The following is a 57,671-nucleotide window of genomic DNA, read 5'->3' as shown; positions in this document are numbered from 1 at the left end:
ACGCCCGCGGCAAGGAGGCCGGCCTTGGTAACATTGCCCTGGAAGTCGAGGAGATTCAGGCGTTCCATCTTTGTCTTCTTGTCCGTCGCACCACGCATCGCTCGAGGCGTCAACGAATAGGCGCGTTCTATCGTGCGGTCGACCAGCGACTCGTCGAGATCGCCCGCACTCGTGCCGGGCACCGCATCGCGATCGCTAGGACTCGTCCGTTCGTATGACGACAGCGCCAAAACCTCGGTCGACGAAAGGGGCACGTCTTTGTCATCGACGCGCTTGTAGCTGCCGCCCTGGGCGCCCCGCTCTATTACATAGCAAGGCTTGCTCGACGGGTCGAGCTCCTCAATCGTGATAACGAGAACAACGGTACCCCGAAGCCCCACGCGCTCAATGGTGTATTTGGGCGGATTGGCCAGCTTTCCGCGACCGCCAGCATCGCCCATGCCCGCCACGAATTGGTTGAGTACCTTCTCGGTCTCAAAGTTTGCAACTGGGACAAAACCCGCGCGCTCGCTCACTCCGAGTACGATGATGCCGCCGGCGGTGTTTGCGAAAGCGCTGACTGTTTCCCATACGTCGCGGGAAAGCGTCATGGCGCTCTCTTTTACTTCGACGCTAAGGTCATCCGAACCCATGCGCTTTAAAGACTCGAGCAAACCGGCCAGCTCGTTTTCGTTCATCTGCACGTCCCTTCGCTCGGTCCTGCGGAGAATGCCGCAGACGGATTTCCCTCGTCTCTCAGTTATCTCTCGTAATTATCTCTCGTCTTTCTGTTATCTCTCGTATTAGATATGAGTGAAAGATGAGAGATAAGATATCTCTACCTGCTTCATTAAATCATGTTTTTGCTGGTGGAACAATCGATATTGAGACAATACCATGGTTGCTTGTCTCTTTGCTGCTGAGCTATCTCTCGTAATTATCTCTCGTCTTTAATCTATCTCTCGTGTTAGTGACGAATGAGAGACGAGAGATGTGTGAGTGATGCATGAGCGTGGATTATTGGACGGTCGGAAAATCCCTCAAACAAAAAACGGGGTCGGCCTTACGCCGAGCCCCGTTTTCAAACGGTCAGTTAGTTATCCAACGCGCGAGCATAGCAGTCAACATTACGCCGCCGCGAACACTCCCAAGCCCGTTCCGATGATGCAGATTGCGAAGATGCCCAAGATGATCCAAATGGTCTTGACGCCCTTTTTATAGAGGGCAACGCAAGCGAACGTTGCCAGCAAGGGCAGCAGACCGGGGAAGATCGAATCGAACAGATCCTGCAGGACAATCTCCGAACCACCCACGTCAAAGGTCAAAGCCGTGGACAGCGAGACCTGTGCCGCAATCATGGCGCCGATAACGGTCATTCCGAGAACACCGGCAGCATGCGTCATGCGAGACATAAGGTTGCTCTCTTCGGACTGCTGCAAAAACTTGGTTCCCAAGTCGTAACCCAGATGGGCGGCGACGATACGCGTTGCAAAGTTAATCACGGAGTAGATGAGCGCGTACACGATGGGGCCGAGCGGGTTGCCCGTCGAAGCGATGCCAATACCAATGCCGGCGGCAACCACGCGGAACGTACCCCAGTAGAACGAATCGCCGATGCCGGAAAGCGGTCCCATAAGGCCGACCTTCATGGCGTTAATCGAGGACGTGTCGAAGTTCTTATCGGCAGCCGCCTGCTCTTCCATCGAAACCGTTAGGCCGGCTACAAACGGAAGCACATGAGGCGTGATGTTAAAGAACTCGGTATGGCGATCGAGCGCCGCATAGTAATCGTCGTCGTTGGGATAGATCTTTCGCAGGGGCTTCTGAATGGTGTACATGAAGCCCATTGCCATCATCTTGTCGTACGACTGCGAGCACTGGCTCGTAAACTGGCGAAGGAACATGCTCCGATACATATCGGGAGTCATAATCGCGTCCTTCTTGGCCTCTTTGAGGTCGGTGTTCTGGATAGCCATTAGAAGTCCTCCTCTTCATCTGCAGCAACCGTCTGCGGACCGGACGAGCCCTCGCGGAAGGCCAGGAGCAGCGCGACGCAAATGGCAGCTGCGGCGACGCCGACCACGTCCATCTTGAGGTAGATGACCATAATGAAGCCCAGGAACAGCCAGGGAAGGAGCTTGTTATCGCCCATGGTCCTGATAAGAAGAGCGAAGCCGATGCAGACCATGACGCCGGACGCAACGTTGAGGCCGTCCATCACAAACTGCGGAATCGCGTTGAGCGCATTGTTGATAAGGTCGGCACCAAAGAACAGCGAGCCAAACACCAGCAGTGCAGACGGAATGCCAATCGACAGCGGCACGATGGTCAGATGGTACAGATTCGCCTTGGCAAGATCGCGATTTGCCAGAGCGGTCTCAATCTTCTTGCAGGCAAAGGCACCCGGAACGGCGTAGCAGAAGTTGCGCCACACCTGAAGGAAGACGGAGACGGGAAGGGCGAGCGCGACGGCAGTTGCCGTGCCCGTACCCGTAATGACGGCAAACGCGCAGCCAAGCACGCCGGAGGCATAGACCTCGGGAGGAACCGCCGCGCCGACCATGATGGCGCCCATGAACATGGACTCCAAAGCAGCGCCGACGATAACGCCCTGCTGGACATCGCCAAGGATCAAGCCGACAAACAGGCTCGTAAACAGCGGACGACCAAGCATCGTAATGCCAAATAATTGCTCGTCCATGGACGCAATAAATGCGACCAGTGCAACTAGAAGATACTGGACAACCATTTCGATCAACCCCAGAAACAGGTCTGCAGGCGAGGCATTCTGCGCAGCTCGCCTGCAGACAACCGCAGCAATTTGAGAGGATTAGTAGTTCATCTGGTGATAGTAACGACGCGTGGTGAGCGGGTGGTTACGGACGTGCTCGAGATGGCAGCTCAGACGCTCGGTGATGGTGTAGGTGACCATCGGGGAGACGATCTTGCGGAACTCGGGGTCGCTGAACGGCAGCTCGACCTCGGCGGTGTCAAACTTGTTCACGCGGACGTTGACGCCCTTCTCGTCGGCGAGCATGTGAGTGAAGTTGTCCACGCGGTCCATGAGCTTACGGGTGTCGTCCTCGCCGTAGAGCATGATGAGGCTCGTGCCTTCCTCGCACAGCTCGATGGTGCCGTGGAAGAACTCGGCGGCGTGGATGGACTTGGTCTTGATCCACTGCATCTCCTCGAGGATGCACATGGCGTAGTCGTAGGCCTCACCCCAGAGCATGCCGGAGCCAATCACCATGTGGTAATCGGTGTCCTTGAAGTCCTCGGCCATGGCGGCGCAGCGCTCGTCCTGGGCGTCCTTGGCCTTGATGAGGTACGGAGCGATGTTGCCGAACTCTTCCATGAAGGTGTCGTACTTGGGGAAGGCGCCGGCGTTCTTGAGGAAGCGGGCGACCAGCGTGATCTGGTAGGTGTAGATGGCCTCGCACAGAACGTCGTCCTCGGCGAAGCTGAAGAACTTGTAATCGGCGTACTCGGTGGCCGGGGTGTTGTCGTTGGAGACATACATCAGCGTGCGGGCGCCCTGCTCCTGGCAGAACTTGGCAGCCTCAATGATCTCGGGGGTGGTGCCGGTACGGGTGGAGAAGACGCAGACAGAATCCTTGTTGAAGGTCTTGGGCGGGCAGGCGAGGAACTCTGCGGCGATCTCGCAGTGGACATCGACGTCGGCCGTGGTGGTCTCGACCCAATACTTCATCGGGAGCGTGTGGGCCCAGGTGCCACCGCAGCCGATGAAGAAGATGTTGGAATAACCCTGCTCGCAGACCTCGTCCACGGCAGCCTCAATCTGAGGACGGAGAGCGAGGGCATCGCTCACAACCTTCTCGTAACGAGGCTCATCGAAATTGAACATCCCTTACTCCTAACTCACTTGGATGAACCCTTCATTCATCCCATGACGTTATAATACTTTATATAACTAACTATGCAAGAACTATTTCAGTTTTTTTTGATTTTTCTTTAATAAAAAGCCCGCCGATCAAATGATCGACGGGCATAGGCATAGAGCATTGGTTCAATAAATGCCGAGCATCAACGTGTTTCCGGCTAGAAAACGTCCTTGGCAAACACCTTAGCGTCATTGGGAACCTGACGGATTTCGATGGCCACGCCATCGCCCAGGAGCTCTTGGATATGCTCGGCATCTTTCTCGGTCGCAAAGATCGCAGGGGTCGGATGAAGCGTGGTCTCAGGGGTCTTTCGGGTTCCGCCCAGATTGATCTCTTTGATGTCTTTGCAACCCTTAGCGAGACGATAGACATCTTCAATCGTCTCAGTGATGATAAACAGCGAATACTTGTCGGTAACGCCGCTGTTGAGCGCCTCGATAGCAGCGTCAACATCCTTGATGACGAGTTTAACGCCGCTGGGGCGGGCGAGCCTCAAGGCCGCCTTCCTCATGTCGTCTTTTGCCACAGCATCGCTGGCGAGCAGAATGCAATCTACATCCAAAGCGTGAGTCCAGGACATGGCAACTTGGCCGTGAATCAGTCGGTAATCAACTCTCGTAAGCTTAATCATCGTTATCATCTCCGCACGTGATAAAGGGAATGACAGGTGCGACCCCTAGCTAGGGCTCGAACCAGAACTAACTAGAAATCTTCTTCCTCGGCGCCGGCAAGCATGTCCGCCGCCTCGCAAAGCTGAATAAACGAACGCGATCCCTCGACCGCGGCTTTGGCCTTGTCCGCATCCAGAGAGTCCAGCTGTGTAACCATTTCCACCAGCAGCGGCAAGTTCATTCCGGCGATCAACGTAAACGATCCGGCAGTCTGCCTCTGAATGAATTCGTTGTTTACAGAGCCGCCAAAGATGTCAGTCACGACAAACCAAGAGTCGGCAGGGTCCCTCGTCTCCATCCATGCATCAATCAACGCCGCGACGTCCCTTGAATCGTCATCGACATAGGCGCACAGGCACTCGATTCGGTCGTTGGTGCCCATCAGAATCTCCAGAGAGCTTTTCATGCCTTGGGCGAGATAACCATGACTCGCTAGCAATATCTTATTCATAGTTCTCCAATACCAATAGGACGTACTATATTGTCATAACAAAGTATATTAGCAATCTACCCTACGTGGTGTGTCTATTTTCCAAATCCGCGAACGGTAACAATTGGTCGGTAAATCGACCAATCTATCTCTAATTTACAAATAGAACTTCAGTCGCTCGGTGCAGTACACCTGACGGGAGATGAAAAGCGGCTCGCCACTTGGGGCATAACGTCTATCGACAAACAGAAGCAGCGAAGAGTCCAGCTCCACGTTAAGGTATGCCGCCTCGAGCTCGCTCGCATAGCAGACCTCGAGCGTACGCGTGTTGGGACCCATCTTGATCCCCTGGCGATCGAGTACCGCCATCAGCGAATCATCGAGGGACTCATGCTCCAAAAAAGAAAGCGCAGCGGAATAGCTATTGGTTTCCAGCATCGTGGGCTTGCCATCCACAAGGCGCAGACGACGGCTTCGCAATACCTTTTGGGTATCGTCTACGCCCAGGAACTTCGCGTCTCGCAGACTTGGGAAGTCCCAGCCCATTTCGAGAACCCTGGTAGACGCCTGTTTGCCCGCAAGCTGGCACGAATGGGTAAAGCTCTCACGGTCGTCCGCGGCATACATCTGCGTGTCCGACGAAACGAACGTGCCCTTGCCGCGGGCCCTCTCAACAAGCCCAGCATCTTCCATTTCTTTAATTGCGGAGCGAACCGTTATTCGGCTCACGCCAAATTGCTCGATCAGCTCCGCCTCGGTCGGAAGCTTATCTCCCGGGCGGTACGTGCCGTTGGCGATTGAATCAGAAAGCGCACGAACAATCTGTTTGTACAGGGGGATAACGCTATTTGCCTCAACCATATCAACCATACCTTTACAAGGAATCAGCAGCTTATAGATAAATGACTTATATTGTATTAGAACTTTTTAGCACTCCACGCCATTTCCTATAATGTTTCAGCAAACGAGGGGTTATTTTGCGTAAGCGGTGTAGAGTCCATCCATTTCCGCATACAGCTTCAATCTGATGGCGGTATATGCATCCGATAAGCCGATTGATTTTTATCTTCTGTCTGTCTCTCAGTCATCCCTCGTCGTAGAAATGAATGTGAGGTGAGAGACACGTAGTTGACGCACGAGCGTGGATATTTGGACGGTTTTTGAGCTTTTGACGGCCGATTTCGTCCGAAAATCCACTGTCATTTGGCGGGCGTCCGAATTTCCACGCTCGTGCGGCAGATTGGTCGAAGGCCCCATATGGGTATACTCTCGAGGATTCGACTCGATTCGCCCCCGTTGGGGCGTCAAAGGAGACTGCATATGTCCACTACCTCAACCGACCCGCGCGCCGCTGCCGCCGCGCTGCTGGTGCCCGGCACCACCTGCCACGGCTTTGCCGTCGAGCGCTGCGAGACCGTGCCCGAGCTCGACTCGGACGCCTACGTGCTGCGCCACACCGCCTCGGGCGCTCGCCTGCTGTACCTGGCGTGCGATGACGAGAACAAGGCCTTTGCCATTGGCTTTAAGACGCCGCCGGCCGATTCCACCGGCGTGTTCCATATTCTTGAGCACTCGGTGCTGTGCGGATCGGCCAAATTCCCCGTCAAGGAGCCGTTTGTCGACCTGATCAAGAGCTCCATGCAGACGTTCCTCAACGCCATGACCTACCCCGACAAGACCATCTACCCCGTTGCCACCACCAACGAGCAGGATCTGTACAACCTGATGGACGTGTACCTGGACGCGGTGTTCAACCCGGCCATCTATACCAAACCCACCATTTTTGAGCAGGAAGGCTGGCACTACGAGCTGGACCTACCGGAGAGCGTCGAGGGCGAGGGCGGCGACAGCTCCGCGAGCCTGCGCGAGGGCACGCTGCGCTATAACGGCGTGGTGTTCAACGAGATGAAGGGCGCGCTGTCCGACCCCATGAGCGTGCTGGACGACGCCGTCAACGCCGCGCTCTATCCCGACACCGCCTATGCGCACGAGAGCGGCGGCGACCCGCGCGTGATCCCGGCGCTCACCTACGAGCAGTTCCTGGACACGCACGCACGCCACTACAACCCTTCCAACTCCTACATCACGCTCTACGGCGACCTGGACGTGGACCGCGCACTGGCCTTTTTGGACGAGCGCTATCTGTCGCAGCCGAGTGCCGCGAGCCGCCGCATGGACGCAGCCGTCGCCGCCGGCGAGGACCCGTCTGCGCTGGCGCCCAATCCGCTGGTCGTGCAGACACCCGTGACCTGCGAGTATAAGCGCGTCGAGATGGCCACCACGCCCGAAAACGCCCTGGTGGGCCTGGGCCTTGTGCTGGGCAGCGCACTCGACCGCAAGCGCACGATCGCCGCGGACATCCTGTTCGAGGCGCTGCTGGGCTCCAACGAAGCGCCGGTTAAGAAGGCCATTCTGGCCGCCGGCCTGGGCGGCAATGTGGTGAGCCATACCGCAGCCGAGAGCCTGCAGCCCTACGAGCTCATCATGCTGCAAAACGCGCAGCCCGGCGTGGCGCGCGAGCTGCGCCGCGTGTTCCAGGACGCCTGCCGCGACCTGTGCGAGCACGGCGTTCCGCGCGAGCGCCTGGAGGCCATCATCAGCAGCAACGAATACGACCTGCGCCAGCGCGACTACGGTATCGCCGACGGCGTGGCCATTGCGTGCGACGCGCTGAGCACCTGGCTCTACGATGACGACGCCGCGACGCTGGCGCTCAAGTACGGCCCGGTGTATGAGGAGCTGCGCGGCGACCTGGACGGCAGCTACTTTGAGGACCTGCTGCGCGAGCTGGTGCTGCAGAACGATCACATGGCACTGGTTGAGCTGGTGCCGGTGGACGCCGCCGAGGGTTCGGAGGGTGCCGAGGCCGCCGAGCTGGCAGCCAAGCGCGACGCCATGACCGATTCCGAGCTGGCCGACGTGGTCGAGCGCACGGCCGCGCTGCGTGCCGCGCAGGAAGCCGAGGACACGCCCGAGGCCAAGGCCACGCTGCCGCGCCTGCGCGTGTCCGACATTGGCGAGGCGCGCCCCGAGCCGCCGTTGGTCGTAGACACGACCGCGCCCATCCCCTGCCTGCGCCACGGCATCCCCACCAACCGTTTGGCCTACGCCATGCAGTATTTCGACCTGAGCTGCGTCGCGTTTGAGGACCTGCCCTATGTGACGCTGCTCTGCCGCCTGCTCAAACAGCTGCCCACGAGCGAGCACTCGGCCGAGGAACTCGACAACTTGATCGCTGGCAAGCTCGGCTTTTTGAGCTTTACGACCGAAGTCATGACCCATCCCGACGTGGACGGCGTGCGCCCCTACCTGCTGGTGAGCGCCGGCGCCCTGTCCGAGAAGATCGATGCGCTGGCGAGTCTGCCACGCGAGGTATGGTCGAGCACGCTTTTGGCAGACGCCGACGCCGACCGCGTGCGCGACGTGCTCACGCAGATTCGCATTGGGCTTGAGCAGGGCTTTATCAACAACGGCCACTCGGCGGCGCTCGGTCGCGCGATGAGCTACAGCTCGCCTTCGGCCGTGGTTCGTGAGCAGCTCTCGGGCGTGGACTTCTACCTGTTCCTGCGCGATCTGCTCGACCACTTTGACGAGCGCCTGGACGACCTGCGCACCAAGCTTGCCGAGCTGGCGGAGCGTATCTTTGTGGCCGATGGCTGCATGGCGAGCTTTACCGGCAGCGACGAGGACTTTGACACGTACTGGGATGCCGCGGGCGACCTGGGGCTGGGTGCGGGCGACGGTGCCGGCCGCGACGCGCTCGTGGTGCCGGAGCCGCGCGACCGCCACGAGGCTTTCGTGATCCCCAGCGACATCTGCTTTGCCGCGCGTGCGTGCGACCCGCGTCGCTTGGGGCTCGACGTGACAGGCGCTTGGGCCGTGGCTGCCAACGCGCTCTCCTACGACTACCTGTGGAACGAGATCCGCGTGAAGGGCGGTGCGTACGGCTGCGGATTCCGCGCGGCCGGCGAGCGCCAGACGGCGTTCTACACCTACCGCGACCCGGCGATCGATCCTTCGATTGAGCGCGTGGAGCGCGCGGGTGCATGGCTTGGCAGCTTTGAGCCCGACGAGGCCGCCTTTGAGGGCTTTATCGTGAGCTGCGTGAGCGGCATGGACGCGCCGGTAAAGCCGCACGCGCTCACCAAGCGCCGCAACACGACCTACCTGGCCGGGCTCGATCCGCATGCGCGCGAGGAGCGTCGCGCCCAGATGCTCGCCGCCACGCCCGGTGAGCTGCGCTCGCTCGGCGCCGATGTGACGCGCATCGCAGCCGAGTCGCCCACCTGCGTCTTTGGCGGCCGCGACGTCATCGCCAAGAGCAACGCCGGCTTTAACGTAGTCGACCTGATGGGCTAACCACAGCAAGCAAAACCACTACAAAGGGGACAGGCCCCTTTGTAGTGGTTCGAACACTTGTTCTATACGTACACATGTTCTATAGTATGGGTGATTGCATCGGATCTAAATTGCAACTAGAATATAGTTGCAGAATGTGAGGCGGGATGACTCGAGCCGATAAACTCATCGCCCAACTGTTTAGCTGCCCTTCGACGTATCGGTATGCCGATTTTTTAAAAGTCATGGCCTCATATGGCTTTGAAATGGACAGCAAAGGCAAGACATCCGGATCGCGCATTCGCTTCTACAGGCCCTCAGATGGCAGGATGTTCGTGATGCACGCGCCTCATCCATCTGACGAATTGACAGCGGGGACAATTCGAAACATCGTTCGATTTCTGCAGGATGTCGGAGGCAGTCATGAGTAACGTTTTGGCATACAAGGGCTATTTCGCCCCAGTCGAGTTCGATGCCGAGCAGCATGTACTAACAGGTATGGTCGCCGGCATTAGGGACGCAATTGTATTTGAAGGCTCCACGGCTGAAGAAGTGGAGCAATGCTTCCACGACGCCGTCGACGATTACCTTGAGTTTTGTGCCGAAAAGGGCAAGGAACCAGAGCGGGCTTTTAAGGGCTCGTTCAATGTGAGAACAGGCTCCGAGCTTCACAAGCAGGCAGCACTGGCGGCGGCAAAGAAGGGCGAGTCACTCAATAAGTTTGTGACCGAAGCAATCGCCGCGGCGTTATAGCGTTAACGCATGGGCCAAAACCACCACAAAGGGGACAGGCACCTTTGTGGTGGTTTCGACATTTGCCCAGATAAAACCTGCCAAAATAAACCTGCCCTTTTTGGTAGGTTTGGGAGAGGAAGCCGGGATGGACAAGGCTGAGTTGCGGCGGGCGGTGATTGCTCGGCGCGATGCTCTTGATTTGGACTTGCGGGCGGCGAAGTCTGCCGTTATCTGTGCGCGGCTGGTTGAGCTGCTGGGCCGCTTGGATGCCGCGGCGCCGCACACCGTTGCCGTCTATGCCGCGATGGGTTCCGAAGTCGACTCAGCCGCGTTTGCCGCTGCGGCCGCCAAACGTGGCTGGCGCGTAGCCTATCCGTGCATGCTCTCGGCAACAGACGCCGTGGCTTGCGGCCAGCGCATGTGCATGCGGGCAGTTGCTGCCGGCGATGCGTCCGAGGCCCCGTTTATCGCCCGCCCCACGCGGGCCTTCGCAGCCATGCACGTCGACAGCGACCACTTCCCCATCGTGCCTGCCAAGGCTCTCGACATGATCATCGTGCCCCTTGTAGCCTTCGACCACGCCGGCGCGCGCCTGGGCTACGGCGGCGGCTGCTACGACCGCTACCTGCCCATGCTCTCACCCGCATGCCAGATCATCGGCATCGCCTTTGACGAGCAGCGTGTCGACGGCGTTCCCACCGACGTCCACGACCTGCCGCTACCTCACATCATCAGCGCCTAACGGCTGGCACGCTGCACCCCACAAAAATGAGCGTGGAAAATTTCCCACTTTGGGCCTGTTCGGGGGCAAAAAACGGGAGATTATCCACGCTCATTATTCAAACGTCCGATAATCCACGCTCGTGTGTCCGAAAATCCACGCTCAACCAAATCGCGTCTAAATTCCCACGCTCATCCGTCCGGATTTCCACGCTCGTGCAGCCTAACGCCCTGCCACCGCCTCAGCATGCACGCGGCACGCCGGCAACCTTGAGCTTGCGATCGAGCTTTGTCGGGTCCCTTAGATCATCCCAGCACAAGCGCACAATCTTACAGTTATCGAGCAGCGAAAGCCTCGACTCGCGCTGGCGCTCATCAAATTGCGCCTTTGCAAGCTTGCCCTCCTCCGCCGCCTTCTCGCTTTTAACGAATCCGTCGAACTCCCCAATAATCAACCGGTCACCCACGCGCCACAAATAGTCAACGCGATACGGCCTTCCCGGCTCAACCGGATCGAACAGCTCAACTTGCAGCTCCGGAACCTGCCAGCCTCGTTCGATCATCAGCGCCCGCGCCTTGGACTCGCCGCCGCTTTCCGACAGGCCGTCGGCACACCGTGCAACCCTGCGCGCCGTCACAACACCGCGGCGATTCAAGCCGAGCTTGTTAACTGCCTCAATGAGATGTTCCTTCGACAAAAGCTGCTCATGGAGCGCCGAGTCCGCAATGATCAGCCCTTCGACAAACGATGCATCGACCAGGCAATCCGCAATCGTTTGATCGATATCGGTCACGGCAATATCCATCTCGCTGGCCCGTGTCCGATAAGCATACCGATGGCGAACGACTTGAGAGCCTGGCGTCGTCGATTGCGCCGGCATCGCGGCGATATGGATGTGCGTCAAATTGGCATGCGAAACCGAAAGACCATAGACAACGGCCGCCGTATAGGAGCAAAACGTCCAGTCGGGGTGCTTTTGCGCAAGCGCCCGCACCCGATGCAGATAACGCTGCCGAAACTTGAGCTCGGACCAGTATTCCGGACGCGCATACAGTCCCGGCATGACCACTTCGAGACTTCCCGCCGCCACCCGCCGCTCAATCTGCTTTGCCTCCGCCGTCGTGCGCGCGTACACGCAGCTCATCTGCTGCTCGCACGCTTTAATGTGGCCTGTAAGTCTTTGATTCGCCGTCGCGTTTGCCATGTCGCCTCCCAACTCTTGGAACGGCGCCAACGTACCAGACGGTTTCATGCGAAGTCTGACCAAATACTGTCCAGCAGCTGACCAAATGCTTGACGGTTTTGGATGTTTTAGGCCAATGCTCCATATCTGCAGGTAGAGCGGTTGTCCAGAGGTCCCTGTCTCCACATTTTGAGCCTCAAAAGCCACCGACTTCATTGAAAGAAAATATGCCGTGGATCAAAACTACCTAGTTTGCGATGTAGTCCGCATGTACTCAACGCGTGATGATGCCGACGGTACGGCAGCTGCAAAAAATGAGCGTGGAAAATCTCCCGCTTTGAGACCCCTTGTGAGCCAAAAACGGGAGATTATCCACGCTCACGTTGCAAACGTCCGATTATCCACGCTCGTGTGTCCGGATTTCCACGCTCATCACGCAGCAGACACGGCAGCGGTCACGGCAACAGATACGGCAACCGCCACAGCCATAGCAGCTGCCACCGCCACAGCGGCAGCCACGGCCGCGGCCTAGTGCTCCTCGCCGGCGCGGGCCAGGTCGTAGGGCGTGGTCTGGTAGACGTAGTAGTTGAGCCAGTTGGTGTAGAACAGCTGAGCCTGGCTGCGCCAGACGTTACGCGGCTCGGCGGTGGGGTCGTCGCCCGGGAAGTAATGCGCCGGCACCTCTGGGTCAAGCCCACGCTTCACGTCGCGCTCGTACTCCAGGCGCAGCGTGTCGGTATCGTACTCGGGGTGGCCAAATACAAAGAAGCGACGGCTGTCGGTCGACTTGACGATGTACAGGCCTACCTCGTCAGACACGGCCACGACCTCGAGCTGCGGCTCGGCTTCCACGTCCTCGCGGCGCACATCGGTGTTGCGCGAATGCACGGCATAGAAACGGTCATCGAAACCGCGGACCAGCGGGCTTTGCGGCTTCACCAGATAATGCTCGAACACGCCGCTCGCCTTTGCCGGCAGGTCGTGCTTCTGGATACCGTAATGATGGTAGAGCCCCGCCTGTGCGCCCCAGCAAATATGCAGCGTAGAGTGCACGTGCGTGGTGGACCAGTCCATGATCTGGCAGAGCTCGGGCCAGTAGTCGACCTCTTCGAACGGCATCTGTTCCACGGGCGCGCCCGTGATGATCAGGCCGTCGTAGTGGATGTCGCGAATGTCGTCGAACGTGCGGTAGAACGTCTCCAGGTGGCCGGCGCTCACGTGCGTGGCCTCGTGCGTTTTGGTGCGCAGCAGGTCCACCTCCACCTGGAGCGGTGTGTTGGAGAGCTTGCGCATGATCTGCGTCTCGGTGGCGATCTTGGTGGGCATGAGGTTGAGGATGAGCACGCGCAGCGGACGGATGTCCTGGTGCAGCGCGCGGTACTCGGTCATGACAAAGATGTTCTCGCTCTCGAGCTGCGCGGCGGCAGGGAGGGCGTCGGGAATGCGAATGGGCATGGAAGCTCCTTACGAGTCAGTTGCAGCTATGGTACAACGACCGGCCCCATCCGCGCGAGCACATCGTCCAGCGATGCCGTCAGCGGCCCAAATCACTCCAAAAGTAGAGATTAAAGCATGTCCCAAAAATCTACGGCACTTTAGCTTAGCAAAGTGGCAGCAGGACGCTACAATGGTTCGACGCGAAAAACTCGGCCGAAAGGATACATATATGTACCAGACGCGTAAGATCGGTGTGGTCGGCCAGGGCCACGTAGGAGCACATGTCGCCAACAGCCTGCTTATGCAAGGCATTGCCGATGAGCTGTACCTATGCGATATCAACGAGGCCAAGGTGACGTCCGAGGTCCAGGACCTGCGCGACTCCCTTTCGTTTGTCCCGTATAACACCAAAATCGTCAACTGCTACGACCACTACGAGGAGCTGGCTTGCTGCGACGTCATCGTCAACGCCGCCGGCAAGGTCGCGCTGGCCGCCGGCAACCGCGACGGCGAGCTGTTCTTTACCACCGACGCCGCCCGCACCTTTGCCAAGCGCATCGTCGGCGCCGGCTTTGACGGCATCTTTGTGAGCATCTCCAACCCCTGCGACGTCGTATGCACCGAGCTGTGGCACCTGACCGGCTACGATCCCAAGAAGATCATCGGCTCGGGCTGCGGTCTGGATTCCGCCCGCCTGCGCACCGAGATCTCCAAGAAGGTCGGCGTGAGCCCCAAGTCCATCGACGCCTACATGATCGGCGAGCACGGCTTTAGCCAGCTGGCTGCCTTTAAGGCCGCGACCATCGCCGGCAAGAGCCTCAACGAGCTTCAGGCCGAGAACCCCGACAAGTACGCCTTTGACCACATGGAGGTCGAGGAGCTCGCGCGCAAGGGCGGCTATGTGACCTACCAGGGCAAGCAGTGCACCGAGTACGCCGTCGCCAACTCCGCCGCGCGCGTCTGCGCTGCCGTTCTGCACAACGAGCACGCCGTGCTTTCCGCCTCCACGCTCATGACCGGCCAGTATGGCGAGGAGGGCATCTTCACGTCCCTGCCGTGTGTGATCGGCGCCGAGGGCGTCGAGGAGGTCTACACGCTCGACCTGTCCGAGTACGAGCTCGAGGGCTTCCACAAGAGCTGCCAGCACATCCGCGACAACATCGCCCAGCTCGACTGGTGGGATGCCGAGGCCTACGACGCAAAGTAGGCCGCCGCTTGACGCGACACCTCGCTCATACGGACGCCATGTAAAGCGGGCCGCGCCGGAAACCCATCGGCGCGGCCCGCTTTTTTGACTCGCGCTGCGCCCTTGCGAATCGAAGGTGAATGGTTTTCCCGTTACTTAGTACTGCTCGATGCCCATGTAGCGACGAACCTCGGGGCTGTGGTCGAACACCTTGCCGCGGGCGGCGCGCAGCTCGCAGCTCATCGCGTAGAAGAAGATCGGCTCCAAGAACGAACGCACGCTGGCGGGCACGTCGCCCAGGCCGTACTCGAGCGCATCGAGTACCATGACCGTATCGGTGTGCGTGTTGAGGAACGCAAGTGCGCGCTCCTCCATGGGGCGGCACTCACCCGATCCGAGCTGCACAAAGTAGAACACGCCGGGCTCGGTGGCCTCGAAGGGACCGTGGAAGTACTCGCCGGAATGGATGTAGCAGCAGTGCTGCCACTGCATCTCCATGAGCGAGCAGATGGCCATGGCGTAGGTCTGGCTAAAGTTGGGGCCCGAGCCCAGGATGTAGAAGAACTTGTGCTTCTGGCAGAGCTCGGCAAAGCGATCGCCCAGCTCGGCGTTGACCTTCTCGCGGGCGGCGGGCAGCAGCGCGTCCATCTGCTTAAGGCCGGCGTACATGTCGGCGAGCGCCTCGTAACCCTCCTGCTGGTGGAGCAGTTCGGCGGCGATCAGAGCGCCGATGCCCTGCGGCACCTCGGCCTGCGACACGCCCTCGCCCCAAGGGTAGACCCAGGTGGTCCACTTGCCGTTATCAATCTTGGAGCCCTCGCAGTCGGTCATGGCCACGACCTCGGCACCGGCTGCCAGCGCCATCTCGCAACCGTCGACGACCTCCTGCGTATTGCCGCTGTGGCTGCAGGCGATGACGAGTGACTTCTCGCCAAGACTCTTGGGGGCCATCAGGCAAAACTCGCGCGCCGTGTAAACCGTCGAGGTAAACGTGGTCGCCTCGCGCTTGAGCAGCTCGTTGGCCGGCATCAGGTCGATCATCGAACCGCCGCAGGCAATCCAAAAAACGTTCTCAATCTTGCCCTTGCGCTCGATAATTTCCTGAACCAGATCATGTGCGTTCATCCTGATGTTCCTCCTTGTGGGGCGGCTTTGAGCGACGACAGCTCGTACCTGCGGTCGTTCTATGTTGTCCTATTTATAGCACGCAAGCTGTCGCAGGTGAAGTCATTGCGGCAAATTTGTTCCATATTGTTCTATTCGTGGATGTTAGATGTCGAACACGTAGCGCGAGCCCACGATCTTTTGGCGCCCGAGCAGCAGGGGGCGCTCGTCTGCATCGGTAAAGTACGCCTCCATATAAAAGAGCGGCTCGCCGACCGGCACCTCCAGCAGCGGGGCCGCCTGAGCATCGGCAAGCGCAATCTCCACGGTGCAGGGATCGGACTTGAGCGGCGCGCGGCCCGAATGCTCTGCAACGAGCGCAAAGATCGAGTTATCGGCGAGGTCTTTATCGGCAAGCGTCTGCAGGTAGGGATGGTCGGCGAGCACAAAGGCGTTGTTCTCGAGCATGACGGGCACGCCGTCGGCCGTGCGCACGCGCTCGACCACGATAAGCTCACAGCCGGGTTCCACCCCAAAAAACGCCGCATCCTCGTGCGTCGCTGCGACCACCGTGCGCGACACCAGACGCGCACCCGGCACCATGTCGTTGGCAGCACAACCCTCGGTAAAGCTCTGGACGTCACCCTTCTGGCGAATCTTGCGCTTGAGCTTGGGAGCGCACACAAAGGTACCCCTCCCCTGCTGGCGGCTGAGATACCCCGCACGCGACAGCTCCTCGATGGCGCGGCGCACGGTGATGCGTCCCACGCCGTAGGACTTCGCGAGCTCCATCTCGGAAGGAATACGCGAGCCGGCCGCGTACACGCCGCGCGCGATCTCGCCCTTTAGGTCGTCCATAACCTGCTGGTACAGCGGCACGGCGGACACCTCGGCGCGCTCGGAACGTTCGGTCTTGCTATCGGCTGCCATCATTACGCTCCATCCCGTGCATGCTCGGACTCAAACTCTTCAATCGCCGCCATAAACTGCTCGCCAAAGGCGTCGGCCTTTTTCTCGCCAATGCCGTTGACCCGGATCAGCTCCTCGCGCGTTTGAGGGCGCAGGCGGCACAGGCCGCGCAGAGCCTTGTCGGAAAAGACCATATACGGCGCCATCTCCAGCTCGGTCGAGATCTCCTTGCGCAAGGCACGCAGGCGCTCGAACAGCTCGGCATCGTCGCCCACGCGCGGGCGCTGATCCAGCTCGGCCTCCTCGCGCAGCAGATCCACCGCGCGGCGGGCGCGGGCCGAGGCCTTGCGCTTGGACGCGCGACGCTTAACGGTAAAGGCGAACGCCTCGTCCTCGACCTCGCCGGCACGCGGGCCCAGCCCCACGACCGGGTACTGCCCCTGCGAGGTGGCCAAATAACCGCGGCCGCACAGCTGCCCGATGATGTCCTTGATGCGCCCGACCGATTCGCTCGACAGCTCACCGTAGCCGCGGTCCTCGTCCAGATGCATCTGGCGAATGCGCTCGGTGTTGCCGCCGTGGAGCACGTCGGCGATCAGCGACTTGCCAAAACGCATGGGACGCGTGGCCACATAGCGCACGGCAGCGCGGGCCATATCGGTGACGTCCTCGACCTCGAACTGCGTGAGGCAGTTGCTGCAGTTGCCGCAGCCCTCGGCTTCGTCCGTGGCGGTGGCGCCCGCACCAGCCGCAGCAGCATGCTCGGCCGCGGCCTCGTCGCCAAAGTAGCGCAGCATATATTCGCGCAGGCAGCCGGTGGTATTGCAGTAGCCCTCCATCTGGCTGAGCAGACGATATCGATTTTGGAGCGCCCACGCGCGTTGCTCGTCGTCGAGCGCCTCGTCGGCCGCATCGCCGCGGTCGATTAAAAAGCGGCGCATGCGAAAATCGTTGCCGTTCCACAGTAAGTGGCAGCTGGCCGGATCGCCATCGCGGCCGGCGCGGCCCGCCTCCTGGTAGTAGGCCTCGATGCTCTCGGGCACATTGTTGTGGATCACGTAGCGCACGTTGGGCTTGTCGATGCCCATGCCAAAGGCGTTGGTGGCAACCATCACCTGAAGATCGTCGTCAATAAAGGCACGCTGGCTTTGGCGGCGGGCGTCATTGCCCATGCCGGCATGGTAGCGGCCAACGCGAATGCCGCTGGGGCCCAGCGCCTCGGCAAGCTCGCCTGCCAGCGCATCGACCGTCTTGCGGGTCGAGCAATACACGATGCCGCTCTCGCCCGAATGCGCAATCACATAGTCGCGCACCCACGCTGCCTTGGCCTTGTCGCCCATCTCCTCGCAGCCAAAGTAGAGGTTCTTGCGATCGAAGCCCGTCACCACCGTCGCGGGATTTTGCAGGCCGAGCATCTGCTGAATGTCCGCGCGCACACGCTCAGTCGCCGTAGCGGTAAAGGCCGCCACGATGGGGCGCTGCGGCAGGGAATCGATGAACTCACGAATCTGCAGGTAGGCGGGACGGAAATCCTGGCCCCATTGGCTCACGCAGTGGGCCTCGTCAATGGCCACGAGCGGCACGCCAATGCCGCCGTCCGCCGCGGCCTCCTGCGCAAAGGCCAAAAAGCGTGGCTCGAGCAAGCGCTCGGGCGCCACGTACATAAGCTGGTAGCGGCCCTCGCGCGCCCGCTTGAGCACGGTGTTTTGCTGGGCCGGAGTAAGGCTGGAGTTGAGATAACTGGGGCGCGCACCCGCCGCGAGCAGCGCGCGGGTCTGGTCCTCCATAAGCGACAGCAACGGACTCACCACAAAGGTGATGCCGGGAAGCATGAGCGCGGGCACCTGGTAGCAAATGGACTTGCCGGCACCCGTGGGCATAACGCCCAGCGCATCGCGGCCGGCAAGAATCGCATCGACCATGCGGTCCTGTCCCGGGCGAAACGAGGTGTAGCCAAAATAGGCGCCGAGCGTGTCGAGCGCCATCTGCTGCATGCTATCGGTCATGGTTTCCTAACGTCCAAGTCATCTGCCGCCGATTATACGCCGCCACACGGACCAGCGCCGCACGGCGGCCAGCCACGACATGGGTAGTCATTGGGGACGTTCTTGAATGACTAGTCGTTTAAGAACGTCCCCAATGACTATCTTGATAAGCGCGGAAACATCGCCAGTTGAGCATAAGTCAGCGAAAACGCCCCCAAGCGAGCAAGGTGACGTGAAAGAGGAGGGAAGCGTACTTCGGTACGCGACCGACGATTGAACGTCAGATTGCCGCTTAGGGGCGTTTGCAGCGTCGACCGGTCCGCCGTTCGTTAGAACGGCGGAACCAAGGGCGCAGCGTCGGCCCGTTACACGGTTTGGTAAAACCGCGTAACTTACATCACCATGACGTAACGGCTACCCACGTAGTACTGCTTACCCATCAAAACCGGCTCGCCATTGGGGCCGATAAAGCCGGCACGCAGGTTGAGCAGCGGATCGTGCGGAGCAATGCCCAGCTCAGCCGCCTGCTCGGTATTGGCACGAACGGCCTCGACCGTGCGGTAGCCAACCGAGACAATCGGCGTTCCGCCAACACGCTCGACCTCGGCAAAAATCGACTTGTCCTCAAGATCGGCCGTCAACAGCTCACGGTAGGCGTCAAACGGCACAAAGACGTTTTCCTCAAAGATGGGCTCACCATCGGCCGTACGCACGCGTTTGATATGCAGTAGCAGCGCATCCTTCTGCAGACCAAAGAACTCCATCTCGTTTTGGCGCGCCGGAACGATCTGGCGATCGACCACGTGCGCACCGGCCTTCATGCCGTTGCCGGCACACAGCGCGGTAAACGTCTGCAGCGTCGAGGCATGGAACTGACGATTGATGTGCGGTGTGGAAACAAAGGTGCCGCGGCCCTGTTGCTTAACCAGGTAGCCATCGGAGCACAACTCCTCGACGGCGCGACGCACCGTAATTCGGCTCACGTCGTACTGCTCGGCAAGCTCGAGCTCGGACGGAATACGCTCCTTGGGTGCATAAACACCTTTCTCGATCGCATCTTTGATTTCGTCATAAATCTGCTGGTAAAGCGGTGCATTTTTGGGTGCAGGCATATCTAATCACTCTTATCGAAATATCGAAATAACTAATACGTATATAACGTCTAGTTTCATGTTACCTCATATTGATAAAACGATACACCCCACCTACCAAAAAGCGACAGCTTCATTTTGGTAGGTTTTATCTGGGCAAACGAAAGTCCCTCGAAAGCAACGGGGCTTTCGAGGGGCTCATGCGGAAGGGTTGCGCCGGGCCGGCAAAATGCCAATACCCTACTTGCCGTCGTCCTGCTGCAGGCTGTCCTGCTCGCTGAGGCGCGCCTGCCTGCTGGCCATGCGCGCGGGCTTGTCGGGATCGGGAACGGCCGTGGGCATAGGCTCGTCGACATGACCACCCCACCAGCCACCCACAAAGTTGAGCGTGTGGAACACGTTGATCACGGCTCCTGGATCAACGTCGCACACCAGCTTGATAATGTCCTGGCTCTCGTAGGTCGAGACAACGGCGTGCAGCAGGTACATCTTTTCGCGGCTGTATCCGCCGACGACCTCGGCGCAGCTAATGCCGTGCTGAAAATGGTTTACGTAGGCAGTCATGACCTCGTCTGCCTTACGCGTCGTGATCTGCAGCGTCACGCGATCGTAGCGACGATAGAAACTGTCGATGGTCTTGGTCGAAATAAACTGGAACACGATGGAATACGCCGCATTGTCCCAGCCAAACATAAAGCCAAAGATCGCCAGGATAGCGCAGTTAAAGCCAAAGATGACGCCCCAGATGGTCTTGCCTGTATGGTTGGAAACCCACAGCGCGATAAAGTCGGTGCCGCCGGTGGATGCGCCGGACTTAAGCGCGATGGCGGCGCCCAGGCCCGAGACCACGCCGCCAAAGATGATGAGCATGATCTTGTCGCCCAAAAACGGGGCGAAGTGAAAGATGTTGAGGAACAGCGACGAGAGCATGACCTGCATCATCGAGAAGATGACGAAGCGCTTGCTGATGCCGCTCCAGCAAAGGAGCGCCACGGGGATGTTGAGCGCGAGCATGCCGAGCGAGATGTCGATATGAACGCCGCCGAGCGAGGTGACGCGATCGAGCAGGACCGCGACGCCGGTGAGGCCGCTCGGAAGCAGGTCGGCGGGGCGAATGAACGCCTGAATCAGAAATGTCTGGAGAACGGCGGAGATGGTGACCGCCACGGCAGTAATGGCGCGGCGGACGATGGTGAGACGGCCGAGCACGAGCACGCGGTCCGTGAGCTGATCGATGGCGTTCGCCACGTAGGCTCCTTTCGAAGGCAGATGTAATTGTGGGGCATGCCGGCGATTGTAGCATGGAGCGCGAGAGGGCGCTTCAATTCACCCTCTCTCGACAACCAAAACGAGCCAGCAGCTCCCCAACCAAAGAGCCAAATTCTAAGTGAGTAGGCTTTTCGCGACCTACCAAGCACACTCAAAACAGCCACCTCTCCGACCTGCGGTTTTACTAAGGCAGATACGCTTTGTGCTCGGCATGTGCCAAAAAGTCTACTCACTTAGTCCGAGTCGAAGCCAAACGGATCTAAATTGAAGCCAAAATGAGCCAATCCACCGCAAGAGACGTGTGAATCCGCACTTCTTGCGGCGAATTGACGCTACAAAGCGGTCAGAATGTCGGCGAGGTTGTCGATGACGGCGTCGGCTCCCGTTTGGTCCAGGTTAACGCCCTCGTGCGGACGCAGTGCCAGGACGCGGGCGCCGGAGCGCTTACCGGCCTCGATGCCCAAAGGCGAGTCCTCGATAACCAGGCACTCGGCAGGCTCCACCCCCAGCGCCTCCATGGCACGCAGGTAGATCTCGGGGTCGGGCTTAAACGCACTGCACTCGTGACCGCTGATGGTGTAGTCCAGCACGTCGGCGATACCGGCAATCTCCACCAGCTCGTCAATGAGCTCGCGATAGGACGAGCTCGCGATGGCACACTTCACGCCGCGCTCGTGCAGCTTGCGCATCACCGGCTCCGTCTGCTCGTTGAGAAGCTCGGCATACGGAACGGGGTGGTCCGGGCTGTAGACCTGCTTGTACTCCACGCGCAGGCGCTCGCGCAGCTCAACATCGTCGGGCACCAGCGCCTTCCAAATGGCGGGCTCGTTAGACCCCGAAAGATCGGGGATCTCGTCAAAGTGGAAGCCCTTCTCTTCCATAAATGCCACGCGGCGACGGTTGTAGAACCACTCGGTATCGACCAGCACGCCGTCCATGTCAAACAGCACTGCCTTGATCATACGCATCTCCTCCCACCTGCCAAAAAGGGACAGGTTTATTTTGGTAGGTTTTATCTGGGGTTTTGCGACACGACAGACACGCCCTCCCCAGAGCAAAAAAGGGGACGGGGCGCAAACCCCATCCCCTCTCAATCAACCCGTAAGGTCTACTTACTTGTGATTAGTAGGAAAGCTTCCACATGTAGCGACGCATGGTCAGCGGGTGCTGACGGGCCTCGGCGATCTGGTTGCCGTACTCACGCATAACGGCGAGGTGCAGCAGCGGGTTGAAGTAGGTGATGACGCTCGCGGGCACGGCGTCAGCCAGGCCGTAGTCCTTGGAGTCGATCAGAGCGACCTTGGCGCCCATGCGCTCAAGGAAGGTGAGGGCGCGGGCGTCCATCGGACGGGTAGCGCCATCGGACATGAAGAAGACGTAGGGCTTACCCTCGGTGGAAACCTCGAACGGGCCGTGGAAGTACTCGCCGGTGTTGTAGGCGGCGGCGTCGATCCACTGCATCTCGGTGAACAGGAAGGCGGCGTGAGAGTAAGCCATCTTCTCGGAGGCACCGGAGGCCATGAAGTAGATCATCTTGTCGTCCTTGAAGTCCTCGGCGAACTTCTTGGCGAGCTTCTTGCAGTGCTGAGCGGCGTTCTCGCAGAGATCGAAGACGTTGGTGAGGCCGGTGATCATGTCCTCGTAGTGGTCATAGCCCTCGGTCTGCTGAAGGATCTCGAGAGCAAGAGCGATGGCGTAGCCGGGCTTCTCGCACTTGGCAGCGTAGTTGGCGTGGAAGCCGTGAACGATGACGTGGTCGGCGTCGACGGTCAGAGCGGAGCCAGCCTTGTTGGTGAGGGAGACGACCGGGCAGTTGTGCTTCTTGGCGGTCTTGTTGGCCTCGACGGTCTCGGGCGTGGAGCCACCGAGGGAGCAGGTGATCACGAAGGTGTGCTCGTTGACCCAGGAAGGCGTGTCGTAGTTGAACTCGTTAGCGGTGAAGATCTGAACGTTCAGCTTGTCCGTGTTGTTGGCCAGGAAGTACTTGGCGGGGTAAAGGTCGGACATGGAAGCACCGCAGCCGACGAAAGCGACGCTGTGAATCTCGTGGTTGGACAGGACGTCAGCGACGATCTGCTTAGGGAGGTTAAGGTCGATCTCGTACATCTGACACATTCCTTTCGATTTGTTGCGGCGCCACATTGCCGGACGCTCGCAGGGTTACCGTGGTTAGGACCGAGTCGCCGGCCCGTTGAGGATGTGACAAAGGAACTGTCCCTTTGTCACATGTTAGGGATGGAAGCCTGCCTGGGGTATGGGATGCCAGGCAGGCCCCCGGGGGAAGCATTGGGTCGCGACTAGGCCAGGATGCCGGCCGCGGAGAGGGCGATGCCGCCCACAATGGCGATCACGAGAAGCCAACCGGTGTTGACGTTCTTCTTGATGAGCCAGTACATAAGGCCGGTGAGGCCGAGGGAGATCATCTGGGGCATCATGCCGTCCAGGATGTCCTGGATCACGACGGTGCCCTCAGCGAACTGCAGCGGGGTGGTGGCGCCGATCAGCGTAGCGATCATGCCGCCCACGGACATAAGACCCACGATGCCGCAGACATACATGAGCTTCTCCATGAGGTCGCCGCCCTGAAGCTTGCTCAGGTACTCGTGGCCGCCCTGATAGCCCATCTTGGCTGCGAACCAAGTGATCAGCACAGAGGGGACGATGGAGATGAGCATAGCCAGGATCGGGCCCATGATGGAGCCCTGCTGAGCCAGCTGAACGCCCAGGCCAAAGGCGATAACGCGGATGGTGCCCTGGAAGAAGGAGTCACCGATGCCGGAAAGCGGACCCATGAGGGAGGTCTTGACCGCGTTGATCGAATCGGGATCGAAGTTCTCGGGATCCTTGGCGTACTCTTCCTCCATGGATGCGGAGAGGCCCAGGATGAAAGCGCTCGTCTGCGGGGTGCAGTTGTAGAACGCCATGTGACGGTGGTAAGCCTCTTTCTTAGCAGCGAGCTGCTTGGGGTCGGACTCATCCGGATAGAGGCGATCGAGCGTGGGAACCATGCCGTAGAGGAAGCCCATGTTCATCTGACGCTCGTAGTTCCAAGAGGCCTGGATGGCCCAGGAGCGCCAGAAGAACTGGCTGACCTTCTTGTTCAGGGACACGTCCTTGGTTGCGGTTGCCATAGTGTGTTCCTCCTTAGTCTTCGTCGTCTTCGAGCGGATCGTAGTCGGAATCGACACCGGCGGCTGCATGGGAACCGTTGAACTTGAAGCCCATGAAGACGACAGCCAGGCACACACCGATCAGAGCGACCGCGATGACGGACAGGTTGAGGTAAGCGGCGAGCAGGAAACCGATGAACAGGAACGGAGTCATACCCTTCTTGATCATCATGGTGAGCAGCAGGGCCAAGCCGTAGGCGGTCATGATCTTGGTCGAAACGTTAAGACCAGTGGACAGCCACTCGGGAACCATGTTGACGATGGCTTGGACCAGGTCGGTACCGACAAAGACGGCCAGGAAGATCGGCAGGAAGTACATGATGGCGTACAGACCGGAGCCGGCGCAGATGTGCATACGATAGGCGGTCTTGAACTTGCCGTTATCGATCGCGCTATCGGCCACATGGGTAAGGGCGGCGATGATCGAGCGGAACACGATGCCGAGGAGCTGACCCAGGACGGCGACCGGGATGGCGATCGTCATGGCGGTCTCGGCGGAAGCATCGGTCAGGCACGCAAAGGCAGCGGCCACGATGCCGCCCAGGACCATATCGGGCGGAACGGCGGCGCCGACCTGCACCAGGCCCATGGACACGAGCTCGACGGCGGCACCGACGGCAAGGCCGGTGGGCACATCGCCCAGCAGCAGACCGACGAGCGTAGCGCCAACGAGAGGCTGCTCGAAGTTAAGACGACCGAGCAGGCGGGAGTCCCACATGCAGAACACGCCGACGAGGCCGACGAGCACCGCACTGATGAACGTATTCATACCCTTCTCCTTTCAGTCAGGCAAAAGCCTGGTTGATTACAGCTTGGCGTCGATGTCGACGCTCTGATACGTAGGGGTCTGCTGGACGTAGAGCTTGATGCCCATGTCGAGCAGCTGGTTGACGTCGGCCTTCTGGGTGGCGTCGAAGAAGACGGCGCTGTCCTTGCCGCCGACCTGCTCGGCACCGTCGTGGTTGGCGGTGGCGCCCAGGTTGATGGCGTCGAGCTTGTAGCCCTGGCAGAACTGCAGCATCTCGGCAGTGTTGCCAAAGACGAACATGACGCGCTCGCCGAGGGTGTTGAGCTTGTCCATCTTGGCAAGGGCACGCTCAACGGTGAAGACGTTCAGGCGCACGCCCTGGGGCTTGGCCAGCTTAAGAGCGCCCTTCTTGATGTCATCGTTGGCGGCAGCGTTGTCGACGACGATGATGCGCTCGGCCTGAACCTTGGTGGTCCAGGTAAAGACGACCTGGCCGTGCAGCAGACGGTAGTCAAGACGTGCGAGGACGATCTTGGCGGGACCGGAGCTGTGACGGGACGCCTTGGCCTTCTTGGCGGGAGCCGCGGCGACCTCGACCGGTGCGTTGGGGTTGGTCAGACCGGTGCGGGCCTCGTTGATGAGGGCCGCGAGCTCGGTGCCCTTGACGGGGGCGGGGCTCATAGCAAGCGTGAGCGCCAGCGGGATGTTGAAACCGCTGACAACCGTGAACTTCGTGCCGTTCTTGGAAAGCTCGACCATGTTGTTGTTGACCGAGCTACCGAGCATATCGGTTAGCACATACACGGTGTCGTCCGCGTTGAACGTGGCGATCATAGCCTCAACCTTATTGGTGATGGGCTCCTTGTCGTCACGAGCAAGCGACACGACGTGGACGTTCGACACGTCGCCGAGAACCATCTCGAGCGTGTCTTTGGCGCCTGCGGCCAGGCCGCCATGAGATGCGAGAATGATCTGATTCATCTTGCCTCCTCCTTTTCGTTATGGTCATTATAACGTCTTATACGTTGCTTATATTGCTAATTAGTATAAAGACCGTTCGCGGGTGAAAATCGACCGTTGACGGGTTTAACGTACTTGAAACGTTGGGGCTGGGTAGGCCGACGCTGGCTGGATAACCCCAGGTCGGACACCGAGCGCAACCCCCTATCGCACGAAGTACCAGGGGCTTTCCTGCACGGTGGGCTCCAGCGTGATGCCTGTGCGCTCCCGGAACAGATCCATGTCCTGCGATTTCTCCGTCCACCACGCGTTGGGCTTAAAGGTCATGCTCTCAATGACATGGCCGACAAACACACTGTTGCGCAGCTTGGAGAAGTCGGTGTTCATGATCAGGATGGACGCGAGCACCAGCACAATGCCCAGGACCTTGATTGCGCCGGCGGGCTCGGCGTAGACACCAATGCCCAGCAGTACGGTGACGACTGTCTCGAATGACATTACGACGGGAACTTTCGACGTCTCGAGCCCCATGGACAGACCCTGCATATATAAGATGTAAGCCACGGCTGTGGGGATGAGTCCAAAGCCAAGGAACAGCAGCAGCAGCTGTGGCGACATTGCCGCGGCGACATCCGGCCACGGAGCCGCGATAGCTGCCATAACCGCACCGCCAAAAACAAAGCCCCAAAACGTGACAGCCAGCGGGTGGACCGTCTTGGTTGCTATCCGGCTAAACACCGCGAGCGACGCACCACAAAGGCCTGCAATCACGCCCGACGTGACGCCCCAAACCGAAAAATGAAAACCGGAAAGGTCGCCATTGGTCACCGCAAGCACACAGCCAACGATGTTAAAGACAATGGCGACGAGCTTGTTGAGGGTCACGTCCTCGCGATAAAGGACGCGGCCGAGCGCGACGCCAAACACCGGCGACGTGTAGAGCAGCACCGATGCCGTGGACATGCCCACCTCGCGCATGCACTCGTAATAGCAGGTGTTGGCGGCAGCCAAACCGACGATACCGACAAGCGCGCAGGAAACAAGCTCTTTAGGGCTTGCCTTGAACAGGGTCAGCGGACCCTGAACCACGGTAGACCCCTCACCCGGACGGCAGCCCATAAACATCAGGACCGGCGCCAAGATAAGCGCTCCGACCAACAAGCGAAAGGCAGCCATGCTCTGGGACGAAACGCCCATGGCCGAGATGCCGTTTACAAAGATTCCGATGCTGCCCCACATAAGCGCGGCGATCAGCACCAGCACATAGCCCAGATTGCTCCTCTTCAACGCAGCCTCCTCAGTATTATTTCCAATATGTTTCATGCTACGTTATAGTCGTTATATACATTTTTCAAGGCACAAATCGGCGAACGGGAAATCTCTCGACACAAGGAGTGTCCCCAACTGCCGGCACAAAAGGAACATCCCTAACTGCCGGCAGAAAGGGAACGTCCCCAAGTGCCGCTCTAGCAGTTGCGGTGAAATAGTTCTCAAACAGAGGCTTCACACTCCCAAACAGGAACTATTCCACCGCAACTCATGAGGGGTATTGGGCTGTTAGGCCGCTCTATCCCTTAGTAATCCAGCTTCCACATGTAACGGCGCGTCATGTAGTCCTTGTGGGTGACGGCGGAGAGCGCACGCATGTAGACGTTGTTGAGGATCGGGGCAAAGATCAGGTGGTTGAAGTACTCGCTCACGCTGTCCTTGATGTCGTTGAGGCCGAGCTCCTTGGCGTCGAGCTGGTAGACGCGCTCACCACCGTACTGGTTGACAAAGCGAATGCCGCGCTCGTCGTTGCAGCGGCTGCGGCCGACGCTGATGAGCTGGAACAGCGAGGTACGCTTGTCCAGGATCTCGAAGGGACCGTGGAAGAAGTCGCAGGTGTTGATGGTGCAGGAGTCGATCTGCAGCATCTCCTGCACGTTGCAGATGCTAAAGACGTAGGCGGCACCAAAGAGCGGACCCTGAGCCATCACGTTGATGCAGGGCTTGTCGGCGTTCTGCTCGGCCCACTTGGCTGCGAGCGGACGGGTGTACTCGACGGCCTTGCGATAGATGGGATCGACCAGGTCAAAGGCTGCCATAGCGGTCTCGTACTCGGCATAGCCCTCGGTCTGCTGCGTGAGCTCCATAGCGATCATGGTCACGACGGCGGAGTTGGTGCGGCCCATGCAGGACTCGTCGACGGCCAGGCTGTCGTACTGGATCTTGTAGTCGCAGACCTCGGTGAGGGCGGACTCGTCAACGTAGATGGCGATGGTGCTGGCGCCGTGGTCCTTGGCGACCTGGGCGGCAACGATAGTCTCCTTGGTGCCGCGCATGGACACGACAACGGCCAAGGTGTTCTCGTTGACGTAGGCGGGCGTGGCGTGCACGAACTCGTTGCTGGTGTAGCTGGAGCTCACGACCTGCGTGGCCTCGTGCTCCATAAAGTACTGGGCAGGATAGTTACCGCCGTTAGATCCGCCGGCGCCGATCCACACAACGCGCTTGATGCCGCCCTTGTCTGCCTTGTCAGCCAAAACCTGGGAGACGACATCCTTAACCTGTTCCTGAGTAGTCATCGCGCATCAGCCTTTCTTCTCATTTGATGCTCTTGACGGCATACAAGTTACATACATGTTTTAGCGATGTCGACTAGTTGTATGCTATATTTGTCTTAGATTTTTTGCTGATACGGTTTTCGATAACTCGTTACCAGCAGTTTTGTTGTTGTATTGGATACATGCTTGATTAGGTAAGCATACAGGTTAGATACAGGTTGATCGCATGAGCGCTTCATCGAAAAAGAAACTGACCCAATACGAGCGTCTGGCGACCACACTTCGCGACCGCATCGCTGCCGGCATCTACGCCTGCGGAGACAAGCTGCCGTCCGAAATGGAGCTCATGGACGAATCGGGGCTGTCGCGCAGCACCGTGCGCCATGCCCTTAAGGTGCTTGTTGACGAAGGCCTGATTCGCACCGAGCGCGGACGCGGCGCCTTTGTGGCCGACACGCCGGCGCTCCACGAGAACAACCTGGTGTTTTCGAGCTACACAGCGCAGATCCAGGGTCAGGGCATGAAGCCCACCACGCGCACGGTGGACTCGGGCTTTGCCAAGGCCGCCGGCGACGTGGCCAAGTTTTTCGATGCCGCCGTGGGCAGCAAACTCGTCAAGCTCGTCCGCCTGCGCTATCTGGACGAAGCACCGCTGTGCCTGGAGACCACCTATCTGCCGCCAAGCTTTGAGGCGCTCATCGATCGCGATATCAACGGTTCGCTCTACGCCACGCTGCGCCAGGAGTTCCATCGTGCGCCGGCGCAGGGGCATAAGACCTTTGAGGTGTGCTATGCCTCGCAAAACGAGGCGTTTTTGCTCAACGTTGAGCGCGGACAGGCGCTGATCCTGATCACCGACTACGTCTACGACACCGACGGCCGCCCGCTCCATGTCTCCAAGCGCATCCAACGTACCGACCGCGCCAAATACACCGAGCCCATCGGCTAACCTGCCAAAATAAACCTGTCCCTAAATGGTAGGTTTGGGGAGATCGGGGAACCAGGTTGGTTTGGGTTGGTTGGGCGTGCGCTCGGCCAGGACCAGCTCCATCCAACACATGTCGTACCAGCGGCCGAACTTTTGCGCGCAGCGGTCGAAGGCGCCCACCAGGCGGTATCCCATGTGGGCATGGAAATCCTGGCTGTTGTGCGTCAGATACTCGTCGTCCTTATCGTGCGGCACGGCGATGAGCGCGCACATGCTGGTGATGCCCATCGCGACCAAGCATTGCTTGAGCGCGTCGTGCAGCCTGCGGCCCAGCCCGCCGTGGCGCACGTCGCGCGCCAGATAGATCGACGTCTCGACCGACCAGTCATAGGCCTCGCGGCTGTTAAGCGCGCTCACATAGGCATAGCCCACTGGGTGCCCGTCCAGCTCCATCACCAAATACGGGTAGCGCTTGAGCGTACGCTCGATGCGCCCGGCGAACTCCTCAACGCTCGGCACCTCGTATTCGCAGGTTATCGCCGTCTCGCGTACATATGGCTCATAGATGGCAAGCAGCGCCGGCGCATCATCGGGCGTCGCCAGGCGAATTATCGGCTCGGACATCTCGGGCATACAGCCCCTCCCCCACAAAAGCAAAGGCCGCCCTGCGCCAAACCCAGGCGTAGGGCGGCCCCTCGTCATTACATCAAGCTACAGGACAGCCGCCAGCGCGTCGATGTCCTCCTGCGTCGTGGCCCAGCTGGTGCAAAAGCGCACCACGGTGTGGGTCTCGTCGTACTTTTCCCAATACTCGATCGCGGCATGCTCGCGAATGCGCGCCATGTCCTCGTTGGGCAGAATCACAAACTGCTGGTTTGTGGGCGTCTCCAAGAAGAACTGGTAGCCGCGCTCGTGCAGCACGCGACGAAGCGCCTGCGCGGTTTCGATCGCCTGGCGACCAATCTCAAAATACAGGCCATCGGTAAAGAGCGCCTCAAACTGCACGCCCGTCAGGCGGCCCTTGGCCAGCAACGCACCGTGCTGCTTAATGCGCGGAATGGGATGCGCTGGAGCGTGCATGCCGCAAAACACCACGGCCTCGCCGCACAGAGCGCCGCACTTGGTGCCGCCGATGTAGAACACGTCGCACAGCTGTGCCAGCTCGGGCAGGGTGATGTCGCACTCGTCGGCTGCCAGCGCATAGGCCAGGCGGGCACCGTCCACAAACAGCGGAATCTCGCGCTTCTGGCACACCGCATGAATTGCCGCGAGCTCGGCCTTGGAGTACAGCGTGCCGTACTCGGTCGATAGGCTCACGTACACGGCGCCCGGGAACACCGTGTGCTCGTAGCTCTCGTTTTCGTAGAACACCTGGATATAGTTCTCGAGGTCCTCGGCGTGCATCTTGCCCTCGTAGCCGGGGACGGTGAGCACCTTGTGGCCGCCAAACTCGATGGCGCCCGCCTCGTGGCAGGCGACGTGACCAGTCTCAGCAGCAACGACGCCCTCGTAGGGCGCAAGCAGCATGTCGATCACCGTCGCGTTGGCCTGCGTGCCGCCCACCAGAAAAAACACGTCGGCATCGGGGGCCTGACAGGCCTCGCGAATAAGGTGCTTGGCACGCTCGGTGTGCGCATCGGTGCCGTAGCCGGGCTGCGGCTCCATATTGGTGTCGACGAGCGCCTGCAGCACCGCCGGATGGGCGCCGTGGGAATAGTCGTTGTTAAACGCGAGCATGGCAATCCTCTCTTACCGGGTATCGGCCAGATGATTCAAACGGGGCTATTGTACGCCGTTGGGATAGGCAATGCGCGCGGCAAGACACTCAAGTGCCAGCACCAGGGCAAAGCCGCAGCTCACGTCACTCAAAAAGTGCGCTCCGATCACGATGCGGCCGAAAGCGACGAGCGCCGCAACCACAGCGGCAGCCCAAAAGACCACGCGGCGGCGCGACGGCCTTTCCTTAAAGGCCGCCGCGGGAAGCCCGGCGAGCATAAGGCCGATCGCCGCGTGCGCGGTGTGCCCGCTCGCGAACGACTTAAAGCCGTCCTTGATCACGCCGGCGGCAATATAGCTCCACTTATCGGGATTGCCGATTACCCACCACGGCTGAAAATTGAGCCCCGGCGTGACCTCGATCACGCGCATGCGCGGGCGCGACCACAGCGGCTTAACAATGACGTTGAGGATAATGGCCTGAGCGACCCACACGGCAAGCACCATCAACGCCCAGCGCGTGAGCTCGTCGGGATCGGTGTCGCGTGTGAGGCGGTAGGCGATAAGGTTGGCAGCGATGACCAGCACAAACGTCAGCACCAGCTGAAACGCGATGAGTTTGCCGCCGACACGCTGCGATCCGACAATCTCGTAGCCGAGCAGACCCACGTTGATGAGAATGCCCAGCGCGGCGAGCCACTTGCTTGCCTTGGAATCGGGGCGCACCGCTCGCACGAGCATAACGCCCGCGATGCTCGCCGTCAGCTCAAACGGTAGCTCGCCCGCCGCCTCGATAAAGCGGCCGTACATGCTGCCGATGTTGAACAGCGCACTCGAGATCTGATAATCGAAGAAACTGCCCACGCCCAGGCAAAGGCACAGGACGATCGCGATCATGGCGACATCTTTCTTATAGATATACCCGAACATGCTTTCCTTTCGATGGGGTCAGATTGCCCAAATGGGGCGTTTGCAGCGTCGACCCAATTAGTCGTCGTCGCTTGCACCCAGCTGTTGCAGCAGCATGAGGGCAGCCGCCACGGGGCCGGTGCCGTCGTTGGCGTCGAGACCGCGGCCCAGGCCGCTGCCCGCACCGGCGCCCGCCTTGTAAGGCACCGACAGCTTGCGGCTCTTGGGGAAGTTCACCGCGCCATAGCGATTCTTGAACTCAAAGGCCACCTTCTTGGGCACGTCGACGCCCAAAAACGTGATGCGCCCGCCGCTGAGCGTGACGCTCTCGAGCCCCAAGCGCTCGCCGCGGATACGGATACGCGCGCGGTTGAACAGATTGAGTCCCGCCAACGGCAGCTCGCCATGCGCGGCCTCGGTCTCTTCCTGTACCTCGTCGATGCTCTCCAGGTCCTCGGCCGCCGCGAGCTTGCGGTACACGAGCACGCGCTGGTCCACCGCCGGCAGGTACTCCTCGGACAAGAAGTAATCGGCCGGCAGGTTAATGCCCACGCTCGCCGCCTCCACGCCGGCATCGTCATCACCGCGCGCCTCGGCCACGGCCTGACCCAGCATCTGCGTAAACAGGTCAAAGCCCACGCTCGATAGGTTACCGTGCTGTTCGGCACCCATGAGCGAGCCGGCGCCGCGAATCTCCAGGTCGCGCATGGCGATGCGCATGCCGCTGCCCAGGTCCTGGAACTCGGAAAGTGCAGTCAGGCGCGCCGTTGCCTCCTCGGTGAGCGGCAGCTCGCCCGGGAACATAAAGTATGCGTAGGCCTGCGTGGCCGAGCGGCCCACACGGCCCTTGAGCTGGTAGAGCTGTGCTAGGCCCAGGCGCTGCGAATCCTCGATGATGAGCGTGTTGGCGCACGCGTTGTCGATACCGCTCTCCACGATGGTCGTGGCAATGAGCACGTCGATCTTTTTGGTCGCAAACTCGATCATCACGTCCTCGACCTCGCGCGGGCTCATCTTGCCGTGCGCCACGCCCACGCGCGCCTCGGGCGCGGCCTCGTGCACGCGCGCCACGGCGTCGTCGATGGTCTTGACGCGGTTGGACACGTAGTACACCTGGCCGCCGCGGCCCACCTCCAGACGAATCGCCGCGCTCACCACGTCGGGATCGTACTCCCCCACGTGCACGATCACGGGACGGCGTCCGGTCGGCGGCGTAGTGATCAGACTCATGTCGCGCACGCCACTCGTAGCCATCTGCATGGTACGCGGGATGGGCGTCGCCGAAAGCGTGAGCACGTCAATCTGCTCACGCAGGTTCTTGAGCTGCTCCTTGTGCTGCACACCAAAGCGCTGCTCTTCGTCGATGATCACCATGCCCAGGTTCTTGGGGTTCACGTCGGCAGAAAGCAAGCGGTGCGTGCCGATGAGCACATCGATCGTGCCCTCGGCAAACGCCTTGAGCGCGCGCTTTTGCTGCGCCGGGGTGCGGAAGCGGCTGAGCACCTCGACCTCCAGGCCAAACGGGGCAAAACGCTCAAAGAACGTCTCGTAGTGCTGTTGGGCCAGAATGGTCGTGGGGCAGAGCACCATGACCTGGCGGCCGGAGTCCACGCACTTAAACGCTGCGCGCAGGGCGACCTCGGTCTTGCCAAAGCCCACGTCGCCGCACAGCAGGCGGTCCATGGGCTTGGGTGCCTCCATGTCCGCCTTAATGTCGGCAATAGCCTCCAGCTGGTCGCGCGTCTCGTCGTAGGGGAAGCTCTCCTCCATCTCAATCTGCTCGGGCGTGTCGGGCGGGCAGGCGATACCGGCAATCGAGGAGCGGCGCGTATACAGGTCGACCAGGTCAAACGCCAGCTTTTTGGCGTTCTTGCGTGCCTTGTTGGTGGCACGCGTCCAGTCGGCGGTATTGAGCCTGGTCAGGCGCGGCTTGTCGCCGTCGGGGCCAACATAGCGCGTGATGCGGTCGACCTGCTCGAGCGGCACGTAGAGCTTGTCGCCATCGGCATATTCCAGCAAAAAGTAGTCGCGCTCCTTGCCGCCCACTTCCTGGCGCGCGATCTCGCTAAAGAGCGCGATGCCATGCGTTGCGTGCACCACGTAGTCGCCCGGCTTAAAGGGGAAGGTGATCTGCGTAATATCGACCTTGCGGCGGCTGCGGGCGCGGTTGGCGTCCATGCGGGCGTTGAGGTCGGCGATCGAGAACACGGCCAGATTGGCATCGGGCACCACCACGCCCTGCGGCAGGGCGGCGTCCACAAAGGTCACGCGCCCGCGCGAGATGGTGGGCACGGCGGCGCCGGCGGCAGCCTGGGCCGCACCCGCCTCGAGCGAGCGGGCGTTGAGCGCATCGGCATGGCGCTCGCGAATCGAGGCATGGGCCTCCTGACGGTCAGCACGGTCGGCAGAATCCGCCGCCGCCACGCGCACACGGTCGCCGATAACGCCGGCGTTTTCGGGGGCGGCCGTCAGCGACTCCTCAAAGGTAATGCCTTCGTCGCCAAAGGTGAGCTCCATCGACTCGCGCGCACCGCGGTCGGGAATGGCAAACACGCAGGCATAGCGCTTGCCCACGACCTCCTGAATGCGCGTCATAAATCGATTGTCCGAGCCCGCAATGGCCGGCTGCTCAATCTTGAGCTCGGCCGTAACCGCGCCGCCGGCACGAATCAGGCTCACGTAGTTCAGGCGCTGCTGAGCACCAAAGTCGAGCTGTTGGGCACGCACGTACAGGCCGTCCAGACGGTCAATCCCCGCCTCGCCGGCACGGGCCTCGATATCCTCGTAGGCGCGCAGGCAGTCATCGAACAGCGAGCGCGGCTCGGACAGGACCACAAGCGCCTTGCCGCTCACGTGCGCCAACGGGCTCACGGTCTGGCCGTACATCACCGGCAAAAAGCGGTCGAGCTCGGGCGTGACGATGCGCGCGTCCACCATCTCGAGCAGCGCCGCCAGCTTGCTATCGCTCTGGCTGGCGCGATAGAGCGCCACATGCATGTTGTGGACGGCCTCGTCGGTGAGCGCCAGCTCGCGGCACGGGAAGATCTCGATGCTGTCCTCGTTGCCGATGGTTTGGCCCGTGGAGCTCACCATGCGGCGGATGCGGTCGATCTCGTCGCCAAAGAACTCAATGCGCACGGGTGCTTTTTCCTGCGCGGGGAACACCTCGACGGTATCGCCGTGCACACGGAACAGGCCGGGCGCGTCGGCGGCACCTGCATTGGTGTAGCCCATGCCCACCAGGCGCTGCGGCACCTCGTCGAAGGGAATCTCCTCGCCCACCGCAAAGGTGGTGGACTCCCAATAGCGGCTCTCGACCGGCGGCACGCAGCGCAGCAGTGCGCGGGCCGAGGCGACCATAATGCAGTTATCGCCGCGCACGATACGCCCTAAAGCCTCGCAGCGTTGGGCCACCTCGGCGTCGTCGGGCGCCTGCTCACGCCATGGATAGTCTTTGCGCTCGGGAAAGCGGCACACATGCGCCAGACCCACATAGGCGGCCAGGCTGCGCGCGGCGCGATCGGCCGCGTCCTCGCCGCTCACGATGTAGACCGTGGGACGCGGACGGCGCGCAAACTGAGCTGCCGCCATGAGCGTGCGGCCCGACTGCGACACGGCCAGCGTCACGTCCTCGCCGGCATCGAGTCCGGCCTCGACGGTCTGCAGCGCCTCGGCAGTGTAGAGCTGCGCGGCTATACGGTGAATGAGCATGCTGTTCCTCCGGCATCGCAACGCCAAAAGCCCGCCGGGGCAAGCTCGGCGGGTCGTACGTCAAATACATTGTCTGTCATGGTAGCGCATGGAGAGGACTCCGGCTCAAGGGCAAACCCAGCCCCGCAAAAAACGCCAGACGAAGATGCGTTCCGCCCTACCCCGCCACGCGCACGCTGGGGCACAAATCTGCCAGCGGACACTCGTCACACTTGGGTTTGCGGGCGTCGCAGATCTCGCGACCAAAGGTGACCCACTGATGGTTGACCGACTCCCAATACTCGTGCGGCAAAATCTTGAGCAGATCCTGCTCGGTCTTGAGCGGTTCCTTGGCATGCGTCTTGGGACTCAGCATCAGGCGGTGCGCAATGCGGTTGACGTGCGTATCCACCGCGATGCCTTCCACGATGCCGTACCCCACGTTGAGCACGATGTTCGCCGTCTTGCGTCCCACGCCCGGCAGCTTCACGAGTTCCTTCATGTCGGCCGGCACCTCGCCGTCATAGTCGGTGACGATCATCTGCGCGGCCTCGACGGCATGCTTGGCTTTGCTCTTGTAGAAGCCGAGCGACTTGATGGTGTCCGCCACGTCAGCTACGCTCGCCCCGGCCATGGTCTCGGGCGTGGGCCACTGGGCAAACAGCCGCGGCGTCACTTTGTTGACCTGCGCATCGGTCGTTTGCGCCGAAAGCAGCACCGCGATCAGCAGGCGGAAGGGATTCTCGTGGTCCAAAAAGCACTCGACCGGGCCATAGCGACGGTTGAGGCGCTCACACACCTCGATGGCGCGCTCGCGCTTGGCGGCATTGGTCTCGCGTGGCATAACGACTCCTCGGCTCAACGGCACAATAAACTTATGGGCACAATTGTCCCACGTCCGAGACGTTTACGCCTCCAAGAATGCGCCGGTCTGACGGCTCCACAGGTTCGCGTACTCGCCGCCCGCCTCGACGAGCTGCACATGCGTGCCGTCCTCGACGATCTCGCCATCCGCCAGTACCACGATGCGGTCGAGCGCCGCCACGGTGGACAGGCGATGCGCCACCACAATGGAGGTGCGGCCGCGCATCAGGTTCTCGAGAGCTTCCTGCACCAGCGCCTCGGACTCGCTGTCCAGGGCAGAGGTCGCCTCGTCGAGCACCAGAATCGGCGCGTCGGTGAGAATCGCGCGGGCGATGGCCACGCGCTGACGCTGGCCGCCCGAGAGCTTGACGCCGCGCTCGCCCACCATGGTGTCAAAGCCACGGGGCAAGCGGTCGATAAACTCCAGGGCGTTGGCCAGGCGCGCAGCCTCGCGAATCTGCTCATCAGTGGCGTTGGGACGACCGTAGGCAATGTTTTCTCGAATGGAGCGGTGGAACAGCAGCGCTTCCTGCGGCACGTAGGCAACCTGGCGGCGCAGGCTCTGCTGCGTGCAGCGCGAGACATCCTGACCGTCCACGAGCACGCGGCCGCCCTGGACATCGTCCAGGCGCAGCAGCAGCTTGGTGAGCGTCGTCTTACCCGAGCCCGATTTGCCCACCAGGCCCACGCGCTGGCCCGCCGCCACATGAAGTGTCAGGTCATCGAACACGTTCTCGCCCGCCGCAGCGTCACGGTACGCAAAGCTCAGGTGCTCAAAATCAATCGCGCCCTCGCTCACCTTGAGCTCGGGGGCATCCGGGTCGTCTGCCACCAAGCGTGGCTCGTCCAGCACGCGCGTCATCTCGGCCGCATCGCCCAAAGCGCGGTTGATACGCTGCATCATGGAACTCACGTAGTTCAGGCGCATGGTGAGGTTATAGGTGTAGGTAAAGATCATGACGAGCGAGCCGGCCGAGATGCCAAACCACGCGTTGCCGCCCGCCACGAACACACTCACCACGGCCATGGTGATGACGATAAGACCCGAGGTCGTAAAGTTGCGCTGCATCATGGCGTGCATCGAGACCGTCTCGGCATCGCGCGCGGCGCGGTCGGCGGTGTCGAACAGATCGCGTTCAAAGTCCTCGCGCCCGCAGGTCTTGACGGCCAAGATGTTCGTGACCGAGTCGGAGAGCACGCCCGAGAGCTTGTTCTGCGCGGCGGACGTCGCGGCCGAAAGCGGCATGATGCGCTTGTACATAAGCCAGACAAACGCGATGTAGACGACCATGATGCCCACCAGGATCACGGTAAATGTGGGCACCACCGGAGCGAGCGCCGTCACCGTGCAGACAACCGAGGTGATGGTGGGAATGAGCGAATACACCGTCACGTCGACCAGACCCGTGTAGCCGCTCATAAAACGGCTCGTCTGGCTCACAAGCGATCCGCCAAAGCGGCTGGTGTGGAATGTCATGGATTGATTGGAGAGCGTGTCGAAGCACAGGCGCGCCAGGTGATAGTTGCCCGCGATCTCGAGCTTGTAGACGGTGTAGTCCTGCAGCTTGGAGAGGATCTGGCCCACCAGGTTGACGAGCACGAGCGCCAAAATGTAGGGACCGAAGACCTCAAACACCTGGTCGCCCGCTACGGGGCCGGCCTGGACACGATCGACGATGAGGGCCATAACGTAGGTGTTGGCAAACGTGAGCAAAAAGATGTAACCCGCCGACGAGAACACCGAGAGAAAGACGATCAGCGGCTGCGTGCGCGTGACATCCCAAAAACGCTGCAGCGTGCGGCGCACGGTCGAGCGTTTGAGCGGGCTGGTGCTTCTCTGAGACATGGGCTTCCTTTCGCGTCTGATAGGGCGAAAGGCCATTGTTGCACATTAAAGTGCGCTTTAGGCAAGTGCGATGCGAAAAGCACCCGCGCCCTGCGCCTGCGCAGGTGCCCCGCCGTCAAGTGCCGCTAGTCCTCGTCTTCTTGGTCTGCGAGCAGGCCCGCGGACGTGAGCCCCAAGACCTCGTCGGCCTCCTTGGCGTCTTCCAGCGCGTCGATGTCCTTGAGCTTGCGCTCCATGACGTTGGTGCGCGTGGTAATGATGCCCTCGACCGTTTTGCCCGCGGTCTCGATCTGCTGCTGGGCGCGGCGCAGCGCCTTTTGATAGCGCGGCAGCTCGGCCTTGACAGCGGAGAGCACGCGCAGTACATCGTCGGTGCGTTTTTGCAGCTTAAACGTTTGGTAACTCATCTGCAGGCTGTTGAGAATGGCCGCCATGGTGCTAGGGCCGGCAACGTTGACATGATAGTCGCGGCCCAGGGTCTCGATAAGCCCGGGGCGGCTGACGACCTCAGCGTACAGCCCCTCAAACGGAACGAACATGATGCCAAAGTTGGTGGTCACGGGCACGCTCAGATACTTTTCGCAGATGTCCTTTGCCTCACGCTTGACCATAGCGTCAAGCGTCTTGCGCGCGGCGGCGACGGCATCCGCGTCGCCCGACTCCTGGGCATCGAGCAGATGCTCGTACGCGTCGCCCGGGAATTTGGAGTCAATCGGCAGCAGTACGGGGTCGCCCTCGTCTACCGGCAGCTTGACGGCAAACTCAACACGCTCCGAGGCGCCGGGCTTGGTGGCAACGTTTTCCAGATACTGATCGGGTGTGAGGATATCCGCCAGGATCGCGCCCAGCTGCACCTCGCCCAAAATGCCGCGCGCCTTGACGTTACCCAGCACGCGCTTAAGGTCGCCCACGCCAGTGGCGATAGATTGCATGTCGCCCAGGCCCTTGTACACGGCCTCGAGCTGGTCGCTCACCTGCTTAAACGATGCAGACAGACGGTCGTTGAGCGTGCGAGAGAGCTTCTCGTCCACCGTCGCGCGCATCTGATCGAGCTGCACGTTGTTGTCTTTGCGGATGGCGCCCAGCTGAGCATCGACCGTCTCGCGCACCTTGTCCAGGCGATGCTCGATGCCCTCGCGATTGGCGCCGAGCTGTTGGGCCGTCTCACGGCGCAGGTCATCCATCCGGTCACCAACTTGCGAGAACTCGCGTGCGATGGCCAGGTAACGTTGCTGCTCCACGGCCGCATCGGTCGTCTGCTGCTGCGCGATGGCATTGGCCGTGCGGCGTGTTTCGGCCAGCGCGACGTTCAGGGCATCGAGCGCGTTGTTGGCCTGCTCGAGTGCTGCCAGCGTTTCCGCGCTACTGTCGCCACGCTCCCGCAACTCGGCACGAAGGCCCTTGAGCTGCAGGGCACAGGCCGCAGCGACCCCCACCGCCACCAAAGCAATCACAATAAGTGCAATATCAATTGCAGACATAAACTCCGCCCAACAAACCCAATCGATCATCAATCAAAACCGCGATCAATCTTACCCCGCCACACACACCGGGCGCCCGGCCCCTTCTTGGGCGCCCCTCTCCTCCGCATATTCCATAATGCGGCGCGCCGTTTTCCTGCTCACCTTTGAGTCATCGCCGGCCAAGTATGCGTATACGTTTCCTTTATTCAGGCGCAGAGCACGGCAGAGGCCATAGCGCGTTACACCCGATTCCTCCAATGCTTCCAGCGTTTTCTTTCTCATCAGGGCGTTCACCCTTCTATCGGCCGCCGGCTTTTCCTTCACCGCTCTATACGCACGCCAAACGTTGGCATAACGATTAGGGAGCTCACTTTTGGCGCATAGAGACGCCATGCTACCCGCTTGACCGTACAAGGATAAAACGTCTCGATAATCCCGTTCCATCCACGAGCCCTCGGATAAACCCAGAACGTATTCGGCTTTTCCTTGCGCCAAAGCGAGCAAAAACAGAGCCTCCGCCACGCGCGGTGCATCCGTCGTCGCCTGCTCAACCAATTTTCTAAAACTCAGCGACTGCTGTCCGGATAGCTCTCGGCAATAGCCTTTTAAGAATCCCTCAAAGGTCAGATTCAACCGAGCACCTCCTTTTTGTATTACCTGTATCCATTATTATTATTCATCTTCAATAATACTATTCAGTCGCACGACAGGACCCACAGGATGCAAGGATTCCACTCGTGGCGATAATCCCTACACCCTAGAAGTCCTAATGCGACAAACGCTAGCTCTCCCAGCCGGCGCGGATGGTTGTTATGACGTCATCTAGGCGCTGGCCCAGGGCCGCTAGATGTTGGAGCACCTCGTTGGGCGATGCACCGTTGAGGATGCACGTGAGGGCATACGACGCCAGAAAGATGGCCGCAAGCCCCAACGGGATGAGCACGATCATCGCCAACGTACGCAGGCGCTGGGCCCAGCGACGGCGACGCGCACGATGCTTGTCGAACGCGAGCTCCTGCGCATATGAATCTTGCTGTACGGAATAGGCCTCTGGCGCCGATTCACACCCGGGCACAGCTGCAGGTACAGCAGCGGGCACGACGTTTTGCACGGGCGCCTGGTTGGCAACCCCTTGCATTTGCATCTCCATGAGTCGTTGCTGCTGACGCAGCATGCGCTCAGCTTGTTGCTGCGGAGTCTCAAGAAACAGATCCATGCTGGCCTCCAAAATCGGAGCATTCGACGCTTACGACCAGCATCCCGCACCGCCATGACCGCGACAACGCAATCGCCGGCAATAGCCACAAAGTTTCTTTTGCTCAAAAGCTGTCGAAAAGCTCAACAACTCCCCTACCAGCACTTTCTCTGAGCTTTTTTCGCCAGCAATCTTTTGGCCTTCCACTCTTACGCCAACTGACCAAAATCTAACCAAAAACTTGACGAAAATTGTGAAGACCGGGACCCCACAAAAACGTGCCGCCCCAAAAAGGGGCGGCACACAACCTTTTTTATCAGCTTTTCTGTATCGAGCACGCGACGACCCAACGCCGGAGCGCAAGGCGGGGAAATACCTTTGCCTCGCGCGACTCTGCGAAGCCGTGAGCGAGAGGGAAAGGTATTTCCCCGCCCTGCGCTCCGCAGCAGCCAGCGCCAAGCGCTAGTAGTTCACCACCTGCTCCTCAAAGTACGCCTTGGGGTGGTTACACACCGGGCACACCTCAGGTGCCTCGGCACCAACGTGCAGATGTCCGCAGTTCAGGCACTTCCACACCTTTACGCCCTCGCGCTCAAACACCTCGCCCGACTCAATGCGCTCGACGAGCTTGTTGTAGCGCTCCTCGTGGGCCTTCTCGACGGCGGCGACGCCACGGAACTTCTCGGCGATCTCGGCAAAACCCTCCTCCTCGGCGGTCTTGGCAAACTCGTCATACATCGTGGTCCACTCGTAGTTCTCGCCCGCGGCGGCGTCGCGCAGGTTGTCCAGAGTGCCCGGAACGGCGCCGTCGTGCAGATATTTAAACCACAGTTTGGCGTGCTCGGACTCGTTACCCGCCGTCTCGGCAAAGATATTCGAGATCTGAACGTAACCGTCCTTTTTAGCCTTGGATGCATAGTAGCGATACTTGGTGTGCGCCTGGGACTCACCGGCAAAAGCGGTCTCAAGGTTCTTCTTGGTTTGGGAGCTCTCAAAATCCATAGGTGTACTTCCCTTCAATACATGCCGCCCATAGGCTTTGAGCGGCCTTATTTTATGGTACCCCCTGCCGAAAATCTAAACCTTACAATCCTGTTCTTCAGATTTGCACGGGCTAAATGCTCAGCCAGCGATCGCCCTCGGCTCGGCAAAAGCCCTCACGCTCCAGGTCAGCTAGAATACCCGCGATCAAGTCGCACTCGACCGGCCCGCGACCGGCTGCCGCTTCCATCTCGTTAACGCCCACCACGGTATCAGCAAGCGTAATCCCCGCCGGCTGGCCATCGCGCGCTGCCAGCAACATACGCACGATATGCGCGCGCTTTTGGCGACGTGAGCCCTCAAACTTTGATTGACGGCTATAGCCCGCCGACCGCCTGGACGGATTGGGCAACGTCTTTTTTAGATATGCGCCGTAATCCAGCAACGCGTAATACCACGCGCGCGGCGTGTCGGCATCATCGAGCGGCACGGCAAAGGGAGCGATCTCGTCGGTCGCCGCACCGGGGGCCGCCGGACAGGCGGCTTGGATCAGCGGCACCAGCTCGCGATCGGGAACAGCCGGCATATCGGGAAAGAAGTGATGCAGAAAGACCGTGCGCACGTTGGTCTCCAGATACACGCCCGGAAGATCAAACGCAAACGACCGGATACCTTGCGCCGTTGCCGGGCCAATACCAGGCAGAGCGACCAAGTCACGCGTCTCGTGCGGAAACTCCCCGCCCCAATCCTCTACGACCCGTTGAGCGGCCCCGTGAAGCGCCAGAGCGCGTCGGTTGTAGCCCATGCCCTGCCAAGCGTCCAAAACATCGGAAGGCGCGGCCTGGGCAAGCGCCTGCACGGTCGGAAAGCGATCGAGCCACGCCGGCATACGCGTCTCCACGCGTGGTACCTGTGTTTGCTGCAGCATGACCTCAGAAAGCCAAATGATGTACGGATCGCGCGTGCGGCGCCACGGAAGGTCGCGATAACGCAGGACCCCTTCCGAACGAATCATCGAACGAAAGGGGTCCTGAATCATATCTATGCTCCTTATGCGGCGCTATTCCTCCCGGCAAGCGCACGCGCAGGTGGCGTACTCGGGAAACGCTTCGCGGTCGGCGAATTTGGGATCGACGGCCGGGAACTGGCGGTGAGCGACGATGTCGCCGAGCGAAACGGAATCGAGGTAATCGCGCGTCATCGCTTGAGCTCCGGCCCACAGGGGATGATAGCAGCACGTGCCCATGCGTGCACAGTCGCCATCGGGTGCGGTGCAATCATTCATAACCATAGGGCCCTGAACGGCCTCGACGACCTGGCGGATGGTGACGTCGTCCGGACTGACCTTGAGACGCATGCCACCGTGGACGCCACGCAGGCTCTCCACAATACCGGCCTGGACCAAACCGTGCTGAATCGAGCGGGCAAACGAATACGGAACATTGACCTCTTCGGCAGCGGTGCGAACAGAAAGCAAACGCTCCGGATCCTCGGCAAGCATCGCCAGCATACGAAGGGCGTAATCAGTCTTCCTCGATATGTCCATTTTTCCCCTTTCAAGGAATACGAACAGCTCGAACGAGCTCCGGGGCCGAGCTTGTGTCGAGACGCTAAATGACCGCAGGACATCCAAATGGTAAATCGGATATCCACTGAGTGCCGCGCTTGGAGCGAAATGCATCAGATGCGGCCTACAGTGCAATTTAGTATAACCTAACCCCCTGTCTCGTTGAACAGGTGTTGCGCAACAAAGCTGTTGTTCAGACAGATAGACTTATTAGATTTTACTTGCGTTCCCGAAGGCGCGGGGATTCTGGGCGAAGATGCGCCAGGGCGATCGTTCTATCGAAACAAAGTGCATCAAACGCAAAAAGCCACGTCCGAAGACGTGGCTTTAATTGCGTTGGCGGGAAGTACGGGGCTCGAACCCGCGACCTCCGACGTGACAGGCCGGCGCTCTAACCAAACTGAGCTAACTCCCCAGGCAGGCGTTCGCGTTTGTTTCCGCTCGCGTGCGCTGCGGGGATTAGTATACACAGAAGTCTGTCCGGCGCGCAACAACTTTTTTGAAAAAATTTTTGGGGCCATCCGGGAGGGTCTCCGGGGCTGGGGGCGGGGGTTAAGTTTGCTGCTCTACAGTCCTGCGCAAGACGGAAAGCACATTAAGTGCTTTCCTTTGCGTGCGGAACTCGCGACAAACTTAACCCCCGCCCCCAGCCCCGGAGACCCTCCCTGCCGTCACTTTGTTCGAGTCGTTGTTGTTCCTCGCCGCTTCGCGGCTCGGCGGCCCCGTTCTCCGCGGCGGGGGTTGTCTAAGGATCTTGCTGAAGCTCTGCCTTTGGCTCAAATGAAAACGGGGGACGCATCTGCATCCCCCGTTTTTGTTGCGGTTAGTCCAAGTCAATAAACTTGGTACTTATGACATGGCCGTCTTTGACGAGCATTCTGGCCATGGTGGGGCCTCGGGTGCCTCTGGGGTAGCTGGCGCTGCCCGGGTTGAGGACTAGGCAGCGGCCCACTTGGGCTTCTTTGGTTACGTGGGTGTGGCCGTTGATGGCTACGTCTACGGATCCCACCGGAAGGTCTTCGCGGTAGTGGGCTACGGCGAATTTGAGGCCTTCGTAGGTAAAGAGCGCAAGACGGTCTACATCGGGGCCGTAGTCGCGGTAGTAATCGTTGTTGCCCAATACGGCCCGCACGGGGGCGATGGTGCATAGGTGCTCGTAGTCCATCTCTGACGTGAGGTCGCCGGCGTGGATGATCAGATCTGCGCCCTCAAGCTCATCCAAGAGCGCAGGCGATAAATAGCCGTGGGTGTCCGAGATGATGTCGATACGCTTGGCGCTTGCACTGTTCATGGGATCCCTTCCGCAAAAAAACGATTCGGCAGATACATACAAAAAAGGCCCCACGGCCCCGCAGACGATGGGTCTACAGGGCTGCGGGGCCAGTGTGCTAGAGACTCAGAGCCTTCTTGAGCGGCACGACGCGGCGGCGCGAAACCGGCACGCGTTCGTCGACGCCCGTAATGCCCAGCTGGATGGCACCCGAGGGCACCGTCTCAACGTCCGTGACGCACGCCAGGTTGACGATATAGCGGCGGTGAACACGGAAGAAGCCAAAGTCGCAGAGCTTGGCCTCAAACTGCGCCAGCGAGGTCGTCGACAAAAAGCGATCATCGACGGTATAGATGCAGGAGTAATCGTCCTTGGCCATGATAAAGCGAATGTCGTCCACGGGAATGAGCACCTTGCGGCCGCCCTTTTCCACCGGGATACGCTCGATGGTCACCTTGCTGTCCGTGACCGGCTTGGCGCGCTGCATAACCTTCTCGATCGCGCGATCCAAGCGAGCTTCCTCGACAGGCTTCATCAGATAATCGACGGCATCGACGTCGAATGCCTCAACCGCATGGTCGCTATACGCAGTCACAAATACGATCGCCGGCGGATTTTTGAGCTTATGCAGTGCCTCGGCAAGTTGCAGGCCCGAGGCACCGGGCATCGAGATATCGAGAAACACGACATCCACGCGACTTTCCATAAGCATCTCGATGGCGGAGCGGACGCTCGACGCCTCCGTGATCGTGCCGATCTTGCCCGTTTGCTCGAGCAGGAAGCGAAGCTCCGAGCGAGCCGGCGCCTCATCATCCACAATCATCGCACGCAGCATAGGGATAAAACCTTTCGTCAACTAACTACGCCGGGCATCCGTCGCATGACGTTGAGCCCGTAGCCTTTTATTTTACTCTTGAATGTCAAAGATGCTCTCTGACAAATCAAGATGAAGAAGCACTTTGGTGCCCTTGCCCGGCGCCGATTCGACACGCGTATAGGAGTGCGGCCCAAAAAAGCGATGGATGCGCTCCGAAATATTGTGCATGGCCACACCGGCGCCGCCACCCTGGGGAGAGCTGGCGTCGGGACGGGCAGAGCGCTCGTCAAACAGTCTGGCGGCGGTACCCTCATCCATGCCCACGCCATTATCGGCCACGGCAATCAAGATTGCATCCTCGCCGTCTTGGTGAACGGTCACGTCGATCCTCAGGGCGTCGTCATCGCCCATACCATGACGCACAGCGTTCTCGACAATCGGCTGGATCACGAACGCCGGCACCAGCGTATCTTCCACGTCCTCGGACACATCGAACGTCGCAAGCACGCGGTCCTCGCCAAAGCGGGCCTTCTCAAAGGTAAGGTAGCGCTTGGTCTGTGCGACCTCGCGCGAGACCGGAATAAGCGATCCCGAGTTGTCGAGCGTGGCGCGATAGAACGATGAGAACTCACGAAGCAGTTCGCGAGCCCGCAGCGGGTCGGTGCGCGTAAACGATGCAATGGTGTTCAGCGTGTTGAACAGGAAGTGCGGGTTAATCTGCGCCTGCAGCGCACGCACCTCGGCGCGCGCTGTGAGTTCCTTTTGCACCTCGAGCTCGTGGATGGCGAGCTGCGTGGACAAGATCTCGGCAAAGCCCGAGGCAAGCGCGTACTGGGTACGGTCGACAGCGCGCGGGGTCTTGTAGTAGAACTTGAGCGTGCCGACGGTACGATCGCCCACCTTGATGGGGGCGATAATGCCGGCGGGGACTTGGTTGTGCGAGCCGTCCGAGCCCACGACATCCACCATACGGTTGAACGATTGCACGATGCCATGTTCGATAACGTAGCGTGTGGCAAGCGTGTGGATGGGAGAATCTGGCAGTAGCTTTTCCTCAAACTCGCCCGCGCAGGCAAGCACGTTGTCCTCGTCGGTGATGGCCACCGTCATGGCGCGCGTCTCGGGCAAAATGCGCTGGCACACCAAACGCGCCGACTCCTGCGTCAGACCGCCCTTAATGTCCTCGAGCATGGCCGAGGCCACCGAGAGCGTCTCCTCGGTGTACTGGGAGCGCACCGAATCGGGATTGAGCGTCAAAAAGATAAAGATGCACAGAAAGATGCACAGCAGCGCGCAGGCAATCACCGTGGCGATCGGCTCGATACCGGTCACCAGGGCAAAAATAAAGTACACCAGCACGCAAATGGCGCAGGCAACGGCAATGATGCGAAAGATTGATAATGAACTATCGCGCTGGGCGCGGCGGTCGATCATTCGGCCCCCTCCAGGATACTGATCAGTTGTGCGTCACGCCAAAGCCCGTCCATGATCTTGGGCCAAAAGCTCTGGAAACGCAGGTAGCTTGCAGCGTTTTGGCGTGCATAGGCCTTTGCCTCGTCGATACCATGGCGCCAGATGCGCAGGTAGCCCTCATGCTCGCGGGTAAACACGCTGCGGACCATAGCGGTCTTGCGCACGCGGTCGTCGAGCTCGCGCGAAATCCACGGGCCCGGGTAGGGCATGAGCGATGCCGCCGTAACGGGAATGAGCTCCTTTTGATGCGCGGCGAATGTCAACTTGGCCCGTTCGTAGTACCAACGGTATACATCCTGCATAAAGCGCGGTGAGCGCTTTTCGGACTCCGGAGGCAGATGGCGCACGGTCCACTCGTTATCGAACCACACGTCGTAGCCAAACATGCGCATGTTAAAGAGGTAATCCAAGTCCTCGCCGCGGGTGATAAACGGGTCAAAGGCCACACGCGTAAAGGCGCGGGCGTGCAGGGCCATCAGGCCGCCGCACACGTAGTTGGAGCGCGAGATGCGGGTGCCCGAGAGCGCCTTTTTCATCCAACGGTTGAACTCGATGCGCTTGGTCCACCAACGATGGCAGATGCCCGCCTTGTCCGTGGGAGCCAGCGGCGAGCCGTCACGATCGTAGAAATAGCCGCTCTTGACCAAGATCGGCAAGCCCTGACGCGTCTGCTGCCCCAACGCATAGGTCGCGCGCTTCATAAAGTCGGCGTCGATGACAGCCTCATCGTCATCCAAAAAGATAACCGCGTCATGCCCCAGCACCGCAGCGCAGGCCAGCCCCATGTTGCGGATGGCACCGTAACCTCGCAGGCTCACGCACTCGCCCGAACCCTTGGGCGCGATCTGAGCAACCCGGTCTGCGATGCGCGAGGCCTGGGTGTTGGTGACAACGGTGACCTTGAGCGTGGGATGCGCGTCGACAATCTCGTGCACGCGCAGCGACACATCGGCTGTGGCAGAAACGGGACAGACCACCAAAAGGATGATGCGCGGGATGTCACGTACCTGCTCAAGCGAGGCCAGGCAGCGGTCGAGTTCGGGATTGTCGGCGTTGAGTCGTGTCGAATGGTCATAGGTGCCAGGGGCGTTTGCGCGAGCGTCATCGCCCGCCCAATACGTTGGAATCACGACCGTGGCGTTCATGCCTTACCCTCCCTGCAACACAAAAACGGGACGCCGCCAAACACAGGCGACGCCCCGCGACCTAGCTGACTCCATCATACCCACTTGGGCTAATCATTGTTCGAAAGTCAGAATGTTTATTGCGGATAACCCCAAAAGAGTATCGCGGCGGACGCAATTACCGGCAGGTTCCTATGCGGCCTGCTCTGCCGTCTGAGACATGCGGGACAGACGGACCAGCAGCGCAAAGCCCACCACCAGCAGCACGCCGATAGACAGGACGCCCAGCGAGGGGTTGCCGGTCAGCGAGGTGACGACCGACACCAAGAAGGTGCCCATAACACTTGCATAGCGGCCAAAGATATCAAAGAAGCCGTAGTACTCGTTGGACTTTTCCTTGGGAATAATGCGGCCAAAGTAGCTGCGGCTGAGCGCCTGCACGCCGCCCTGGAACAGGCCGACCAAAATGGCAAGCACCCAAAACTCAAAGGCAGTCTTGAGGAAGAACGCGGCAAAGAGCACGATGCCCATATAGGCGGCGACTGCCACCAAGATCATGTTGAGCGTGCCCACGCGGCCGGCGAGCTTACCGTAGATGATGGCGGACGGGAAGGCCACAAACTGCGTAACGAGCAGCGCCAGGACCAACTGGGTCGAATCGATGCCCAAGGCCGATCCGTAGCTGGTTGCCATGGAAATGACCGTGTGCACACCGTCGATATAGAAGAAGAACGCGATCATGTAGACCAGCACGGTCTTGTTGTGGGCGATCTCGCGCATGGTGTGTCCGACCTCGGAGAACACGCCGCCCACGATGTGGCCGATAGTGTCCTCGGGACCGCGCTCGCGACCGTACTTCTGCTTATAGGTGCGAATGAGCAGCAGGGTAAAGATGAGCCACCAGGCACCAGTGATGATAAACGACAGACGCGTTGCCAGCATGGTGGGGACACCAAGAGCGGGACCACCCATGATAAGCGCCAGGCAGATGATGAACGGCACAGTGGAACCGATGTAGCCCCAGGCATAACCCGAGCTGGACACGACGTCCATGCGCTCGTCGGCGGTAATGTCGGGCAGCATAGCGTCGTAGAACGTCATAGAAGAGTTGAGGCCGATGGTGCACAGCACGTACACAGTCAAAAATGCCATGGCGGACATTGGGATAGCCTGCGCCAGGCAAAGAACCAGGCCCGTGAGGAAGAAGCCCAAGAAGAACTTGATCTTGTTGCCGGCGTAATCGGCAAGCGCGCCCAGAATGGGCATGAGCATGGCAATGACCAGCGAGGCAATCGTCTGAGCGTTGCCCCAAGCGACCACCAGGTCTGCCGAGGAAGCGCCGGTATTGATGGTGTTAAAGTAAATGGGCACCACCGAGGTATTGAGCAGCACGAGGGCCGAATTGCCCACATCGTACATAACCCAGTTACGCTCGAGCTTGGTGTATTTCATGGACAGGGACCCTTCGTATTTGCCCGATATGCAGTTAGTTCATCGTACCCCAATTGTCCAGAAGCACCGGTAAGGATTCGGCAAAGGGGCACGCATGAGCCCTATTCCTCGCGGTCGAACTCCTCATCGGCATTGAGCACGCGACCGCTGTAATTGACATGGTTGGTCACGGCTTCCATATCGCCGGTCTCGATAAAGCGGGCAACCGTGCACTCGTAATCGAGCAGCGCGCGGTCAAAGACCTCGGGGAAGCTCTCGGTCGAGACTTCATCGGTAAAGGGGTTCTTCCATGCCAAGTGGCCCAGGTTGCCGGTACGCTCGGGCAGCTCGGTCGTCACGCGGTGCGCAAGGCCGTCGAGCAGCGAGTAGTCGTGCACCAAGCCCTCAACCAGCGAGATCGCGCGCGTCTTTGCGGAGCCGGCCGGCTCAATCGCGCGGTAAAGTCGCTGCATATTGGCAACGGCAGCACCGTACTCCCCCGCCGGAATGTCAATGCCGTACACGCGTCCGGCAACATAGCTCATCAGCACGCCGGCCACGCGATTGATGCGATCGGTGGTGACGATCTCGCCCGCCGGCGGGTAATCGTCGACCGTAGCGCCATCGCGTTTAAGCTGCAGCATCAGTACATCCAGGTCGCTCTCGATCACGGCATGGACCTGACTGCTCGAATCCTCAAGCTCTGAATCGGACTCCACGATGCCAAACTGCTGCTCATAGACAAAGGGGTGAGCGTTGCGGTCGAGCACGTAATGAGACAGCAGGCCCAGCGCAAAGGCACGACCCAAGCTGGCATCGCGCGGCAGCAGATGCGACACGCCGTCGCGCAGGCACGCGAACTGGCGAGACATGCGCGACCGATGCATGACCTGCGCCAGCAGCGTGCAGTCGGAAACACGCGGTGTCAGAATGTGAAAGAAAAACGGGTCGGGGCCTTGGTTGCCCAAGATAAAGGCAATGCGCTCTTCATCGGACGTGATGACGCCCTGCGGAAGACGGTCGATGCTTTCCTCGCCAAACAGATGATGGGTGATAAGCGCGGGCATAATGATCCTTTCGATTTCATTCGATGCCACCCATTATGCCCACCGCGCGCCCATGCCAAACCTGCGATGGTAAACGACAGCACGCAAGCCTCTTACGCAAGCCCCAGGTGCGACTTGACCTCGGCGGCACGACGACGGGACACCGGTACCGTCGAGTTCACGCGGTCGAGCCTGAGCTCCATCAACCCCGTGGAGCCAATCTCAACATTGTGCACGTCTTCCAAATTGACCAGGTAGCTGCGATGAACGCGAATAAAGCCCTCGGAGTCCAAGCGACGCTCGAGCGAAGAGATCGACTCATTGATCAGGTACGTTCCCTCGGCGCAGATGGCGTTGCAAAAATCGGCGCGCGCCTCAAAGTAGCAAACGTCTGCGGCGGGAATGAACACCTTTTTGCCCCCGCGGTCCACCGTCAGACGCAAAGGCTGGCGCGGAGCGTGGATAACACGACGGACGCCCAAGGCCGCCTCGATCTTGTCGAGTGCCTTTGACAGGCGTGCGTCCTCAACCGGCTTGACGACATAATCGACGGCATCGAGGTTATAGGCATCAGCCGCATACTCGGCAAATGCCGTCACAAACACCACGACCGGCGGCGTCTTTAGGTTCTGCAGCGTCTCGGCAAGCTCAATTCCCGAGCGACCGGGCATGGTAATGTCTAAAAACAACACGTCGGGCTTGTTCGACAGAATCGACTCCACGGCTTCGGTGACATTGCCCGCCTCGGCAATATGACCCACACGCGTATCCTTTTCCAATAGATAGCGTAGCTCAGCCCTAATAGGAGGCTCGTCATCAACCACCAAGATGTTCCATCCCTCGGACATATGCGCTTCCCCTCTTTTTTCTCTCAATCCAACCGCGCGCTACACCTTCATCGGCGCCGGCTCATGCGGCTCGCCGTTCAGCTCGACGATGACCTGCGTTCCCACGCCCTCCTGGGACTTCACGCGCATGCCAGAATCTTCTCCGTAAAAGAAATGGATGCGCTGAAGCACGTTGAAGAGCGCCAGGCCGCAGCCTCGTTTGATGGAGCCGTCGGCGGTAATGCTCTCGGGCTCCTCTCGGCGATGCTGCTCAAACAGGTGCGCGCAGACTTCTTCGCTCATACCGATGCCGTCATCTTCGACGATGATCTCCAGACCGTCATCGGTCTCAAAAGCCCTAACACGAATAGAAAGCGGCTCGGTCTCGCGCTGCGCATGCTTGATGCAGTTTTCGAGCAGCGGCTGCAAGATAAACGGCGGCACCATGCTGTCGCGCACCTCAAAGTCGATATCGACCGAGACGCGCAGACGGCCGTCGCCATACCGGGCCTGCATAAGGTTGATGTAACGAGTGCCCTGTTCCACCTCGTGCTCGAGCGTTGTGAGGGTATCGGAATCGGACAGTGTCTGACGGTAGTAATTGGAAAAGTCGATGAGCAGCGACCTGGCCTTGTCCGGCTCGGTACGTACGAGCGACACAATGGTGCTGATGGTGTTAAACAGAAAATGAGGATCGACCTGCGATTGCAAGGCGCGCAGCTCCACGCGGGCCGTAAGCTCGTCCTGGCGCTCGAGCTCAAAGCTCGCAAGCTGCGTGGAAATGAGGTCGGCAAAGCCCGAGGCAAGCGCCGTCTGGCGCATATCGATGCTGCTCAGACGGGGATAATACAGCTCGAGCGTGCCCACGCAATGCCCGCGCACGGTAAGCGGTGCGACAATACCGGCGCGCAGGCGCGGAAAGTAGCCACCTGTCTCGGTCGAGGCATCGCGCGAGAAAACGCTTTGCTCACCGCTGTTGATCACATTGAGCGTGGTCCGCAGCACCACCGGGGTGCCCGCGGGGCATTTTGCCGAGTCCTCGCCCCAGCTTGCCAACACCTGCTTGCCGTCGGTAAAGCAGATGGCAGAGGCGATGGTTTCGGACAGGATGATCTTAGAGGCGCCCAGGGCAGCTTCGGGCGTAAGGCCGCGCGACGTGTAGGCGAATATTTTTGATGCGATGGCGAGCGTACGGTCGGTTGCGCTCGATGTGAGGTCGTCGGGGACCACAAAGACATACGAGAAAAAGAAGCACAGCATGACCAGGCCGGCAATAACGACAACGCCCGGAACGGGATTGGGATTATCGGTTAAATCCCAGATAAGCAGCAGGATAAGCGCCGGAACGACAACACCGAGCAGGATGGCCTGAACCACATGCTGGGCCGTACGAAAGACCTTGGTAGAGTTGTAGCTCTTGCCCAGAATCAGCCTGTTTAAATCCACCGTCATCCCCTCTTGTCCGTAGCACCCATAGCAATAAAGAGGGCCGCAAGCGACCCTCTCCATTGCATTATGCAATCAAATACTGTGTTTTACATCCAGCCATCGACAAACGGTATCTTAGGCGCTGTATTTGTTGGCCTCGCCAAAGGTGCCAGCCTCGACGATCCAGCCGTCCTTCATGATGACGTCCATGTTGTCGGTGTTGAGCACGTGGATGTCGGCGGCGACGTCACCGTTGACGACCAGCAGGTCGGCGCACTTGCCGGCCTCGATGGAACCGGTCTCGTCCTCGATGTGGCACATCTTGGCACCGTTGAGGGTGGCGCAGGTGATGGTCTCGACCGGGGTGAAGCCGATCTTGTCGACAAACTCGTACATCTCCTCGATGGAGCAGGTGCCGTACGGGGTGACGAAGGAGAAGGAGTCGGAGCCGATCGTCATGACGACGCCGCGCTTCTTGGCCTCGCGCAGGCAGTCGTAGTTGCGCTGCAGCTCCTTCTCGACCAGGGTGCCCTCGTACTTGTCGTGCAGCTCGGGGACGTAGACGGGCGGATAGGTGGCGTACCAGGTGGGCAGGAAGGCGATCGTCGGGGTGAAGAAGGTGCCCTGCTCAGCCATGAGGTCCATGGTGCGCTCATCGATATCGAAGCCGTGAATCAGCTGCTCGCAGCCAAAGCGAACGGAATCGTAGGCAGCGGCGTGGTTGTTGTAGCAGTGGCTCCACACGGGAATGCCGACCAACTTGGCCTCTTCGATCACGGCCTGGATCTCCTCGGAGCAGTAGTGCTGGTCGCGACCGGAGTCCCAGCGCCAGATGCCGCCACCGGTAGCCCAGATCTTGATGGCATCGGGGTTCTCGCGCAGGCGACGACGGACGGCCTTGCGCAGATCCCAAGGACCGTCGACCTGGTCGCCCCAGGGATGCGATTCCTTGTTGAGCTCCTGGCTGCAGTGGTGGGAGTCACCGTGACCGGCAACACGGCAGAAGCCGAGTCCGGTGGCCAGAACGCGCGGACCCTTAAAGACGCCCTTGTCGATGCAGTCGCGGATCTGGATACCAAAGCGGCCGATCTCGCAGACGGTGGTGAGGCCGTGGGTGAGGCAGTCGTAGGCCTGCTTGACGGCGACGGCCTGCTTCTCGAGGAGCGGCTGCATAACCCAATCGGTGTCATCGTCGGTCAGGTTGCCCGAGAAGTGCAGGTGGGTGTCGATCAGGCCGGGAAGGACGGTCTTGCCGGCGGCGTCGATAACCTCAACGCCCTCGGGAAGGTCCTGCATAGCACCGGCATACTCGATCTTGCCGTTGTCGTCGACGAGAACGAGGGAGTTCTCGACCGGCTCGGCACCGGTACCGTCGATGAGCTTGCCGCCAACGATTGCGTACTTAGTAGACATGGTTCCTCCTTATGGATCCATATAGTGGGCGAGGCCATGTTGGGTTAAGGCCTCACAAAGCTACCCAAGTGGTGCCGGGTTCGGTGCGCGGGAGAGAGGGTTCCGCGCACCCGATCCGCCCCGGCTAGGCGTTATTTTTTGCGGGAATTGGTGAAGGCCATGAGGGCCAGGCCAATGGCCAGCCAGCCGATCACGATGCTCCACTCCACCATGTTGAGGGAGGCGGGAGAGAACGGGATCACGAGCAGGCCGATGATGACGGCGCAGGCAGCGACAGCGAGGCAGATGCCAAACTTGCCGCCGGGCACCTCGTAGGGACGAGGCAGGTCGGGCTCGGTGAAGCGCATGCGCAGGCAAGCGAGGGCGACCATGCCGCAGGAGAAGATGAAGGCGAGGGCCGACACGTTGGTCAGAGGAATGAGCATGTTCTTGCCCAGGAACGGACCGATGACGGTGATGACGCCCAGGACGACGCAGGCGAGCTTGGGAGCGCCGGACTTGGGATCGACCTCGGCGAACTTCTCGGGCAGCTGGCCCTTGCGGCCCATGGCGAGCATGATGCGGCTCGTGGCGCCGTAGAAGGAGTTCATCGGGCCCATGGGTCCAAGCGTGGCGATGACGAGCATGGCCAGGTACAGGAGCATGTTGATGCCCTTGAGGCAGGCAAGCGCGGGAACCGGGCTCTTAACAAACTCATGCCAGTCGAGGATGGTGCCGAACGAGTAGATGCAGACCATGTAGAAGCCGCCGGCGGCCAGCAGGGCCAGGGAGATGATCTTGCCGAACTTGTTCCAGTTGAGGCCCTCGGCTGCTTCCTCAGCCTGCTGAGGAATAGTATCGAAGCCGGCGTAGAAGAACGGGGTCAAAACCAGGACCGACACGATGCCGGCGAACAGGCTGGTGCCCTCGGTAGCGGGCTTGCCGCCGCCAGCACCGGTGACCTGGGAGAACACGGGCATGGCGTGTTCCGGCGAACCGGTGAACAGCGAGACACCCATGGCGAGCAGCATGCCGCAGAGCAGAGCCTTGGTCAGGAAGGCCTGGAGCTTGGCGGCCGAGCTGGCACCGCGGAAGTTGAGGAAGATGACGTAGACTGCAAAGCCGAGCGCGATTAGCGTCGGGAACAAGTAAACGTCGGCGCCCAAGATGGTGTAGAGCTTGACGGCGCGCAGCCACTCAAGACCGGGCAGGCTGCCGAACATCTCGGACACGAGGGTCGAAATGGCGATGGCCTCCCACGGGCACAGGATGCCGTTGCCCAGAGCCAGGAGCCAACCGGTGATGTAGCTCAGCGTACGGCCAAAGCTACGGTCGACATACTCGACGATGCCGCCCGAGATGGGGATAGCAGCCGTGAGCTCACCGAAAACAGCTCCGACGGGCACGAGGAAGATTGCACCCAAGAGGAATGCGATCATAGCGGGAACGGGACCGCCGCCCACGACCATCCAGTCGCCGACCTGCAGGACCCAGCCAGTTCCGATGATGGCACCGAAACCGATGGTGAAGAAGTTCCAGAGCGAAAGCGTTTTCTTCATGCCGCCGTTACCTTCGACTGCAACTTCTGCGTTCTTGTCCGCCATTGTTCCCCTCCTTTCCTTATTGACGCCTCTTTGGCGTCACCCCTTGCGCGGTCTGTTTTACCGCGCGCTTTTATTTCGTGGCTTTAAGATACGGCCTTGGCACAGCAGCGCCGCTTGCGACTCGACCGAAGGCAGAACTGCAAAACGAGCGGCGCTGTTTTTGGGACGAACGGCGCGGTTTGCCACTCATTGTTGCCGCCCGTCCGACGGGCGTACGCTCATCGGACGCATATAGAGATGTTTTTGAAGCCGTGCGTTTTGCGCCTTTCGTACCGTTTACCGAGCTTTTGACGCGCAGACCCATTTGTTGCACATCTTTTTTGTAGGATAGACAGGTTATACATGAGACAAGGCGGTACGAATGGCATACGGATACAACGACGGTGATCAACGGCGACAAAGCGTTCGCCTTGCTGGCCGCACCACGCCGACGCCTAGAAGTGCCACGAGCAGCAATCCGCAACGCCCTCAAGAGCAACCCAGGCCTTCGTCTCGGCAGCAGACAAGCAGAACACGGCAGAGTGACCGTCCGAGCACGGGCACAAGCGCGCAGCAAGATAGCCGCCTGGGCGCGCGCACTCGACAGCGCCAGGCCGAGGTTCCGCAACTGCGCCGCAACGGCGCACGTCAGTCCGACATCCATATCAACCGCTTCTTTTCGCATTCCCAAGGCGGACGCGACGGCAAGCCCTACCGCTCGACATCGTACGTGAATGCCCCCGCCCTTCCGGCTCGTCGACTTTGCCTCGCACTGTGCTCTATCCTCATCTGTCTGGTCTTTGTGCTTATGAGCTCCTGTATGTCCCACGGCTCGGCCGGCCTTGAGCCCACCGCCGAGGACAAGCTGCTCAAGGCCCCCGTCGCGCCCGGTTATTCTTTCGCCTTTTCGACCCCGCGCTCGCAATGGCAAGCCGGCACGATGCCCCATATCTATCAGATCGACCCTGCATGGTCGGAGCTGCCTTACGCCGGCGGTACCATCCGCCAAAATGCCTGCGGGCCTACGTGCCTCACCATGGTCTATATCTTTAAGACGGGACGCACCGATATGACTCCCGTCGATATGTGCGCGCTTTCCGAGGCAGGCAACTATGCCCCCACCGGCGCCACCGAATGGTCATTTATGACGCGCGGCGCATGGCAGCTGGGCCTTAACGCAACGGAGCTCCATATCGATCGCAGCTCTATCACCCAGGCGCTGCGCTCGGGTGCGCCCATTATCGCATCGGTTCGTCCCGGCACCTTTACCAGTGTTGGACACTATATCGTGCTCTGGGGCATCGACGATGCCGATCAAGTGGGAGTCTACGACCCCAACTCGGCCAGCCGCAGCGCCCGTCGCTGGGGTGTCGTAGAAGTCCTCAACGAAATCGAAGCCATGTGGGCCTACTACTAGTCATTGGGCACTCATTGCACTCATTGGGGACAGACTTAAATGAGTAGCCCCAGGCTGCCAGGAACTGCCGACACGGAAAGCGCATCCCATTTTGGAGCTCAATAGCGGGATGCACTTTCCGTTAGCGGCCCGTTTGGGAAACTACGTTCCACTTTCCGGCAACATTCCGGGATGCATTTTCCGGTTGAGGCCCTCAAGGGAAACTATGTCCCATGTTGGACGCTCATTCTGGGATGCGCTTTCCGCAGTTGATTGATGCGGGCTTTAAGGACTGTTCCAAGCTGCCAGCAGAGACGATATGAGCAGGACATAAAAACATTGAGAGCCCCTGCTGCATGAA

50 protein-coding genes and 1 tRNA gene (1 of these 51 running past the window's edge) are annotated in these 57,671 nt (G+C 60.1%); 7 read left to right on the top strand and 44 right to left on the bottom strand.

What is annotated here, in order from left to right; all coding sequences use genetic code 11:
• The 7 genes from DXD77_RS06090 to DXD77_RS06060 form a co-directional block, all read right to left on the bottom strand.
• Window positions 1-677, bottom strand: partial view of an ATP-binding protein gene (locus tag DXD77_RS06090; RefSeq protein WP_117648203.1) — the 5' end (the start) only. The gene continues 790 nt to the left of window position 1, outside the view; 677 of the gene's 1,467 nt are visible here — the first part of the coding sequence; the start codon lies at window positions 675-677; its stop codon lies off the left edge, out of view.
• Window positions 678-1,106: 429 nt separating this feature from the next.
• On the bottom strand, window positions 1,107-1,955 hold the full coding sequence (locus DXD77_RS06085; protein ID WP_192924133.1) for a PTS system mannose/fructose/sorbose family transporter subunit IID: 849 nt from the start codon (window positions 1,953-1,955) through the stop codon (window positions 1,107-1,109).
• A complete protein-coding gene (locus tag DXD77_RS06080; RefSeq protein ID WP_117563725.1) occupies window positions 1,955-2,728 on the bottom strand; it encodes a PTS sugar transporter subunit IIC in 774 nt (257 codons plus the stop codon). Before DXD77_RS06080 ends, DXD77_RS06085 begins: the two co-directional genes overlap by 1 nt.
• An 81-nt stretch (window positions 2,729-2,809) precedes the next feature.
• A complete protein-coding gene (locus tag DXD77_RS06075; protein WP_117640663.1) occupies window positions 2,810-3,844 on the bottom strand; it encodes an SIS domain-containing protein in 1,035 nt (344 codons plus the stop codon).
• 194 nt (window positions 3,845-4,038) lie between these two features.
• A complete protein-coding gene (locus DXD77_RS06070; protein ID WP_117648201.1) occupies window positions 4,039-4,512 on the bottom strand; it encodes a PTS sugar transporter subunit IIB in 474 nt (157 codons plus the stop codon).
• Between the two features lie 71 nt (window positions 4,513-4,583).
• The gene (locus DXD77_RS06065; RefSeq protein WP_117563728.1) at window positions 4,584-5,003 is read right to left on the bottom strand and encodes a PTS sugar transporter subunit IIA; all 420 of its coding nucleotides are present in this window, start codon (window positions 5,001-5,003) and stop codon (window positions 4,584-4,586) included.
• 135 nt (window positions 5,004-5,138) lie between these two features.
• On the bottom strand, window positions 5,139-5,843 hold the full coding sequence (locus DXD77_RS06060) for a GntR family transcriptional regulator (protein ID WP_117563729.1): 705 nt from the start codon (window positions 5,841-5,843) through the stop codon (window positions 5,139-5,141).
• 459 nt (window positions 5,844-6,302) lie between these two features.
• On the opposite strand from DXD77_RS06060, the gene DXD77_RS06055 reads away from it, so the two are divergent.
• The 4 genes from DXD77_RS06055 to DXD77_RS06040 all read left to right on the top strand — a co-directional run bounded on the left by DXD77_RS06055 (window position 6,303) and on the right by DXD77_RS06040 (window position 10,797).
• The gene (locus DXD77_RS06055) at window positions 6,303-9,341 is read left to right on the top strand and encodes an insulinase family protein (RefSeq protein WP_117648198.1); all 3,039 of its coding nucleotides are present in this window, start codon (window positions 6,303-6,305) and stop codon (window positions 9,339-9,341) included.
• Between the two features lie 146 nt (window positions 9,342-9,487).
• The gene (locus tag DXD77_RS10660) at window positions 9,488-9,751 is read left to right on the top strand and encodes a type II toxin-antitoxin system HicA family toxin (protein ID WP_117629026.1); all 264 of its coding nucleotides are present in this window, start codon (window positions 9,488-9,490) and stop codon (window positions 9,749-9,751) included.
• A complete protein-coding gene (locus tag DXD77_RS06045) occupies window positions 9,729-10,073 on the top strand; it encodes a type II toxin-antitoxin system HicB family antitoxin (RefSeq protein WP_233506750.1) in 345 nt (114 codons plus the stop codon). The genes DXD77_RS10660 and DXD77_RS06045 overlap by 23 nt, the downstream gene beginning before the upstream one ends.
• A gap of 127 nt (window positions 10,074-10,200) precedes the next feature.
• Window positions 10,201-10,797, top strand: a complete 597-nt coding sequence (locus DXD77_RS06040; RefSeq protein ID WP_117648196.1) for a 5-formyltetrahydrofolate cyclo-ligase — start codon at window positions 10,201-10,203, stop codon at window positions 10,795-10,797.
• 220 nt (window positions 10,798-11,017) lie between these two features.
• Here the strand turns inward: DXD77_RS06040 and DXD77_RS06035 are convergent, their stop codons facing one another.
• The gene (locus DXD77_RS06035) at window positions 11,018-11,980 is read right to left on the bottom strand and encodes a hypothetical protein (RefSeq protein WP_117648193.1); all 963 of its coding nucleotides are present in this window, start codon (window positions 11,978-11,980) and stop codon (window positions 11,018-11,020) included.
• 507 nt (window positions 11,981-12,487) lie between these two features.
• Window positions 12,488-13,414, bottom strand: coding sequence for a homoserine O-succinyltransferase (gene metA, locus DXD77_RS06025; RefSeq protein WP_117648187.1), 927 nt, complete (start codon window positions 13,412-13,414; stop codon window positions 12,488-12,490).
• A 211-nt stretch (window positions 13,415-13,625) separates the two neighbouring features.
• Here metA and DXD77_RS06020 point away from each other — a divergent pair, with 211 nt between their 5' ends.
• Window positions 13,626-14,603, top strand: a complete 978-nt coding sequence (locus DXD77_RS06020) for an L-lactate dehydrogenase (protein ID WP_117648186.1) — start codon at window positions 13,626-13,628, stop codon at window positions 14,601-14,603.
• 135 nt (window positions 14,604-14,738) lie between these two features.
• Here the strand turns inward: DXD77_RS06020 and DXD77_RS06015 are convergent, their stop codons facing one another.
• The 12 genes from DXD77_RS06015 to DXD77_RS05960 all read right to left on the bottom strand — a co-directional run bounded on the left by DXD77_RS06015 (window position 14,739) and on the right by DXD77_RS05960 (window position 28,385).
• The gene (locus DXD77_RS06015; RefSeq protein WP_117563735.1) at window positions 14,739-15,707 is read right to left on the bottom strand and encodes an SIS domain-containing protein; all 969 of its coding nucleotides are present in this window, start codon (window positions 15,705-15,707) and stop codon (window positions 14,739-14,741) included.
• Between the two features lie 144 nt (window positions 15,708-15,851).
• On the bottom strand, window positions 15,852-16,616 hold the full coding sequence (locus tag DXD77_RS06010) for a GntR family transcriptional regulator (RefSeq protein WP_117563752.1): 765 nt from the start codon (window positions 16,614-16,616) through the stop codon (window positions 15,852-15,854).
• Window positions 16,617-16,618: 2 nt separating this feature from the next.
• Window positions 16,619-18,601 carry an ATP-dependent DNA helicase RecQ gene (locus DXD77_RS06005; protein WP_117563736.1) on the bottom strand — a complete coding sequence of 661 codons (1,983 nt, stop codon included), beginning with the start codon at window positions 18,599-18,601 and terminating at the stop codon, window positions 16,619-16,621.
• A 371-nt stretch (window positions 18,602-18,972) separates the two neighbouring features.
• A complete protein-coding gene (locus DXD77_RS06000) occupies window positions 18,973-19,692 on the bottom strand; it encodes a GntR family transcriptional regulator (protein ID WP_117565046.1) in 720 nt (239 codons plus the stop codon).
• 219 nt (window positions 19,693-19,911) lie between these two features.
• The gene (locus DXD77_RS05995; RefSeq protein ID WP_117565047.1) at window positions 19,912-20,919 is read right to left on the bottom strand and encodes a YitT family protein; all 1,008 of its coding nucleotides are present in this window, start codon (window positions 20,917-20,919) and stop codon (window positions 19,912-19,914) included.
• Between the two features lie 353 nt (window positions 20,920-21,272).
• Entirely contained in the window at window positions 21,273-21,902 is a 630-nt protein-coding gene (locus DXD77_RS05990) for an HAD family phosphatase (protein WP_158548982.1), read from the bottom strand.
• 160 nt (window positions 21,903-22,062) lie between these two features.
• Window positions 22,063-23,055 carry an SIS domain-containing protein gene (locus tag DXD77_RS05985; protein WP_117646616.1) on the bottom strand — a complete coding sequence of 331 codons (993 nt, stop codon included), beginning with the start codon at window positions 23,053-23,055 and terminating at the stop codon, window positions 22,063-22,065.
• Window positions 23,056-23,237: 182 nt separating this feature from the next.
• Complete coding sequence (locus tag DXD77_RS05980; RefSeq protein ID WP_035136780.1) at window positions 23,238-24,071, bottom strand: PTS system mannose/fructose/sorbose family transporter subunit IID; 834 nt, start codon at window positions 24,069-24,071, stop codon at window positions 23,238-23,240.
• Window positions 24,072-24,084: 13 nt separating this feature from the next.
• A complete protein-coding gene (locus DXD77_RS05975) occupies window positions 24,085-24,879 on the bottom strand; it encodes a PTS sugar transporter subunit IIC (RefSeq protein WP_022095161.1) in 795 nt (264 codons plus the stop codon).
• 36 nt (window positions 24,880-24,915) lie between these two features.
• Window positions 24,916-25,839 carry a PTS mannose/fructose/sorbose transporter subunit IIAB gene (locus DXD77_RS05970; protein ID WP_117648183.1) on the bottom strand — a complete coding sequence of 308 codons (924 nt, stop codon included), beginning with the start codon at window positions 25,837-25,839 and terminating at the stop codon, window positions 24,916-24,918.
• A 183-nt stretch (window positions 25,840-26,022) separates the two neighbouring features.
• A complete protein-coding gene (locus tag DXD77_RS05965) occupies window positions 26,023-27,105 on the bottom strand; it encodes a DMT family transporter (protein ID WP_158549102.1) in 1,083 nt (360 codons plus the stop codon).
• Between the two features lie 287 nt (window positions 27,106-27,392).
• Window positions 27,393-28,385 (bottom strand): SIS domain-containing protein, encoded by a 993-nt coding sequence (locus tag DXD77_RS05960; protein ID WP_117648180.1) that lies wholly within the window; start codon window positions 28,383-28,385, stop codon window positions 27,393-27,395.
• 205 nt (window positions 28,386-28,590) lie between these two features.
• Between DXD77_RS05960 and DXD77_RS05955 the strand changes: the two genes are divergently transcribed.
• Entirely contained in the window at window positions 28,591-29,313 is a 723-nt protein-coding gene (locus DXD77_RS05955; RefSeq protein WP_117648177.1) for a GntR family transcriptional regulator, read from the top strand.
• 21 nt (window positions 29,314-29,334) lie between these two features.
• Here the strand turns inward: DXD77_RS05955 and DXD77_RS05950 are convergent, their stop codons facing one another.
• The 23 genes from DXD77_RS05950 to DXD77_RS05840 form a co-directional block, all read right to left on the bottom strand.
• On the bottom strand, window positions 29,335-29,925 hold the full coding sequence (locus DXD77_RS05950) for a GNAT family N-acetyltransferase (RefSeq protein ID WP_117648174.1): 591 nt from the start codon (window positions 29,923-29,925) through the stop codon (window positions 29,335-29,337).
• Window positions 29,926-30,003: 78 nt separating this feature from the next.
• The gene (locus tag DXD77_RS05945) at window positions 30,004-31,029 is read right to left on the bottom strand and encodes a low specificity L-threonine aldolase (RefSeq protein ID WP_117648171.1); all 1,026 of its coding nucleotides are present in this window, start codon (window positions 31,027-31,029) and stop codon (window positions 30,004-30,006) included.
• Between the two features lie 45 nt (window positions 31,030-31,074).
• Window positions 31,075-31,938 (bottom strand): phosphatase PAP2 family protein, encoded by an 864-nt coding sequence (locus DXD77_RS05940; RefSeq protein ID WP_117648168.1) that lies wholly within the window; start codon window positions 31,936-31,938, stop codon window positions 31,075-31,077.
• 57 nt (window positions 31,939-31,995) lie between these two features.
• On the bottom strand, window positions 31,996-35,628 hold the full coding sequence (gene mfd / locus DXD77_RS05935; protein ID WP_117648166.1) for a transcription-repair coupling factor: 3,633 nt from the start codon (window positions 35,626-35,628) through the stop codon (window positions 31,996-31,998).
• Window positions 35,629-35,785: 157 nt separating this feature from the next.
• Complete coding sequence (nth, locus tag DXD77_RS05930) at window positions 35,786-36,451, bottom strand: endonuclease III (RefSeq protein ID WP_117648163.1); 666 nt, start codon at window positions 36,449-36,451, stop codon at window positions 35,786-35,788.
• A gap of 63 nt (window positions 36,452-36,514) precedes the next feature.
• Window positions 36,515-38,317, bottom strand: coding sequence for an ABC transporter ATP-binding protein (locus DXD77_RS05925; RefSeq protein ID WP_117648161.1), 1,803 nt, complete (start codon window positions 38,315-38,317; stop codon window positions 36,515-36,517).
• 125 nt (window positions 38,318-38,442) lie between these two features.
• A complete protein-coding gene (rmuC, locus tag DXD77_RS05920; RefSeq protein WP_117648158.1) occupies window positions 38,443-39,798 on the bottom strand; it encodes a DNA recombination protein RmuC in 1,356 nt (451 codons plus the stop codon).
• 51 nt (window positions 39,799-39,849) lie between these two features.
• Window positions 39,850-40,413 carry a hypothetical protein gene (locus tag DXD77_RS05915; protein ID WP_117648155.1) on the bottom strand — a complete coding sequence of 188 codons (564 nt, stop codon included), beginning with the start codon at window positions 40,411-40,413 and terminating at the stop codon, window positions 39,850-39,852.
• Between the two features lie 148 nt (window positions 40,414-40,561).
• Window positions 40,562-40,996: a hypothetical protein gene (locus DXD77_RS05910; protein ID WP_117648153.1), complete on the bottom strand. Its 435-nt coding sequence runs from the start codon at window positions 40,994-40,996 to the stop codon at window positions 40,562-40,564.
• 441 nt (window positions 40,997-41,437) lie between these two features.
• Complete coding sequence (rbr, locus tag DXD77_RS05905; RefSeq protein WP_117646627.1) at window positions 41,438-41,977, bottom strand: rubrerythrin; 540 nt, start codon at window positions 41,975-41,977, stop codon at window positions 41,438-41,440.
• Window positions 41,978-42,089: 112 nt separating this feature from the next.
• Window positions 42,090-42,995 (bottom strand): adenine glycosylase, encoded by a 906-nt coding sequence (locus DXD77_RS05900; protein ID WP_117648150.1) that lies wholly within the window; start codon window positions 42,993-42,995, stop codon window positions 42,090-42,092.
• Window positions 42,996-43,016: 21 nt separating this feature from the next.
• Window positions 43,017-43,502 carry an Rrf2 family transcriptional regulator gene (locus DXD77_RS05895; protein WP_117648133.1) on the bottom strand — a complete coding sequence of 162 codons (486 nt, stop codon included), beginning with the start codon at window positions 43,500-43,502 and terminating at the stop codon, window positions 43,017-43,019.
• A gap of 358 nt (window positions 43,503-43,860) precedes the next feature.
• Window positions 43,861-43,938 (bottom strand) — tRNA-Asp (locus DXD77_RS05890).
• A gap of 408 nt (window positions 43,939-44,346) precedes the next feature.
• Window positions 44,347-44,814, bottom strand: coding sequence for a YfcE family phosphodiesterase (locus DXD77_RS05885; RefSeq protein ID WP_117564950.1), 468 nt, complete (start codon window positions 44,812-44,814; stop codon window positions 44,347-44,349).
• Window positions 44,815-44,911: 97 nt separating this feature from the next.
• Window positions 44,912-45,628 (bottom strand): LytTR family DNA-binding domain-containing protein, encoded by a 717-nt coding sequence (locus DXD77_RS05880; RefSeq protein WP_006235156.1) that lies wholly within the window; start codon window positions 45,626-45,628, stop codon window positions 44,912-44,914.
• 72 nt (window positions 45,629-45,700) lie between these two features.
• Window positions 45,701-47,044 carry a histidine kinase gene (locus DXD77_RS05875; RefSeq protein WP_117648131.1) on the bottom strand — a complete coding sequence of 448 codons (1,344 nt, stop codon included), beginning with the start codon at window positions 47,042-47,044 and terminating at the stop codon, window positions 45,701-45,703.
• Window positions 47,041-48,228: a glycosyltransferase gene (locus DXD77_RS05870; RefSeq protein WP_117648129.1), complete on the bottom strand. Its 1,188-nt coding sequence runs from the start codon at window positions 48,226-48,228 to the stop codon at window positions 47,041-47,043. The genes DXD77_RS05875 and DXD77_RS05870 overlap by 4 nt, the downstream gene beginning before the upstream one ends.
• A 171-nt stretch (window positions 48,229-48,399) precedes the next feature.
• Complete coding sequence (locus DXD77_RS05865) at window positions 48,400-49,659, bottom strand: MFS transporter (RefSeq protein WP_117648127.1); 1,260 nt, start codon at window positions 49,657-49,659, stop codon at window positions 48,400-48,402.
• A gap of 101 nt (window positions 49,660-49,760) precedes the next feature.
• On the bottom strand, window positions 49,761-50,705 hold the full coding sequence (locus DXD77_RS05860) for a zinc dependent phospholipase C family protein (RefSeq protein WP_117634430.1): 945 nt from the start codon (window positions 50,703-50,705) through the stop codon (window positions 49,761-49,763).
• Window positions 50,706-50,797: 92 nt separating this feature from the next.
• On the bottom strand, window positions 50,798-51,532 hold the full coding sequence (locus DXD77_RS05855) for a LytTR family DNA-binding domain-containing protein (RefSeq protein ID WP_117648125.1): 735 nt from the start codon (window positions 51,530-51,532) through the stop codon (window positions 50,798-50,800).
• A gap of 39 nt (window positions 51,533-51,571) precedes the next feature.
• Window positions 51,572-52,957 carry a sensor histidine kinase gene (locus DXD77_RS05850; protein WP_233506749.1) on the bottom strand — a complete coding sequence of 462 codons (1,386 nt, stop codon included), beginning with the start codon at window positions 52,955-52,957 and terminating at the stop codon, window positions 51,572-51,574.
• Between the two features lie 117 nt (window positions 52,958-53,074).
• Entirely contained in the window at window positions 53,075-54,352 is a 1,278-nt protein-coding gene (locus tag DXD77_RS05845) for an amidohydrolase family protein (protein WP_117648122.1), read from the bottom strand.
• A 131-nt stretch (window positions 54,353-54,483) separates the two neighbouring features.
• Window positions 54,484-55,935 (bottom strand): APC family permease, encoded by a 1,452-nt coding sequence (locus tag DXD77_RS05840; RefSeq protein ID WP_117629718.1) that lies wholly within the window; start codon window positions 55,933-55,935, stop codon window positions 54,484-54,486.
• Window positions 55,936-56,734: 799 nt separating this feature from the next.
• Here DXD77_RS05840 and DXD77_RS05835 point away from each other — a divergent pair.
• Window positions 56,735-57,331 carry a C39 family peptidase gene (locus DXD77_RS05835; RefSeq protein ID WP_233506748.1) on the top strand — a complete coding sequence of 199 codons (597 nt, stop codon included), beginning with the start codon at window positions 56,735-56,737 and terminating at the stop codon, window positions 57,329-57,331.
• Window positions 57,332-57,671 lie beyond the last annotated feature (340 nt).

Source organism: Collinsella sp. TM09-10AT, from assembly GCF_003436275.1.
Lineage (GTDB): Bacteria > Actinomycetota > Coriobacteriia > Coriobacteriales > Coriobacteriaceae > Collinsella.
This window is presented reverse-complemented; position numbering and strand designations above follow the sequence as displayed.

What these genes read in the sequence shown, in the direction of transcription:
- DXD77_RS05865 (WP_117648127.1), bottom strand. Translation starts at nt 49,659, where the DNA reads ATGAAATACACCAAGCTCGAGCGTAACTGGGTTATGTACGATGTGGGC.
- DXD77_RS05950 (WP_117648174.1), bottom strand. Translation starts at nt 29,925, where the DNA reads ATGCCCGAGATGTCCGAGCCGATAATTCGCCTGGCGACGCCCGATGAT.
- DXD77_RS05960 (WP_117648180.1), bottom strand. Translation starts at nt 28,385, where the DNA reads ATGACTACTCAGGAACAGGTTAAGGATGTCGTCTCCCAGGTTTTGGCT.
- DXD77_RS06065 (WP_117563728.1), bottom strand. Translation starts at nt 5,003, where the DNA reads ATGAATAAGATATTGCTAGCGAGTCATGGTTATCTCGCCCAAGGCATG.
- DXD77_RS05900 (WP_117648150.1), bottom strand. Translation starts at nt 42,995, where the DNA reads ATGATTCAGGACCCCTTTCGTTCGATGATTCGTTCGGAAGGGGTCCTG.
- rmuC (WP_117648158.1), bottom strand. Translation starts at nt 39,798, where the DNA reads ATGTCTGCAATTGATATTGCACTTATTGTGATTGCTTTGGTGGCGGTG.
- DXD77_RS06060 (WP_117563729.1), bottom strand. Translation starts at nt 5,843, where the DNA reads ATGGTTGAGGCAAATAGCGTTATCCCCCTGTACAAACAGATTGTTCGT.
- DXD77_RS06070 (WP_117648201.1), bottom strand. Translation starts at nt 4,512, where the DNA reads ATGATTAAGCTTACGAGAGTTGATTACCGACTGATTCACGGCCAAGTT.
- DXD77_RS06055 (WP_117648198.1), top strand. Translation starts at nt 6,303, where the DNA reads ATGTCCACTACCTCAACCGACCCGCGCGCCGCTGCCGCCGCGCTGCTG.
- rbr (WP_117646627.1), bottom strand. Translation starts at nt 41,977, where the DNA reads ATGGATTTTGAGAGCTCCCAAACCAAGAAGAACCTTGAGACCGCTTTT.
- mfd (WP_117648166.1), bottom strand. Translation starts at nt 35,628, where the DNA reads ATGCTCATTCACCGTATAGCCGCGCAGCTCTACACTGCCGAGGCGCTG.
- DXD77_RS06075 (WP_117640663.1), bottom strand. Translation starts at nt 3,844, where the DNA reads ATGTTCAATTTCGATGAGCCTCGTTACGAGAAGGTTGTGAGCGATGCC.
- DXD77_RS05990 (WP_158548982.1), bottom strand. Translation starts at nt 21,902, where the DNA reads ATGATCAAGGCAGTGCTGTTTGACATGGACGGCGTGCTGGTCGATACC.
- DXD77_RS05925 (WP_117648161.1), bottom strand. Translation starts at nt 38,317, where the DNA reads ATGTCTCAGAGAAGCACCAGCCCGCTCAAACGCTCGACCGTGCGCCGC.
- DXD77_RS06005 (WP_117563736.1), bottom strand. Translation starts at nt 18,601, where the DNA reads ATGACCGATAGCATGCAGCAGATGGCGCTCGACACGCTCGGCGCCTAT.
- DXD77_RS05855 (WP_117648125.1), bottom strand. Translation starts at nt 51,532, where the DNA reads ATGTCCGAGGGATGGAACATCTTGGTGGTTGATGACGAGCCTCCTATT.
- DXD77_RS05840 (WP_117629718.1), bottom strand. Translation starts at nt 55,935, where the DNA reads ATGGCGGACAAGAACGCAGAAGTTGCAGTCGAAGGTAACGGCGGCATG.
- DXD77_RS05880 (WP_006235156.1), bottom strand. Translation starts at nt 45,628, where the DNA reads ATGCTGCGTGCGATGATTGTGGATGATGAGGCGCCGGCTCGCTCGGAG.
- DXD77_RS05945 (WP_117648171.1), bottom strand. Translation starts at nt 31,029, where the DNA reads ATGCTCGCGTTTAACAACGACTATTCCCACGGCGCCCATCCGGCGGTG.
- DXD77_RS10660 (WP_117629026.1), top strand. Translation starts at nt 9,488, where the DNA reads ATGACTCGAGCCGATAAACTCATCGCCCAACTGTTTAGCTGCCCTTCG.
- DXD77_RS06000 (WP_117565046.1), bottom strand. Translation starts at nt 19,692, where the DNA reads ATGCCTGCACCCAAAAATGCACCGCTTTACCAGCAGATTTATGACGAA.
- DXD77_RS06010 (WP_117563752.1), bottom strand. Translation starts at nt 16,616, where the DNA reads ATGGCAGCCGATAGCAAGACCGAACGTTCCGAGCGCGCCGAGGTGTCC.
- DXD77_RS05910 (WP_117648153.1), bottom strand. Translation starts at nt 40,996, where the DNA reads ATGGATCTGTTTCTTGAGACTCCGCAGCAACAAGCTGAGCGCATGCTG.
- DXD77_RS05985 (WP_117646616.1), bottom strand. Translation starts at nt 23,055, where the DNA reads ATGTGTCAGATGTACGAGATCGACCTTAACCTCCCTAAGCAGATCGTC.
- DXD77_RS05835 (WP_233506748.1), top strand. Translation starts at nt 56,735, where the DNA reads ATGTCCCACGGCTCGGCCGGCCTTGAGCCCACCGCCGAGGACAAGCTG.
- DXD77_RS05980 (WP_035136780.1), bottom strand. Translation starts at nt 24,071, where the DNA reads ATGGCAACCGCAACCAAGGACGTGTCCCTGAACAAGAAGGTCAGCCAG.
- DXD77_RS05895 (WP_117648133.1), bottom strand. Translation starts at nt 43,502, where the DNA reads ATGGACATATCGAGGAAGACTGATTACGCCCTTCGTATGCTGGCGATG.
- metA (WP_117648187.1), bottom strand. Translation starts at nt 13,414, where the DNA reads ATGCCCATTCGCATTCCCGACGCCCTCCCTGCCGCCGCGCAGCTCGAG.
- DXD77_RS05955 (WP_117648177.1), top strand. Translation starts at nt 28,591, where the DNA reads ATGAGCGCTTCATCGAAAAAGAAACTGACCCAATACGAGCGTCTGGCG.
- DXD77_RS05940 (WP_117648168.1), bottom strand. Translation starts at nt 31,938, where the DNA reads ATGTTCGGGTATATCTATAAGAAAGATGTCGCCATGATCGCGATCGTC.
- DXD77_RS06045 (WP_233506750.1), top strand. Translation starts at nt 9,729, where the DNA reads ATGTCGGAGGCAGTCATGAGTAACGTTTTGGCATACAAGGGCTATTTC.
- DXD77_RS06080 (WP_117563725.1), bottom strand. Translation starts at nt 2,728, where the DNA reads ATGGTTGTCCAGTATCTTCTAGTTGCACTGGTCGCATTTATTGCGTCC.
- DXD77_RS06020 (WP_117648186.1), top strand. Translation starts at nt 13,626, where the DNA reads ATGTACCAGACGCGTAAGATCGGTGTGGTCGGCCAGGGCCACGTAGGA.
- DXD77_RS05970 (WP_117648183.1), bottom strand. Translation starts at nt 25,839, where the DNA reads ATGAATCAGATCATTCTCGCATCTCATGGCGGCCTGGCCGCAGGCGCC.
- DXD77_RS05975 (WP_022095161.1), bottom strand. Translation starts at nt 24,879, where the DNA reads ATGAATACGTTCATCAGTGCGGTGCTCGTCGGCCTCGTCGGCGTGTTC.
- DXD77_RS06085 (WP_192924133.1), bottom strand. Translation starts at nt 1,955, where the DNA reads ATGGCTATCCAGAACACCGACCTCAAAGAGGCCAAGAAGGACGCGATT.
- DXD77_RS06015 (WP_117563735.1), bottom strand. Translation starts at nt 15,707, where the DNA reads ATGAACGCACATGATCTGGTTCAGGAAATTATCGAGCGCAAGGGCAAG.
- DXD77_RS05875 (WP_117648131.1), bottom strand. Translation starts at nt 47,044, where the DNA reads ATGATCGACCGCCGCGCCCAGCGCGATAGTTCATTATCAATCTTTCGC.
- DXD77_RS05845 (WP_117648122.1), bottom strand. Translation starts at nt 54,352, where the DNA reads ATGTCTACTAAGTACGCAATCGTTGGCGGCAAGCTCATCGACGGTACC.
- DXD77_RS05860 (WP_117634430.1), bottom strand. Translation starts at nt 50,705, where the DNA reads ATGCCCGCGCTTATCACCCATCATCTGTTTGGCGAGGAAAGCATCGAC.
- nth (WP_117648163.1), bottom strand. Translation starts at nt 36,451, where the DNA reads ATGCCACGCGAGACCAATGCCGCCAAGCGCGAGCGCGCCATCGAGGTG.
- DXD77_RS05870 (WP_117648129.1), bottom strand. Translation starts at nt 48,228, where the DNA reads ATGAACGCCACGGTCGTGATTCCAACGTATTGGGCGGGCGATGACGCT.
- DXD77_RS06040 (WP_117648196.1), top strand. Translation starts at nt 10,201, where the DNA reads ATGGACAAGGCTGAGTTGCGGCGGGCGGTGATTGCTCGGCGCGATGCT.
- DXD77_RS06035 (WP_117648193.1), bottom strand. Translation starts at nt 11,980, where the DNA reads ATGGCAAACGCGACGGCGAATCAAAGACTTACAGGCCACATTAAAGCG.
- DXD77_RS05885 (WP_117564950.1), bottom strand. Translation starts at nt 44,814, where the DNA reads ATGAACAGTGCAAGCGCCAAGCGTATCGACATCATCTCGGACACCCAC.